Origin of the sequence: Marinimicrobium locisalis, assembly GCF_039822625.1 — a bacterium.
Lineage (GTDB): Bacteria > Pseudomonadota > Gammaproteobacteria > Pseudomonadales > Cellvibrionaceae > Marinimicrobium > Marinimicrobium locisalis.
Map to the genome: position 1 here is coordinate 1 of NZ_JBDLLG010000032.1, position 44,423 is coordinate 44,423.

Genomic DNA, 44,423 nt, shown 5'->3' on the forward strand with positions numbered 1-44,423 from the left:
TTCCCTATCTTGGCACATCGCGATGCCGGTTAAAGAGGGGAGGAGACCATCTCATCGCCCTACGTGAATCTTGCGGGCTTAATCAATCCCCGGCGCACACTTCTCATGGAAGTCGGTCGCCAACTGAAACTGGTGCGCGACGTTCAACAACCGCCCCTCGGCAAAGTAATTGCCAATCAACTGCAATCCCACCGGTTTTTCCTCAACCAACCCACACGGAATCGACAACCCCGGCAGGCCGGCCAGGTTGGTGGCGATGGTGTAGATGTCTTCCAGGTACATGGCCACCGGGTCCTGAGTCTTGGCGCCGAAGGCGAAGGCCGGGGACGGGGAGGTGGGGCCGAGGATGACGTCGACTTTGTCGAAGGCGTCGACGAAGTCTTGTTTGATCAGCCGGCGGACCTGTTGGGCTTTGTTGTAGTAGGCGTCGTAGTAGCCGGCGGACAGGGCGTAGGTGCCGACCAGGATACGGCGTTTGACTTCTTCGCCGAAGCCTTCGCTTCTTGAGCGCTCGTAGAGGTCGTGCAGGTCGGTGGGGTTGTCGCACCGGTGGCCGTAGCGCACGCCGTCGAAGCGGGACAGGTTGGCCGAGCATTCGGCCGGGGCGATGACGTAGTAGGCCGGTACCGCCAGGTGGGTGTGCGGCAGGCTGATGTCGTGGGTGGTGGCGCCCAGGCTTTCGTAGATTTTAATCGCTTCCTGTACCCGAGCGGCAGTGTCGCTGTGCAGGCCGTCGCCAAAGTATTCTTTGGGGATGCCGATTTTCAGGCCGTCCAGAGGTTGGTCCAACTGGGCGGTATAGTCTTCCAGAGGTTGGTCCACGCAGGTGGAGTCTTTCGGGTCGAAACTGGCCATGGCGTTGAGCATCAGGGCCGAGTCGGCGGCGGTGCGGGTCAGGGTGCCTGCCTGGTCGAGGCTGGAGGCGAAGGCGATCATGCCCCAGCGGCTGACGCGCCCATAGGTGGGCTTGAGGCCGGTCAGGCCACACAAGGCGGCCGGTTGGCGGATGGAGCCGCCGGTGTCGCTGGCGGTGGCCGCCGGTGCCAAGTGGGCGGCGACGGAAGCCGCCGAGCCGCCGGAGGAGCCGCCCGGCACACAGCCGGTGTCCCAGGGGTTTTTTACCGGGCCGTAGAAGCTGGTTTCGTTGGAGGAGCCCATGGCGAACTCATCCATGTTGGTTTTGCCCAGCATGACCGCGCCAGCGGCTTCGTAGTTTTCCACTATGGTGGCGTTGTAAGGGGCAATAAAGTTGTCCAGCATTTTGGAGCCACAGCTGGTGCGCACGCCCAGGGTGCAAAAAATGTCTTTATGGGCGATGGGGACGCCGCACAGGGCCGGGGCGCTGCCTTGGGCCAGACGTTCATCGGCTTTTTCCGCCTGGGCCAGGGCCCGCTCTTCGGTGACGGTAATAAAGCTGTTATAGGTGCCATCCAGGCGCTTGACCCGGTCCAGGTAGTGGCGGGTCAGCTCGACGCTGGAGTATTCGCGGTCGCGCAGCCCTTGAACCAGTTGGGCAATGGTGTGCTGATGCATTGCGGTTGCTATCCTCAAATCAAAATTCGGTGGCGGATGGTGCGACGGTGCCTGGGCGAGTTATTCAATAACACGCGGCACTAGATAGAGGCCGTCTTCGGTGGCCGGGGCAATCGCCTGGAAATGCTCGCGCTCATTGGGCTCGGTGACTTGGTCGGCGCGAAGGCGTTGGGTGGCATCCAGGGGGTGGGCCATGGGCTTGACGCCCTCGGTGTCGACGGCTTGTAATTGGTCCACGAGGGCCAGCACGTCGGAGATGCGCTCGGTCACTTGACCGACTTCATCGTCAGAAACAGCAATGCGCGCCAAATGCGCCAGTTTGGCGATGTCGGAAGAGGCGATAGCCATCAGAGTGCTCCAGGTCGGTAATGGCTCCGGTTCAAAATGTGCGCAACCGGTGCTCAAAAAGGTCCAAAAGTTCGCGTTTGTTCATTAAGCGGCTAAAGTTATCACATTTGCGCCTTGCCCTAAATCCCCGCCGTTGATAGAGTGCCAGCATCTGCGCCGACGCTTCGGGTCTGTATGGGGAGAAGCGCCTACAGCGGGGTGGACAAGTGCCCACAGCGGAGGCGGAATAAGTGCCCACAGCGGAGGCGGGACAAGTGCCCACAGCGGAAACGGAATAAGGGCCCACAGCGGAGGCGGAATAAATGCCCACAGCGAGGGTTACGCAAGGTCCGCCAAGTCGCCCTGATTAACAGTTATTAGCCGCCTTGGCTATAAAGGCAAGCAGCCGCCTCGGGCAAAGCGGTTCCGCCTCGTGTAAACTGTCTGAAAGGCTTGATTTTAGGCCAATAGTGAATTCCTCGCCGAGGTGTCGGTCCAACCGGCCGCCTCGGCGGTCGCTGTCGCTTTCCGGAATGCTATCGCTCGCCCGGGGGCGTCAGTCATACGGCAGACCGTTGGAGCTGCCAACAGCATTTCGAGGCAGGGCGTCGCCATGGCGCCGTGCAAGACAGAACAATATGTATACCTAAGGTTGCGTGAACCAATGTTAAAACACCTCCGTGGAGCCTTTTCCAACGATCTTTCCATTGACCTCGGCACAGCCAACACGCTGATTTACGTGCGCGGCCGGGGCATTGTACTGGATGAGCCATCCGTGGTGGCCATTCGCCATCACAACGGGCATAAAATTGTTGAAGCCGTGGGTACCGAAGCCAAGCGTATGCTGGGCCGTACCCCTGGCAACATCACTGCCATTCGGCCGCTTAAAGACGGCGTCATAGCCGACTTCCAGGTCACAGAGAAGATGCTTCAGCACTTTATCAAGAAAGTACACGAAACCAGCTGGTTTCAGCCCAGCCCCCGGGTATTGATCAGCGTACCTTGCCTGTCCACCGAGGTAGAGAAACGTGCAATTCGCGAGTCGGCCATGGGTGCAGGCGCGCGTGAGGTTCGGTTGATTGAAGAGCCCATGGCGGCCGCGATTGGCGCTGGCCTGAAGGTCTCCGAAGCCAGTGGTTCCATGGTGGTGGATATCGGCGGTGGTACCACCGAAATTGCCGTCATTTCCCTCAACGGCGTGGTTTACTCCGATTCGGTGCGCATTGGCGGCGACCGTTTCGATGAGGCCATCGTTAACTACGTCCGCCGTCACTATGGCAGCGTCATTGGCGATGCGACTGCCGAGCGTATTAAGCAGGAGGTCGGCTGCGCCTTCGCTGGCAGCGAAGTGCGGGAAATCGATGTCCGTGGTCGCAATCTGGCCGAAGGGGTGCCTCGCAGCTTTACCCTTAACAGCGACGAAATTTTGGAAGCCCTGCAAGAGCCGCTGGCCGGCATCGTGCAGTCGGTCAAAAGCGCGCTCGAACAGTCTCCGCCGGAGCTGGCGGCGGACATCGCCGAGAGCGGCGTGGTACTGACCGGTGGTGGTGCGCTGTTGCGGGATATCGACCGTTTGCTGTCCAACGAGACCGGTCTGCCCTTTATCGTGGCGGAGGATCCGCTGACGTGTGTGGCCCGCGGCGGTGGTCTGGCGATGGAGATGATGGATAAGCGGAATATTGACTTGCTGTCTTCCTGATGGGGCGCTCAAGGTGAGCAAGCGACACTGAGCGGGAGAGGGTGTTATCAAAACGCTGTTTACCAAAGGCCCGGCGGTTGCCTCACGCGCGTTGTTTTTTAGCATCGCCGCGGTTGGGCTCATTCTTGTCAGTTTGTACACTGATTGGTTGGACCCGGTGCGTTCCAAGCTGGGGGTCATTGCCGAGCCTTTCTACTGGGTCACCAATATTCCCGAGCGCATCGGAGAGTGGGGAGATGATACCTTCACCTCCCGCCAAGCGCTTCAGGAAGAAAACGAAGCGCTCAAATCCGAGCTGCTGATCCTCCAGCGTAAACTCCAGCAAATGGCCGCTCTGGCGGCGGAAAACGTGCGGCTTAGGCGCCTGCTCGGCTCTAGTGATATGCTCCAGGACAACGTCCTGGTCGCTGAGCTGGTGGGCGTATCGCCCAACCCCCTGAGCCACTCGGTGGTGATCAACAAAGGCCGCTCCGACGGCGTTTATGACGGCCAGCCGGTGCTTGATGCCTTCGGGCTGATGGGGCAGGTGGTTGAAGTGACTCCTGGTAGCAGCCGAGTTCTGCTTATCACCGATAGCAATCATGCGCTTCCCGTCCAGGTCAATCGCAACGGGGTGCGAGCCATTGCCGAAGGCACTGGCCACATTAACCGTTTGCGCTTGCGCCACGTATCGAACACCACAGACATTCGCGAGGGGGACACCCTCGTCAGTTCCGGGCTGGGAGAGCGCTTCCCGGTAGGGTACCCCGTGGCGGAAGTTGAAAAAGTTGTGCGCGATCCCGGCCAGGCTTTTTCCACGGTAATTGCCCGGCCCATGGCCCGCCTCGACCGCAGTCGGCACCTATTGCTGGTCTTCGGCAAGGAGCAGCAAGAACAGCAGGGAGGGAAGGAGCCGTCCGAAGAGCGGGACGAGCTTAACAACCAAAGCGAGGTAGTGCCGGAGGCTGGCCTCATCGGGGAACCGACCGATGATTGAGCTCTTCGGGGGGCACAACCGCTGGGTAATTCTGCTGGCCCTCTTGGCCGCTCTGACCCTGGCAGTTTACCCTTTACCGCTGGAGTGGCGCTGGTGGCGCCCGGAGTTCGTGCTGCTGGTCGTCCTTTACTGGGTGTTTACCTTACCCGAGCACACTAGCCTAACCCTGGTATGGTTGTTGGGGTTGGCGCAGGATATCGTGGAGGGGGCGCCGCTCGGCCAGCATGCCCTGGCATTGGTGGTCGTTACTTACATCGCCTTACAGTCCTACCGCCGAGTCGGCAACTATGCGCTTTGGCAGCAGGCCTGCTGGATCTTTTTATTGGTGGGTATCGCCCAGTTGACCGGCAACTGGGTCCACAGCCTGACCGGAGGAAACGTCTCCGGTCTGCAGTTTTTATACCCCGCGCTCACCAGCGCGCTGCTGTGGCCCTTCTGCTTCCGTGGCTTCGAGGCGCTGCGCCACCGTTATCGCATTCAATAAACGGAAAACTGGCATGACGGATCTGTACCTGGCTTCACAGTCGCCACGCCGACGCGAGTTACTCAGACAGCTCGGCGTGAGCTTTGAGTGCCTGGCGCTCTCAGTCCCCGAGCAACGCGCTGCGGATGAATCCCCCGAGGCTTACGTGAACCGCCTTGCGCTGGATAAAGCTCGGGCCGGCTGGGCTCACGTACGCGAACACCGTTTGCCGCCGGCTCCGGTGCTGGGGTCGGACACCATTGGCGTCTGTCAGGGGCAGGTGTTGGAAAAGCCCTTGGATCGGGAGCATGCCCTCACCATGTGGGGCCTGATGTCCGGCAGGGCTCACGAGGTCATGACGGCCGTTGCACTCTGTGACGGTGAGCGTGAGCGCAGCGTTTTGGTCCGCACCCACGTCTTCTTTCGGGCCCTGACTGACGCCGAGATGAAGGCGTATTGGGCCAGCGGGGAGCCTCAGGATAAAGCCGGCGGTTACGGCATTCAGGGGCTGGGCGGCGTGTTTGTCGAGCGTATCGAAGGTAGCTATAGCGCCGTGGTGGGCTTGCCGCTGGCGCAAACCGCCGAATTGCTGAACCAGTTTGACCTTCCCTGGTGGGGGGCAAACCCACGCACGGCTCAAGAACAAAGGGTTACCGGCCAGCCACCTCGCCACACTTCAACAGGGGCGGACCAATGAGCGAAGAACTGCTGGTCAATGTCTCCCCCGTGGAAACCCGCGTGGCACTGGTGGAAAACGGCGTAGTGCAGGAGTTGCACATCGAGCGCAGCCACAACAAAGGCTATGTGGGCAATATTTACAAAGGTAAAGTGGTCCGTGTCCTGCCGGGCATGCAGGCCGCCTTTGTCGAGATCGGTCTGGCTCGCACTGCTTTCATCCATGCCTCGGATATGACCGACTCGGTGGAAGAGGAGGGGCGCCGGGGAGAAACACCGGACATCCGCTCTCTGGTCCGTGAGGGCCAGACCATACTGGTGCAGGTCAGCAAGGAGCCGATTGGTACTAAGGGCGCCCGTCTGACCACCAACCTCAGCCTCTCTTCCCGTTATTTGGTATACATGCCCAACAGCGCCCATATCGGCGTTTCCACCCGCATCGACGACGATGCCGAGCGCCAGCGTCTGCGCGAGCTGGTGGAATTGCTCGCGCACGAAGCCGGTGTCGGTGGTGGCTTTATTTTGCGCACGGTGGCCGAAGGCGTCGGGGCGGAGGAGTTGCGCAACGATATCGATTTTCTGCAAAAGCTCTGGACCGACTTTGAGGATCGCTCTACTCAGGCCGCTGTCCCCAGCGCTATTCATACGGACATGCCCCTGTTTTTACGTGCTCTGCGCGACATGGCCCGGGCCCCGATCGAGAAAATCCGGGTGGATTCACGCCAGAGTTGGTCCCAGATGCGTGAATTTTCCGCGGGTTACTACCCCGAGCTGCAAAATCTGATTGAGTGCTACAGCGGTGAACGCCCCTTGCTCGACTTATATGGGGTGGAGGACGAAATTGCCCGGGCATTGGATACCCGGGTGCCGCTCAAATCCAACGGATACCTGATTATCGAGCAGACCGAGGCCATGACCACCGTCGACGTCAACACCGGCGCGTTTGTGGGACGGCGCAATCTGGAAGAGACAATTTTCAAGACCAATATGGAGGCGGCCAGCGCCATTGTGCGACAATTGCGCCTGCGCAACCTCGGCGGCATCATAATCCTCGATTTTATCGATATGAAGGACCCCGAGCACGAGCGCCAAGTGCTGCGCACGCTGGAAAAAGCGCTGGAGAAGGATCACGCCAAAACCAACATCACCGGTGTTTCGGACCTGGGCTTGGTAGAGATGACTCGCAAGCGCACTCGCGAGTCCCTCGGGCAGATGTTGTGTGAGCCCTGTCCGCTGTGTTCCGGGAGCGGGCAGATAAAATCGGCGGAAACGGTGTGCTACGAGATCTTTCGCGAGATTCTGAGGGAGGCGCGCGCTTATGATAACGACAAATTTCTGGTGCTGGCTTCGCAACTGGTGGTGGACCGCCTGTTGGATGAGGATGCCGCCTATGTGGCGGACCTTGAAGCATTCATTGGCCGCACCATCGAGTTCCAGGTAGAAAGCCTCTTTACCCAGGAACAGTACGATATTGTGCTGGTCTGATATCCGGCTCGGCGGGTGGTGGTACCCGGGGCTGCCGGGTGTTTTGCGCGGCCGGTTTGAGGAAACCCTCAGGTTATGGTTTCGGTGTTAGCGTACCTACTGAAGAAGTTTTACATTCTTTGCGCCGTCGTGCTGATCACGCTAGCGGTCGTGGTGCAGGCTGGTCGAAGCCTTTTTCCTCTGCTGGAACGCTACGATCAGGAGTTGACAGACTACCTTTCCCAACAGCTGGGGTTGTCAGTGGCCGTTGACGGCCTGGAGGCTCACTGGGAAGATCTAACCCCCACGCTGCGCTTGCACCAGTTGGTGGTGGATGACGCCGACGGCCACCGCCTGCTAGAGGCCGAAAGCCTGCTGCTGCGGCTCAACCTGCTCAGTAGCGTGGCCCAGGGCCGCTTGGCCTGGGACAAGGTCGAACTGCAGGGGCCAAGTTTGTCCCTTACGCAGGGGGCAGACGGTTACTGGGGCCTGCCGGATTTGACCGAGGAGGAGCTCACCGAGCCCCTTGCGCCGGATGACCTACTTACGTTATTCCAACTGGGCACGCGCGTGGAAATGCTCGATGCCCGTATCCAACTGACCTTTGCCAATGGCCACCAACAGCAGTTTGTGGCCCCCTACCTGTTGCTCGAACACCAGGAGGGTTTTCATCGCCTTTCCCTCCAAATTGACATTGACGGTCGTGATCGGGCGCTGTTTGCCGTCGTGGAAGGGCGGGGTGACCCCCGCGAGCCCGCCAGTTTCCAGACAGAGGGCTATTTGCAACTGCGTGAATTCCCCACACTGGAGCCCCTCACGGCTATCGGCGGTATTTTCTTTGGCGAGAGCGAACACCGGGAGTGGTACCGGGAAGGGCAAATGAACGCGCGTCTGTGGTTCACCAGCCAGGAAAGTGGAGGCTACCACTGGGTGGGAGAGCTCTCGCTGGACGATGTGGCATTGCCGGTAGAAGCGCTCACGCTGGACCGGGTGAGCGCCGGGGTCAGCGGCGAGTGGACCCGCGCTGGTCAGTGGCGTCTGGATTTTCGTGATTTGAGTGCCGAGTGGCGCGACCGGGACTTGGAGCCCCTTCAGGTCTCGCTCTCGGCCGAAGGTGCCGGGGCGCCCCTCAAGCTGCAGCTGGACCACGTCAACCTCCCGTACTGGAGCTCGCTGGCCAACCAGCTTGGGTTGCTCGGAAAGGGTAAGTTAAAAAGTGCTCTCTCCACCCTCAATCCTCAAGGGCATTTGCGCCGGGTGCAATTGAGTGCGCCCCAGAGCGAGCCGGGTGACTGGCAGTTGCGTGCCGAGCTGGAAGAGGTCGCCGTGGACCCCTGGCAAGGCGTGCCCGGGCTTACTGGCGTCAACGGCTTCGTGCAGGCGAGTGCAAAGGGAGGCCATTTAGACCTGGACAGCCGCAACGGCTTCAGCATGTACTTTGCGAAGGCATACGCCGAACCCATGCACTACCAATCCGCCCGCGGCCAGGTAGCTTGGCACCTAAGGCCCGAGCAGAACCAGATTTACGTCAACAGTGGTCCTCTGCATTTGCGCGGGGCGGGAGAGCAGGCGCGCGGCTCCATGTGGCTGTCCTTACCCTGGAAGCGAAACACCGGCGATATTGACCTCTATTTGGATATTCATGGTGAAGATTTTAATGCCAGTGCCTATCGCAAATACCTCCCCAAGGTCGTACCCGACTCGCTGCGACAGTGGCTGGAACGCAGCCTTGGGGAAAGCAACCCCGGCCGGGCGGCCAACGCGCACTTTGTATTCCGAGGTACATTAAACCGGCCGGAGAAGCCGCTCTCGCGCAGCTATCAATTGGCCCTGGATATGGTCGGGGCAGAGCTGCGCTACCACCCGGACTGGCCTTCACTCAGCGACCTCAGCGGCCAGTTGGTGCTTAATGATAACGAGGTCAAAGCCCAGGTCGACCAAGCCCGGCTCTACAATAGCCAGATTTCCGGTGCCCGCATCCACGTGGGTAAAAATCCCTCGGGTCAGGGGCTGCTGCTCAATATCGACGGTGAAGTCGAGGCCCTGGCCAGCGATGGCCTGCGCTTGCTCCGGGAAGGCTATTTGCGCCGCTACGTCGATGACAACATGGACCAGTGGAGCTCAAAGGGGACGGTAAAGGCCGACCTCGACCTGGCGGTCCCCCTTGAGGAGGGGGCCCCCGGGGGCCGTCAGGATGTGGCCCTGGAGTTGAATCTGCCGCGGTTGACCTTTGGTAACCTGGGGCTAACCTTACGGGACCTGACTGGTCCCCTTAACTACCGCCTTGGCGAAGGTCTTAGCAGTTCGGGTATTGAAGGCCAGCTATTCGGGGAGCCCCTGAACCTGAAAGTGGCCAGCCGGACCGAAGACGGTGTGCCGAGAACCGAGGTTAACTTTTCCGGTCGCGTCTCCGGGGAACGGCTGGCGGACTGGACGGGTAAACCGGCCCTGCGCCTGATGGAGGGGACGACCGGGTTTACCAGCCAGCTGTCGCTTTACCACCCCGTAGATCCCGATCCGCAACAGGATCAACGTTTGGCAACGCTGGCGCTGGAGAGCGATTTAAAAGGCATAGCGGTGGACTTGCCCGAGCCCTTTGGCAAAAGCGCCTCCGAGAATCAAACCCTGCGCTTTAACCTGGTTCTCGGGCGCCTGACCGCCTTGGCTGAAATGCACTACGGCGAACGGCTGCAAGGGTTCGCCCAGTTGGAGCGGGAACAAAACTCCCTGCAGCGGCTGAGTATCGGGTTGGGAATAGAACCCGAGTTACCTGCCGAACCCAGTATTCGGCTGGCGGGACGGCTGCGGCAATTGGACCTTCAAGCCTGGCGCGAGTTTATTGAGCAGTACCGGGCCATGGGCTCTACCTCCGAAGAGGGCGGTGCCTTAAGCACAGTGGCTGCCCTGCCAGTACGGGCGGATATCGAGTTGGCTCAGCATCAACTGGGCCCCTTAACACTGGAGCACTTGAAACTGAACCTGATTTCCATGGAGGAAGGGTGGCGGCTTGGTTTTAATAATGCACAGCTTTCTGGACAGCTCGAATGGGTGCCGGAGCAGCCGCTGGAGGTCACCCTGGAGCGGGTCACCTTGCCGAAATCAGTGCTTCCAGCCGCTGGGGGGAGTGCCTCTGTGGGGGCGACCGGGGAACTGACCGCGAACCTCGCGAGGCGCCTAGAGGAAAGCGCCTTCGACGGCTTTGACCCCTCCCAACTGCCCACGGCGAACGTTTCCATCGCTCAGTTGACCCTAGGGGGGGAGGACTACGGTAACTGGCGCTTTCAACTTCGCCCTGAATCCAACAACGTCCGTATTGCCGGGCTTGTAGGCAACATTCGCGGCCTGAGCGTGGCCGGCCGCGGTGATCGGGGAGCCCGTCTTCAGTGGTATTTCGGCGACGGCGCGGAGGAGCATACGCGCCTGCAGGCGCGGGTCTCGGCCGGTGACCTGTCACAGGTTATGCAACAGTTCGGTCAGCCCGATTTACTCGAAAGCGAGTCGGCCAGCCATCAGCTCAATTTGCGGTGGCCCGGGTCGCCCCAGGCGATCGACTGGAAGACCTTGACAGGGACGGTGGATTTCGAGGTTCTCTCCGGCCGCTTTAAGCGCAATCCGGCCTCCGGCAGCGACGGGCTGTTGAGGCTCTTTGCGGTGCTTAATTTCGATTCCCTGGCACGCCGGCTGCGCCTGGATTTCTCTGATCTTTACCAAAGTGGCCTGGCCTATGACAGTATCCAGGGGCAACTGACACTGGATCGGGGGCGGGTGGTTTTCAGTGAGCCGGTACAGGTGCGCAGCCCATCGAGCCGCCTGCAGCTGTCCGGCAGTGCTGACTTGGTGGCTGAAACCGTGGATACCCGCCTGGTCGCGACGCTGCCGGTGGCGGGGAATTTAACCTTTCTCACTGCCGTGGCGGCGGGTCTGCCCGCCGCCGCTGGCGTATTCCTGGTGAGCAAGCTGTTTGAAAAGCAGGTGGACCAGGCCACCAGCATTAGTTACACCATTGAGGGGGACTGGGATGATCCAGTTATCAAGTTTGATCGAATGTTTGAAGGTAGAGACGGTTTGCGGAGCCGGGAGCCGTCGGCTTCATCCGAAATGAGAGAGGGGCCCTGAAATGCGACAGCGTGATTTCCCGTGGTGGATTGACTTTCTGCCCCTCGCTCTGGGACTGCTGCTCCTGCTGGCCTTGCCCGTGCTCGGTCAGTCCGATGTGGCGCAGGCTAAGGCTTGGATCGAGGCGCGCGAACATCTCGATCGGATTGATGAGGCCACTTGGCGGCAGCTGCTGAGCGAAGAGGAGTATGAGATTTTATGGGAAAAGGGCACCGAGCGGGCGTTTACCGGAGAACTGTTGGAGAACCAGCGGGACGGGGTCTACGTCACCGCTGGTTGCCGCATTCCGGTCTTTGATTCGCGCCATAAGTACAAATCCGGTACCGGCTGGCCGAGCTTCTGGGAAGTACTCGATGAAGAAAACATTCGCCTGGAAGACGACTACACTTGGTACGGCTACCGCCGGGTGGAAGTAGTTTCCGCCTGTGGTGAGCACCTCGGCCATGTCTTCGAAGACGGTCCCGAGCCCACCGGTCTGCGCTATTGCATCAATTCCCTGGCCCTGGACTTTGTGCCTCGGGAGCAGTGGGAGTCCCGCTCGCGCCAGAGCGATTAAGCGCGAGCGAGCCCCGTTCCCACACGGGCGATTCCAGTTTCCCACCGGATTGTGATAATGTTCGCAGACCTGCGAACCCCTGGGGCCTAGACTGCGCGCTCTTTCATCTGGGCTCAATAACCATAATACGAAGATCATGTTGCAATCCATTGCTCAAACCCGACGTTTTTGGGTGCCTGCGTTAGTACTCCTGGTCTCACTGTTGGTGTACGGCGTAAACTATGGCTCTCCCAAAGCGATGTTCTGGGACGAAAATTACCATATCACCTCCGGGCAGAAGTACATTGACGGTACCCTGTTCATGGAGCTGCACCCCCCGTTGGGCAAGTTGCTGATTGGGGCCGGCGAGGCGCTGTTCGGCGGCAATGAGGATCTCGATAAGCGAGCCCTTAATCAGACCGACTACCTTGACGGTTCCGATGTGCCCGAGGGCATGAGCTTTACCGGGTTTCGGTTTGCCTCCACCTTCCTTATGGCTCTGTCGGTGCTGTTTTTCTATGGCATTGTCTGGCGAATTACCCGTCGCACTTGGGTGGCGGCGGGGTTCAGCGCGTTGCTGATATTTGATAATGCTCTGGTCGTTCATTCCAGAGCGGCCATGCTGGAAGGTATTCAGCTGTTTTTTATTCTCGCGGCGCTCTACTATTTTGTGCACATTCTCACTCGCGGGAAACCGTTGCGTTTGCCCCAGTACGCCTGGCTGGGGGTGCTAGTGGGCCTGGTGGTATCGGTCAAGCTCAATGGGGCAGTACTGTTACTGCTGTTCGTGATGGTGTGGGGCGTGGACCAGTGGGAAAACATCAAAGCGTGGCGCTGGAAGGCCATGCTACAGCGCCTCGCCACCACGGTGCCCTCGGCGGTGCTGCCCATTATCGCCGTCTTTGCCAGCATCCTTTATGTGCACATTGCCCTGGGGGAGAATATTGTCGGGAACAATACTTACAAGGCCTCAGAGGAGTACCTCGAAGAAGTCAGAGCCGGCCGCAGTCACAGCCCGACGGCTTTCTACCACGGCTTTTTGGACAATGTGCGATACATGCTTGAGTACTCGGACGGTGTCGCTAGCCTGGATATCTGTAAACCGGGTGAGAACGGCAGTTACGCCATTGGCTGGCCTCTGGGCAATAAGAGCATCAACTATCGCTGGGACAAAAACACCGTCAACGGTGAAGTAAAGGTCAGGTACATACAAATCATCGCTAACCCCATTGTCTGGTTTTCGGTGGCGGCAGGCATTGTACTGTCCATTGGGTTGATTATAAGCCGTTTTGTGTACGGCAACCCGGTGAAAGACAACCGCCAGTTTTACTGGGTGCTGGCCTTTACCACCCTCTATGTCAGCTATATGACGGCAATCCTGCAAATTGACCGGGTGATGTATCTTTACCACTATTTGGTGCCGCTGGTCTTTGGCATGCTCAATCTCGCCATGGTGTTCACCTATATTTTCCGGGATGATGTTATGGCCAACCGTCGGCACACCATGATTAACCTCGGGGTATTCGTCCTGCTGGTGATTGGCGTTTTCGCGTGGTTCTCGCCCTTCTCCTATGGCTTGCCCATCAACGAGGACCAGTTCGAGGCCCGTAACTGGTTTGAACTCTGGCAAATGAACGTGGTGCGATAACAATGCAAGCTTGGTGGAATAAAAATACCGTACTCACACTGCTGCTGGTCGGCGTTGCGGTGGCCATTCTCATGCGCATTACCCCACCGTTTGTGTCCGATGTGGTGGAGCTGAAAATCGTCAAAAACAAAACCCCAATCAGCCGGATTGATCAAGAGCGGGAGCCAGATTACCAGCGCCGCGTCTGGGTGGATCATCTCAACCTCTTCCATAAAAACCAGTTGCGCCACCCCAAGCTGGGCCAATTGGGGTATACCGACAACTTCTTTATCGACATTGACCACACCTTTGAAGTGCTCGAAGGCGGTCAATATCGGTTCCTGATCGGCAGCGACGATGGTTTCGTGGCGAAAATTGATGGCGAGGTGATTTGTCGCTTCAACACGGACCGGCCCTACCGCAAACAAACCTGCATGGTTGAGCTAAGTGAAGGCGAACACCGCTTTGAAATGGCCTACTTCCAGGGAGGGGGCTTTTCCGGGTTCTCTGTTGAATATATGCCGGTGGGCGCCGAGCGGCCCCGCTTCTTCGGTGAAGACTCTGATGCCGTACGCTTCTAGCCCGGCATAAAAAAAGCCCCCAAAGGTGGGGGCTCACACAAGAAAAAGCGGATGGAGCTTTCGCTCCGGTCTTGCGGTAACTCAGGTATTGCTATTCCAAGGCTGGCCTCTTAGTTAGAAGCCAGCTTAAACTGACGCACGGCCTGGTTAAAGGTGTCGGCGTAAGTTTTCAATTCTTCCAGTTCTTCCTGCTTCTTGCGGCTGCTCATATTGGAGCAACTCAGGTAGTTCTGCTGTGCCTCAACGTAGGCTTTTACCTCGTGGTTGGTTTTCACCATTTGAGCGGTAACTGCCGTGGCCGGGTCCGGGATTTCGGGTCGAGCGCTCGGCGCTTCACAGGCCATGGCCGGAACACTGAACAGGGCTGACGCACATACGGCAAACAAAAGCTTCTTCATGACAATTACACCTAAAAGTTGATGCTCGGCCCAGCTGGACAAATGCCACCGCGCCGATAGTAAAGTGACTGCTAAAACTGTGACCGAGCGCACATCTCGATCACTTGGGGCATTATCCCACGGAATGTTAACGTTAAAAAGATTCTAAGAAGAACATTTTGTTATCTTATTAAAGAATAAACAGCTAAAAAGTTATCAACCGGTATGGCAACGGGTGAGAAAGGTGGAAGCGTTGACGGGGCGGCGCTCAAGCGGGCATGAAAACAACAAACTGTCGGAAAACCGACGGCTGGCAAAGGCCCTCCCTGGCCAGTCTCCTAAGAGGTGTAGTTCAGGTGCCTACGCCCAGGGCGTCCAATACCTCTTGGTTGGGGAAGCCGTCGGGTACCATGCCCTGTTTGTCTTGGTATTGACTGAGTGCCCTTCGGGTCGCGGGGCCCCAAATGCCGTCAACGTCGCCCACGTCGAACCCCTTGGATTTGAGAGTCTCTTGCAATGTGATGACCTGTTCCCGGTTCAGCCGGGGGCTGTTGCCGGGGGGCGGATTATGCAGTTTGCCCGCGCCGGCAATGCGGTCCGCCATATGCCCAACCGCCAGGGCGTAATACTCGGACTGGTTCCAGCCCATAATGACCTTGAAGTTGTCATACACCAGGAAAGCCGGCCCCTTATGGCCGGATGGCACCAATAGCGCGGCTTGGATCGGTTCATCCGGCAGAGCGGCGCCGCTGGTCTGCCGGACCCCCATCTCCTGCCACTCCGAGAGAGGGCGTTTGTGTTTTAAGCCGGCGCTCAGGTAATCGAAGCCTTCTGGGAGTAGCACCTCCCGGCCCCACCGGTAGTCATCATCCCAACCCATGCTGCTAAGGAAGTTAGCGGCCGAGGCCATGGCGTCGGGTAGGCTGTTCCACAGGTCGCGCTTTCGGTCACCGTCATAGTCCACCGCATGGCGTAAGAATACGGACGGCATAAACTGTACGTGGCCCATGGCACCGGCCCAGGAACCTTCCATGTTCTTGGCCTCGATGGCCCCCTCGTCGATAATGCGCAGGGCGGACATGAGTTCGCGAGTGAAGTACTGGCTGCGGCGCTTGTCGCAGGCTAGGGTGGCCAGGGAGTCGAGCACGGACATCTTGCCGAAGAAGCTCCCGTAATTGGTCTCCAACCCCCAGAACGCCACTAGGTAAGGTGCAGGGACGCCGTATTGTTGTTCCACGCGGGTGAGCAGCTTGCGGTGCTCACGCAGCAGGCGCCGCCCGTCTGCTACCCGCTGTTGAGTCACGCGCCGATCCAAGTAGTCCGAAAACGGCGTGGTAAATTCGGGCTGGCGGCGGTCCAGCTCTATGACCCGCTCCGACCACTTCAAGTCGGCAATGCTGCTCTGAACCACGGCGGAGGTCAGCCCTTCGGCCTCGGCGGTTTTTTGGAACCGCTCAATGCACGCGGGAAAGCTGTCCTTGGTGCTTTCCTCTGCGGCTGCTTCAGCGCTGGTCTGCGAACTGGCCAGCGCCGGTGTGGTAAGGCTCCAGGCGAGCGCGCCTGCGAATAACCAATAATCCCAAACCATATGGACTCCAATGGGAGAAAAAATAGCGAGCGTAACAGGCGAGCCTTCCGCTCCGGGGCGGTAAACCAGCGCCTGGCGTGGCCCCTTCTGGAAGCGAAACTGCCACGCTCCCGAGCCTCAATAAATCATAATGCATCGAGAGAAATCAACCATGATGCAGCGCACAGTCTTTGGCCGGGGTTTCGCCCCTGCGGGGTACACGTTCAGTGGGACCTCTTTCTGTGCCAATAGTGCCCCGGCTTTTCCGTCATTGGAGGCGTCGATACCCCGGTGTGCCAGGCCCGCCGAGTGAAATGCCATTCCGGCATGAACCGAAAGAGGGGGGGGCCGTTCAGATTCATTCATGTTTATTTGGACGACGTGAAGTTGGTCATAGCCCCCGTGCGTGCCTTCTGGCAAAATAGGCGGGCTTCTGGGTCCTGCTGCAGTGCGGCGACGGCGCTGCAATTCGCCTAAACAGGCCCCAGAGCACAACGCTCACGCCTCTTTTAGGATGTTGAACACGTAACAACAAGGATACTCTTCACTATGAAAACCATGACCAAAATTTCGGTCGCTGTCGTGATCGTGGTTGGCGCAGTCGTGGCGGCTATTGCTGCCGGCGTCTTTTCCACGAAACCAGCGGCCAACGGCCTAGACGACTTTCTTACCTACGTACCGGCGGACAGCCCACTGGTAATGGTCGGGCAAACAGACGAAGCCAACATGGCCGCCTCCGATGCCATGCTGCGCAATATGAATCCCAATGATCTGAGACCGATCCTTAACAGGCTCGAGCAGAGCGAAGAGGGCACCGGCCCGCGCCTGGTCAAGTGGTTGCTGGATGATTATATCCAGACTGCCGTTTCCGGCGGTTACGAAGCGGTGGCCGAGCGCTATGGTCTGAGCTTCACTCAGCCCTACGGCCTCTATGTGAACGGCGCCGCGCCGGTGTTCCGTTTCTCCCTGACCAGCCCTGAGCCCATGAAGGCGGTGCTGGCCGAAGCGCAGGCGGCAACCGGCGTGAGCGCGCGCGAGGGTACCCTGGGCAGTGGTACTCTTTACGCTTGGGGGCTGGATGAAAACAAGCCTGAGCTGGAACTGGGTGTGGTTCTGGATGAAACCTCCCTGACCCTTTCCGTGCTGACGGGCTCCGACTCCACGGAAAGCCAGATGCTACGCTTTGCCCGCCAACCGGCAGCCCAGTCGCTGGCCGGTTCCGAACGCCTGAAGGAACTGCGTGCGGAGTACGCCGAGGCCAATCAGTTTATGGGCTTTGTCGATATTCATCGCTTGGCCGAGGCCTTGCTGCTACCGGAAAAGAACAGCACCGGTCGTGAACTGCGTCAGTGGTTCCCGGAGCTGGATCAAAAAATTGGCGCCGACCTGACCGACGCCTGCCGCAATGACTATGTGGCCCTGGCCGGTCACATGCCCCGTATCACCATGGGCGCGGAAGAATACGATGTGTCCTCCGAGTTGATTCAGCAGACTTTGGGCTTCCTGTGGAAGATCGAGAACAAACCGGTACTGACTTCACTGCAAAAGCTGCAGGGCTTTGTACCCGGTTATGCCACCAAAGTGGACGACAAGCTCGGCGCCTACGCCATGGGCGTGAACGTCAGCCAGTTGGTGCCGGTACTGACCGAGCTGTGGACTCAGTTCACCCAAGCCACTTTTGCGTGTGAACAACTTCAACAGATGCAGCAACAGGCAAAGTCCTACAATCCGGCCATGCTTGCCATGGGCACCGCCATGTTTGAATCCGTACGTGGTGCAGGCGTTGCCGTCTACAACCTGGAGCCGAGCGATCAGACTCCCATGGGACTGGACGGCTCCGTGTTGATCAGCGTCAGCTCTGAAAACCCCGCCGCACTGGCCTCCATGCTGACCTCCTACCTGCCTCAGTTTGGGGGTATGACCATACCCACCGACGGTACGCCGGTGGAAGTGCCGGACCCCATGGGCCTTGGCGGCAACTACCTGGCCATTAAAGGCAAGCACTTGGTGGCCTATCGCGGTGAAGCCGCCCAGGCCGCTGCGGACGAACTGGGGGGCGAAGCGCTGGAAGTCAATGGCACCGCCGCGCTGTCGCTAAACCTGCGCGAACCCATGGAGCTGTTCGAGCTGGTCCAGCCCATGGCGGCCCAGCCAGGCAACGCCGGTTGTGCGGAACTGTATGTCGGGATGCTGTCACTGACCCAGACGCCCATGTCACTGGTATACAGCGAAGAGCTGAGTGACCGTGGCTGGGCCGGGAGCCTGGCAATGGAAATGGAGGTAATTGCACCGCTTGAGGCCAGCACGCTTGCCGGTACTTACGAATTGAGCATGCTCGATAATACCGACTGCCAGTGGTACCCCTTGGGCACCGAAACACTCAACGAAGACGGCTCCGGCAGTTTCGCCAGCCAGAACGACAGCGGTGAGTGTGAAACCTACCAAAGCGAGTTCAGTTGGACATTGAACGGGCGGCAGCTGGCCGAAGCCACCAGCGTTGAACGTGAGCGGGAGGCTTGCGACGGCGACTGGTCAGAAACCGTTGAGGATGCTGAAGATTTTGAGTGCGGGATCGTGGCGCCCGAGGAAGAAGGCTTTTACTGCACAAGCCAAAGCGATGGCATGATTGAGATGTATCGTTACCGGAAGCAGTAGTAGTCGCTAGCCGGGGCACGGAGGCCCGAGCATAGTGGGATGAAATTAAAAGCCGCCCCGGGAGACCGGGGCGGCTTTTTTTAGAGTGGCCGGCCACGCCGTAAGCGCTGGCCGTGGGGCGCTATAGTGGGCTGTCCGGCGCAAGGGAATCTTGTAACGGTTTTCGAGAAAGGCGAACCGTCGCCGCGCACGTCGGCCCGGACGGCTCCGAAGTGTTGAAGTGGAACTCTAGCTGTTCCGGGGTGATCGTAAAGTAATCCCAGTCGGGAGCGGGAGGGCAGTCATCAGCCTCTGCGGCTTGCGCTATTTCCGCTGTGTAGCGTTGCCGCACTTTTTCCTCCACCTTTACATGGTACTGTTCCTCCATAAACTGAGCTTCGAGTTTCAGCTCGTTCAAGCCCGGAAGCGTTCGGTTTATGGCCCCTTCCGCGCTGTCCGGAGAGGTCATGGTTGAGCAATGCCACATGGCGACGTAGCGTAAACTGACAAGGCCCTTTTCCAGGGTTTCGACGTCCATCTCAAATGATTCATCGCCTCCGTTGGCGCAATGGTAACGATCCAGCCGTTCAGTTACGGCACTGTTCAGTGCCGCCGCCACGTCGTCCTGCCCGGAGAAAACGGGGTACGAATCCTCCTGCACCCAATAGCCCAGCGGTGAGCTCGCATCGGAGATCTTCTCGGAGGAGGAGCGTACTTCAAAAGTGACCGGTTGAGGTGGATGCTGCTCCGCGTCGCACGCCGCCCCGAAAAGGCAGGCGGCATAGCACAACAGCCATCTGTTAGAGGGAATTCGCATAATGTCTGTACGCCTGTTCCAGTTTTACATCGTATTGATTGTCAGCATAGCCTGGGCCGTTGTAGGCTTTGGCGAAGTCGGCCCACTGCTTGTTTCGCAATAATTCCGCCATGCTGTTGTTTTTGATAAACGCCACCAGCGCTTGTAAATGGTGACCTTCGGTTTTCTTCATGTCCGAGACAAAGCCCTGGACGGAGGAGTAACCGGCGTCCTCGTAGTTGAAGCCCATTATCTGAAACTTTCCCCAGGAGGTTGACTTCATAGCCGCTTCGGGGTCGAGGGAAAACGCCTGTTCGTACCGCTCGTATTCGCGCTCACCGCCAAGGTAGTGGCGTTTGGTCCATTGAGCGTATGAAAGGGTCGGGTACAAGGCGTCGTATTGGCCGCCGGTGAACCGATGGAACCAGTGGCCTTCAAACAGAATCTTGGGGTTTCCGTTTTCCAGAAACCCGCTGCCATTGCTCTCCACATGAGCCAACGCCTGGATGGTTGCCACGTCTACCGCCAGGTCTTGAGCGGCGGCGGCATAGTCTTCTTCTCTCAATAGTTTTTGAAGGGCAGGATTGATATACGGCTCGTTGAGCGTCGCGAGGGTCTTGCCGCCGGGGTCTACGCGGCCGTCAGGCCAGGAGAAGTCCAGCACAAGGCGTTGGAACTCTCTGATGGTTGCGATCGTCAGGGGCCCGCAGACACCATCTTCCGCCAGTCGGGGGACCAAAGGCAGCCGGTATAGGTTCAGGTTTAACAGTCTCTGAACCGCGAGAACATCGGAGGGCCGGTTTTCGGCATTCTCTCCCACCGGTTGAGAAAGGGTTATGGCGGCAGGCATAGTGGGTGCTCCCAAGTGGGTTCTGCTGGCTCTTGTACCCTGTTAATTCAACTTTCGGAGACTCCAAAGGGAAAGTCAACCGAGTTTTTCGAGCTGGAGCGAAAGCGGCGACAATAAAAGCCAAGCGGCGCCAAAAGTTGTCGTCATCCGATGAATGCTGCGCCGGCGAATTGTCCGTATAATCCGCCCACCGGAAACGAGTGGCCCAGGTGGGTTAATACAAATAGGGAGCAGCCAACATGTGGATCGCCATTATTGTGGGTGTTGTCGTAGGAACGATGATGCTGGAGATGAACTCGGAGGTGGCCCAATTCTGGCTCGGAGCGGCCGCGGGCGGGCTGGCCATATCGGTTTATCGGCTGCGGACTCAGTTGCAGCGGCAAATGCAGCGAATCCACTCCCTTGAGCACCGGCTCAAGTGCCTGGAGAATCCCCCGGAGACTAAGGAAAACCAAGCGCTCGCCCCGCAAGCCTCGCCCGTCACATCGCCTTCCCGGCCCGAGCCGGAAGCGCCGCCGCCCCCGAACCAATCGCCCGCTCCTCAGGCGGCCAGTGCTTCCACCCCGGCCTCCACAGCCGAGCGCCGCTCTCCTCCGGCCAAAGGTAAGCCCTCGTTCCTCGATCTGGCTCTGCGCTGGGCGCGCCGCTGGCTGACCACGGGGAATGTTCCGGTCAAGGTTGGAGTGCTGATTTCTTTTTTCGGGGTTTCCTTTCTGCTCAAGTACGCCGCCGAGCAAAACTACCTCACCTTGCCGGTTGAGCTTCGCCTGCTGGGCATCAGTCTGGTGGCGCTGGGCGCCCTGGCGTTTGGCTGGCGCCAGCGGGGCCGACGGCCCGCGTTTGCGTTGAGCCTGCAGGGTGGGGCGATCGGTGTGCTGTTCCTCACGGTGTTTGCCGCTTTTCAGCTTTACCACCTGCTGCCGGCGCTTGTGGCGTTTGGCTTGCTGGTCGTGTTTACCATTGCCGCCGGCGTGCTGGCGGTGTTTCAAAATGCCATGGCATTGGCCGTGTTGGGCGTGGTGGGTGGTTTTTTGGCGCCGGTGTTGATCTCCACCGGCTCCGGTAGCCATGTTGCCTTGTTTAGCTATTACGCCGTGCTTAACGGCGCGGTTTTCGGCGTGGCCTGGTTTCGCCCCTGGCGAATACTGAACCTCATTGGTTTCGGGTTCACGTTTGTCATCGGTACCGCTTGGGGTTACCAGTTCTACCGGCCCGAGTACTTCGCCTCGGTCGAGCCGTTTCTGATTCTGTTTTTCCTGATGTATTTGGGAATCAGCATGGCCTACGCCCTGGGCCAATCCATTCGCCTGCGGTCGTATGTCGACTCTTCCCTGGTGTTCGGGTTGCCACTCGTGGCCTTCCCACTGCAGAAACAGCTGGTGGAGCATTTTGACTACGGCACCGCCCTCAGTGCCGTTGCGTTGGCGGTCGTTTATACGGCCGCCGCCGCGGTTTTGCTGCGGTCCCGCCTTCGGGACCGGGTGCGCCTGTTGGGCGAGGCATTTCTCGCTCTAGGCGTGGGCTTCGCCACTTTGGCGGTGCCACTGGCCCTCAGCGCCCACTGGACGGCTCTGACCTGGGCACTGGAAGGGATGGCTCTGGTTTGGCTCGCCACCCGGCAGAACCGTCAATTGGCCACGGCCGCCGGGGTCGCCCTTCAGGGCCTCGCGGGCATCGCCTTTGTGTACTCACTGTTCGAGACCGGGCGCACGGGGGACTGGCTATTTGTGAATGATACCGTGCTCGGCGGCGTGGTGCTTGCGCTGGCGGGGCTGGCCTCCGCCTGGTGGTTGGAGCCACGGGGTGCTTGGTTCAAGAATACCGGTTCCTCGGTAGCCTGGCTGCTCTTTGGCTGGGGGTTGCTGTGGTGGTTCGGTACCCTGAGTCATGACATGGATAGAGTGATCAGCAAAGCCTGGCTGCCCTCAAGCGGGTTGCTGTTGCTGGCCGGCACCGCTGCCGCATTACGGCTGGCACAAACGCGCCTTGCCTGGTATAAAATCCGGTTCGCGTTAAGCGGCTACTTGCCCGCTGTGCTTTTGACCGCTGTGGCCTGGCTGAATGTCGGGTATGGCGCGCACTATTTGCCGTTTGGCGGTTGGTTCGCCTGGCCCCTGGCGCTGATGATCTTGGCCTTCATGTTTCGTGGTGAACAGGGTCTGCTGGACGCGACTCGCCCCTGGCAGCGGGCCATGACGGTCTGGCTGCTGGCCCTTTTGCTCTCCCGAGAAGCGCACTGGGCGACCGGGGCTTTGCTGCCCGGCGGCATCTGGGCCGAGGCGGCTGCGCTGGCGGCGGTCGCCGCTCTACACGCGGTCTTGTGGCAGTTGTGGCGGGGCGAACGTATCGCGGTTCATCTTAACAGTGGGGATTGGTCACAGCGAGGCATGGCGCCTGTGTTCGTGCTTGCGCTGACTGCATCCGTGGCATTGCTGCTTACCTCATCCGGTGACGCTGCGCCCCTGGTGTACCTGCCGTTACTGAACCCCTTGTCGGTGGCTACTATCGCGCTTGCCCTGGCGGCGGTTCACTGGCTTCGGATCAACAAACTGTTGAAGGTTACCTGGTTGAACATCACCGCCAACCAATGGATATGGATCGGCCTGTCCGGGTTTGCCTTTCTGTTAATCACCGGCGAAGTTACCCGTACCCTCCACCACTGGACCGGCGTGCCTTTTCGGGCCGAAGCACTGTTTGACTCCGTGCGGGTGCAAGCCAGCCTTTCCGTCGTTTGGGCGTTGTCCGCGCTGGCTGTCATGGTGTTCGGCCACCGCCGGGCCCAGCGGCTGATTTACCTGTGTGGCGCTGCTCTCATGGCCGTGGTGGTGGGCAAATTGTTCCTGGTAGACCTCGCCCAAAGCAATACGCTGGAGCGGATTGTGTCGTTTATCGGGGTAGGGCTGCTGTTGCTGGCGGTGGGCTTTCTGGCACCGGTGCCGCCGAAGCAAACCGAGCGGGACGGGGCGATTTAAAGGGGGAGAACGGGGCAGTAGAGGCGGCGAGGAGCTAGCCCCCGAACCGCCTCGGCGCTTTACTTGATCAAGCGAAGGGCGAAAGGCACCCGAAACGCGTCGCCCTTTGAGGTCGCTACGGCGCCCATAATGCAGAAAATCAAGTGAACCACCCCGATGATCGGGATCAAGAAGGCCCCAATAATGATGACCGTCAGGATAATGGCGCCAATGTAGGCGAACAGTGCGGTAATGGACCAGTTCAATGCTTCTTTCGCCTGGTCTTGAATATAGGCGCTGTCCTTTTTGACCAAATAGAAAATCAAGCCGGGGATGAAGCCAAAAAAGATCGTGGTAATCCAGGTGATCAAAGCGATATTCTTCTCGTCTTGATCCGTGGTGGTGACTTCCGTTTTAGAACTCGTGGCATCTTCGATGATATCGTCGCTCATAATCCTTTCCTTTTGCTCAGATTGGTAGTGGACTCCCAAGTCACCGATGACGCTTTCGCAGTATGATCGCGCTTTCATGGCGCTAAGGGACCGGGAGAGTATAGCCATCAATAAGGCGATCATCAACACGGGGGCGGCGGGGGAGTAAAGGGATTTTGGAATATCGGCCGGGCAGGGTTATAGCTTTAAATGATGCGGGAGGGCAACCTTCACGAAGGAGTGGGTACGGTTTTTGAACCAAGCAGAACATCTTGAGTCTGAGGTTTCTTCGCTTCCATGCCACCAATAGCCTATAAAGGAAAGGACTATGGTACGACTTATTGTAGGAACATCGCTCGCTATTGCTTTCATCAGCGACTTTCCCGTAGCCGGGAGGGAGAGGTGGAGTATTTTGGGCTAAAGTTCAGGTGCGTTTAATAGGTTCTGGTCTCCACCTCTGAACGGTAAAGATGAGATTCGTGGTTAGTCACGGCTGGCATAAATATTTCTCTAATGTGCGAGGGCGGGAAACGAGCTATGTCTGAGGCACTCTGGTTTTTGATTGTGGGCGGGTTGCTGCTTGCGCGGGGCTTAACGGAAACCGTGCTTGAGCGCTCCCCTATTACCCCGGCCATGCTCTACCTAGCGCTCGGGTTGCTGCTCGGCCCCACCTTGCTGAACCTGTTTCACTTCAACCCACTCAAGGAGGCCGGGTTACTTAAGACGCTGACCGAAATAGTGGTTCTTATTTCACTGTTCTCGGCAGGTGTCAAAATGCCAGCGCCCATTAGCTTTTTCCGTTGGCGCGCGCCCTTGCTGCTGGCCTCAGTCTCTATGACGTTGACGGTCGGGATGGTGGCCGTTTTTGCTCACTATGTTCTCGGGTTGCCGCTGGGGGCCGGGATTTTGTTGGGTGCCGTACTTGCTCCCACCGATCCGGTGCTGGCCACCGATGTTCAGGTGCGTCACCCCGGTGACCGTGAGCCACTGCGGTTTACGCTGACCTGCGAAGCCGGGATGAATGACGGCAGTGCCTTTCCCTTTGTGATGCTGGGTTTGGGTATGCTGGGGTTGCACGAGCTGGGGGAATTCAGTTTGCGCTGGGTTTTGGTCGATGTATTGTGGGCAACGGTAGCCGGTACCGCAATTGGGCTCGCCTCGGGGGCGGCATTGGCCTATGGGGCACAAGGCCTGCGTAGCTCTCAAACCAACTATCGGCTTTTGGACAATTTTCTCGGCCTGGGCCTGATTGGCGTGGCTTATGGGTTGAGCCTGCTCGTCGATGCCTGGGGGTTCCTGGCGGTATTCTTCGCGGCGGTCAGTTTGCGGCAAACCGAGCTCAAACTGGTCGAGGGGGAGTCGGAAAAACCGTCTCGGGTACGGCCTAGCTCGCAGCTGGATGCGGAAAACGTCCGTTTGGCGGATCATGCCTCACAATCGGTCAGCGGGGGTTCACTAGTCTTCAAGGAGCATTTGGAGCGCCTGTCGGAAATGATGCTTGTGCTGCTCATTGGGGGTACGCTGTTTCTGAACTCCTGGAGCCTGCGGGCAGTGGGCTTAGCGTTGTTTGTATTCTTGGTCGCGCGTCCGGTCAGCGTGTTTATAGGGTTGGTCGGAACACGAACATCCTGGCAGTTACGCGGTTTGGTGGGGTGGTTCGGTGTCCGAGGTATCGGCTCCCTGTTCTATCTGATGTTTGCCATCCAGCATGGCCTACCCGAGGAGCTTGCTTTGGAAATGGTGGGTTTGACGCTGATTGTGGTGACGCTATCCATTCTCATTCACGGTATCAGTGTCAAGCCGTTGATGACTCGTTTCATGAAGGACTAAGCCCCGGAATATCGTGCTTCTTTAATCTGGAAGAACACAGTTTATGGTTTCTTTTTGGATATTGAACGCGAAAAGAAAGGCACCACATAGAGCACCAACCACGCCAAAACCGTACACAGAACCGCCGTCTGCTCGCGCCCCAGGCCAACCGCGATCCCTATGGCTGTCGTAAACCAAATGCCGGCCGCCGTCGTAAGCCCGGAGGCATCTTTTTCACTTCTTCCCGTAATGATGGTGCCGGCGCACAAAAAGCCAATACCGGCAACAACGCCTTGGATAACGCGACTCATCTCCGAATCGGAAATGCCTGCTTGCTGAGGAATAAAGATGAACAGCGCCGCACCCATACAAACCAACATATGCGTCCGTATGCCCGCGGCCTTGCCGCGCAGTTCTCGCTCGAAGCCGAGCAGCCCCCCTAACAGGGCGGCGAGTAGCAGTCGAACGATAACGATGACGAGCTCTCTAAGGTCATTAAAGTCCGAAAACTCGAAGCTAATGATTTCTCCGACCATCTCCATTGCGTTGCTCCTATAGGTCTTCCCGTTGGAAGGTAGTTTCCGTACATTACTTGACTACCCAACATTAGGCAATCGGGCCTTAGTGCAAACGGGTGGAGCTGGGAATGGATCAGAGGGCCCCTATATTCGAAATACCGCAACCGCCTTGTGCAGGCTAATGGTATTCTGAGAAATATCGCAACCAGCTTCTTTGGCCGCTCGAACTTCCCCGGATAAGTTCTCAATCAACTGGTGAATGCTTTGAGCACCTTCGGCTATGCTGATGCTGGCCGCATTTTGCTGCTCCGCAGCGCTAAGCAGCGTGGCGTTGGACTGGGTGAGTTTATCGATACGGCTACTCGAGGTGTCAAGCTCTTGCACGGCCATCTGAATTTTGTCGGCACTGTCTTGGGCATGGCTCATGGATTGCTTCATTACGGCTACCGCCTCTTTACTGCTGGCTTGAAGTTGCGTCATGGTGTCGGCGATGAGTTTGGTGGAGTCTCGGGTTCGAGTGGCAAGGGAGCGCACCTCATCGGCCACGACCGCAAACCCCCGGCCCTGCTCACCGGCCCGAGCGGCTTCAATAGCGGCATTCAGGGCAAGTAGGTTGGTTTGTTCGGCAATATCATTAATGACCTTCAATATGCCGGACACTTCACTGGTGTTCTTGGAAAGGGAGCTCGCCGTTTCCTCCGACTGAGCGAGCATACCGCTGAGTTCATATATGGCTTGGCGGCTGGAGGAAAGGTTTTCGGTGGCGTTTTTATTGGCGGCCAGTGAAGCGTTGGCTTCTTCGTAAGCGTTGGTCATTTCAGTGACCATGTGAGCGATAGTCCCGGACATTTCTTCCGTGGCACTGGCAATCGCGCAAGTTTTCTTATGTTCCTCCTGAGTTAGATTGTCAATAAGGGAAAGCTTAGCCATTAGGTGACTGAGTTTGGTTTTCACATCATCGGCGGTATTGATAGCGCCGCCCAATGTGGTTTGCAGGGAGTCCATTAGTCGGTTGAAGCACTGCCCCAGAGGGTTTTTTTGATCCAGTCGAACGGTCAGGTTGTGCTGACCGTCGTTACTGCTGTCGACGGTTCCCAGGGCCTGGGCCAGTTCATAATCGGACTTGGCATTGCCCGCCAGCCACGCCAATACACCGCACTCGACGGCCAGATAGGTGGCGTGCAATGCAACAATTCCCAATGAGCAGTTCTCTGGAGAATAAAATTGAATGCCGGCCCACTGGTGGTGCTGGGCTATAAACAGGGCCACGTGGGCAATCGCCCCGAACACCAAATGAGTTAGGAACACCCAGGGGTCTCGGTACACAAAAAACACCGCGGGTATGACAAAGTAGCCAAAATGGGCTTCAATCATGCCACCGCTTTGCAGCACCTGGACGCTGGTCATGATGCTTAGGGCCGCGGCCAGAACGTGCCGCGACATGCCATGCCCGGCGAACAGCGTGCCCGCCAGGGCGGCAATAGGAAGGAGTATCACCCCCGAGACCAGCGCCAGAGACCAATTGCCATTTGCGGCAATCCAGCCCAGGCAACCGAGCCAGTACAAGCAGGTTAACTTAAAGATTAGACGATCGACGTCGGGGCGGCTGGCATGGGTTTTATCGGTTATCATTTTCACCTCCGAATTGTGTTGGAAACAGCATGCCCTGCAGGCTTCTAAGACAGAATAGACGACAAAATACGGCTATGCATAAAACTCCCAAAAATAAACCCGCGCTCCGAACGCGCGCCTACATCAAGTTACCGTTAACATCGCGCTCAAACCCCGTTCTCTTCGGTGAGTCTGCTATTGCCTTAATAAGTTGTCGTCCAGAGGGCTCGGTTCTTTAGCCACTTGAGCTGCTTGCCCTCACACCACTACTTCCTGCTATACGTGACCCAGGCATTGCCGGGTTTCGTCCCGGTCTTCCGAGAGTTAGCCGTTGCCGGTGGTGCTGCCAAGGCACACGCGCTCTCCCGAGGCGTTTAGGGAGAGCTTTCAAAGGGAAGGGACCGATGAGAGAGGGTGGTTCACTAACCCATGTCCAATCCAGGGGCGCTTTGCAGATCAGAGGCTTGCGATTGGCTTTGCCATATCAGTGCCTGGTCCGACGTAGTTGCGCCAGTCGCGCCAGCCAGTTCCCATCCTGGGATTTTCGACAGGCCTCCTCGCTGTCGAACTGAAGGCACGCCGGCATGAGCTGGGAGGGAAGACCCGCCTGCTCAAGCGCGGACTGGGTCAATTCCTGCATACGCCGGCCGTCACCCTTGGCCAGTGCCCGGTCAAGATCCGCCTGGGTGTCGAAAATCCAGGTAACTCGAAGCCCGGCCGGGAATGACTGGTTGCCGTTGTCGTGCGTTAGCCAGCTGAAGCCCGGTATTTCCGCCTTGGCGACTTCACAGGCCTCAGTCAATGTCTTAATGAGTTGGCGCTCCATCTGATTTTGTCTGCGTTTGCTTGTTGCCATAATATATGCCTCCTTCCGGTAAGTGATCGTACAGCACTTTTACTCCTGGACGAGCACTACCCGTGGAGGGTATGGGGGCGAGGCGATCCACCAGCAGTTTACCCGGTCAGTGGAATGCTGCAGGTTTGGGTGATGCAGTGTCGCCGATCCTCGTAGGAGCGGAGAATCAAATCCGACATAGTTTACTCTGGGGGCCTGGAGCCGGACAGATAACGGTTCACTTCAATAAGAGTATGTTATAACATAACGTTAACTGTTCCAGCAAAACGGTGTTGTCATGACTCACTATCCTAACGGTTTACCCCGCCCCCTGGTCATTGAGGGTGATCAGGCCGAATGCCTGACAAACATCTTTCGTGACGACATCAATTTGGCTATTTGGCGGCGCTCGCTAAGGCCCAAAATCGTGCAGTTTGTTGAAGCATTGGTCCAGCGGGCAGGAAAGCTGGAGCGCTTTACTAGCCTGGAACCTACCCAAAGTGTGGCGGGGATACTGCCAGCCTGGGCCCAGGCACTGGAGGGAGTAGAGGACTGGCTGGCGGATGTGGAGCAGTTGGTGAACATGTACCGTTGTTTATTTGAGCCTGCGGCCGTGGGCGTGCGTCTGCACGTCATTGAATCCCCCATGTGCCCGCGTTTTCATGTGGATCGGGTACCCGTCCGGCTGTTGTGCACCTACCAGGGCGCCGGTACCGAATGGTTGCCCGAGCCCCTGGCCAAACGCCCAATAAAGCCTGGACCACTCCCGGAACAACCAGTGAAAAACCACCAGCTCCTACGGCTGCCGATGGGTGCCGTTGCTCTGCTAAAAGGCGAGGCCTGGGAGGGTAATGAAGGGCGCGGAGTGGTCCACCGCTCGCCACCCCCTGAAGAGGGGGCGCGAGTGGTGCTGGGAGTGGACTGGCTCGCTTGACGGACAAGCGACACAAAAGCGCTGGGCCTCTGGGTGGTGATCGGAACAGCGCTGTCGGAGAGTCTCAACCGACTTTGTCTCCCGCCTAGCAGTGGCCCAGCTTCAGCCACGCATCATAGGGACCCGAATAGCTCTCGGGGTTCACTCCCCGCACCTGCCATTTCGTTTGGTACTTTACGTGCTGGTATTGCACCTTCTGGCCTTCGGGGTAGCTTTCTTCGGCATTCCAGGTCGGTAGGCCGAGGCAGGTGTTGGTACCGGGCCTCTCACTGGATAAGCTGCTGCTCGATGAGCTCGATGAGCTCGACGCGCGGTATTCGTCCACTCGCTTCCATACGGCATAGGGGCCCGAGTGTTCTTCCGGGCTCTTTTCGGTGATCCACCATCGAGCTTCGTAAATCACTCCCTGATACATTACTTGTTGTCCTTCGGTGTAAATCTCCTCTGTCTGCCACTGGGGAATGCCTTCACTGCTGCTAGCGGAGCTGTTGCTTGAGGACGAACTGCCAGGAGTGATGCCACCACCGGTCACCACCAGAGCGTACACGGCGTCCACTTCATTAGTCGCTAAATGTGCATCTTGCACGATTTCATCGCCGCGAATCTCCAAAATCCAAGTTCCAGTCAAGGGGGCTTCGATAAATACATTCTCTACCGTATCGACAATATTTGGCTGCCCTTGTGAAGTCGACCAGTTTCCATTTAAAAGCCCGCTGTTGCCCCAATACTCGGTGCCATCTGGCGAGATCACTTTTAACGTAAGGTCATTGACTCTGTGGATTGTGGCGCTGGGGCTGCCGGCTGGATCTTTATAAACCATCGTCACGCGTAGGGGGTCACCGCCAGAGGCCGACAACGTATACCGGTGGTTCTCGAAAGGAGACAAAGGCTTGGTTTCGTCAACCAACAGGGGCAACTGCCAATTGTTGTTTTCGGCCCTTTCGTATAAGTGACGCACATTGGCCGCGCCCCATCCTTGATGCGTGCGCGCCATGTCGTGCTCGGGGCCGGAAAAGGCGTATTGGAAAGCCGTATTAATCAACAGCGCCTTGGCCGTGGTGGCATGGGGGCGGCTGGCAAATACATCGCGGCCCAAGCCGGGTCCACCCTCAAAAACGCCGTCGGCCCAGAGCTGGAAAAGAAGCCCGAAGTGTCCGGCGGTAATGGGTGTGGAGCCACTGGTGCCCCCAAAGGTTCTGTAGTTACCAGAGCTGCTGGTGGTCCAAATTGAGTCGTAAAAGTGCGACAGGTCTGGCTTGATGCGGCCGTCGGCGGCCGGGCCGGTGCTGGCGCCATTAGCCCACCGGTGTCGGTCTTTGTCGAGGCTATTGTAGTGATGAAAACCGCCGACCGAGACAATGTTCTTTGCCCAAGCCTCGGGTCGGGAGTCCGGGGTGCCCGCGTTGGATTGTGACTGAGTAATCAGTAGGTCATGTTTAAAAATAATCTCGTCCATTTGCGCGGAAATACTGGTATAAGCGCGGGTGCGACCGTGGCCCCAACTGTTGGTTTGGAACACCGCCCGGTAATTCCCATCGGGGTTCACCAGGCGTGCGGTGTGGGCCTCCCGGTCCTCCAACTCAACGTAGCTGGCAATAATGGGTTGCTGCGCATCCGGGAGTATGCCTCGCGCTCGAGGGTCGTTTGTGCCATCGCCAAAAACAATTCCGTATACCGAGGTGCCGTGCGTGTACTGGGCGGACTCGGGCCCGTGCAGAAGAGGCGGTCGGGACTGAAAATCGGAGTGGCTGGCAAGCAGGCCGTCGTCGAGCACCTCGGCACGCACTCCCTCACCGGTGTAACCCGGTAGTTGAACCGTTTCCAAAAAGTTCGCGCCGCCGTACTCACGCACCAGGTTCATGTCGCTTTCCCTTGGCGTCCAGAGCTCCACGTGCTCCACCTCCGGCCGACTGGCCAATTGCAGCAGCATATTGGGTGAGACTTCAATATCCCATAGTTTTGATGACAGTTTTTGCGATACACGGCCCCCCATTGAGAGAATATGATTACGCATAGCGCTACCGTATTCCTCGTTCAATAAGAGCAGGCGATACGTATTCAAGCCCTCGTAATCGGCGGCCGTCAAAAGCTGAGCCTGCAACGCCGGGGCTATTTTGTGATCGAGCCGGTACTCACCTACCCAGCGCACCAGAGGTAGAGCCTGGATATGGCTTAAAGTGTTTGCATCCATCGTTACCAGCAAGGCTTGATGCGGCAGGGAACGGTGAATGTGCCCCCCCAGGGCTTGAATGTGTTCTTGTAGGTGGGGGAGGGCCTGCGTTTTGAACTGGACGATGAAGGTATTGATCTCCCTGTCCGTCGGGTCACCCTCGCTTGCCGCTAAATTCAACAGATCGACATTGCGAGGCTCCTCATCCTGCAGGGGGTCGAAGCTCCCTATGCGTAGATGTAGCCTCATGCGTTGAGGCATTGCGTCGCTTAATGATTCACCATCCGTGGTCACTCTGTAAGAGCTGTCATCCAGAATAACCACTGCGTCGGCTGAATCCTGTTCCGGCCGTTGAATGGAGATGATTTCCTGATTGCCATCAACTTCCTGTCGAATCTGTTCCATTTCATCGCTGTCTACAGTCGCTGAAGCTGACAAACTGACGCCAACCATCAAGGCCAACCCCAGAGTTATCGGCGTCCATTCCTTCACTAACATACAAGCCTCCCAGGAAGTGTAATGAGACATATTGTCTAATGAGAGTCTGTCTCAACAATGCATAAGCATACGCTACTTGAGCTCTGCGGCTCAATAGCCAATACGTTTTCCTCGATCTTAAAGCAGTTGTATTAACGCAGCGTTTCAAATTCCGATGCCGATCCCACTGCACACGCATCGGGTTACTGATCTCAGGTGCTAAAGGGAATAGGTCTTGCGAGCTCGAAGGTCAGTGAGAAGGTTTCACCCAGCGAAAGGCTCGTCTCAACTCGGCAGTTCCGTTGGATTCATACCAGCGCCCGTGCGCAATGATGACCTTTTCCGGATTCCACGCCAGGATACTATCGAGGGCTTTTCTCAAACAGTGGTGCCGGCCAACGTAGCTGAGTCGCAGGTCAATCGGCAGCTTGCCGTCAGGATGCAAAACACCTCCCAGTTTCATCAGCGCTCGCAGGACGCCTGAATGCACATAGCGCGGCTCAAAATTCTCTATCAAATCGGCCAAAATCAATGTACGGGACTTCTTGTGAAAAAACACGACCTCCTCCAGCACCCGGCTTCCTTTAACCACCAATTGGTCTATATCGTCTCGCCACGCCTTTTCGGGGCAGTCCGAAAGGTCTTTGTCGAAACTCCACTCCAGCGCTTTCACGGCCCGGTGGGCGCCAGGAGAAGCCCACTTGAGTGCGTTTGGGTAGGCCTTCCCCCAATCGCCGATCCACCAGTAGTGAATCCGGTTGGGTGAAACCAAATGCTCGACCGGCCCCAAACCGTCGACCTGCTGTTTGAGTGTATCCGTAAGCGCCACGGGCGAATGCACAAACAAGCCGCCGGATGAAAGCCGGATGATCGTCATTCGTGTTGGAAATTCGACCCCTTTAAAATCGATCAAGGGGCCATCAGCGATCCAGATATTGTTCGATACCGGTTTAAGGATCTGAAGCGGTTCGTAAACGTCCATATTGTGGCTCTTAAGTTCTTTAACATTGTTATGGTGGGGTTTGGAGGTCTCTTAGTTATCTCGAATTGTTTGGGTGCTGAGGAGAAAGAGGGGCCAAAGCCCCTTTGTATTCTCACCAGTCTTCGTTGTACAACAACAAAAGGCTGCCGCCGCTGAGGGCGCTGCCGTAATTCATCATCACACTAACCCCCAGGTTGTCCAGCCACTCCGGGTCGCCTTCCATATCAAACAACCAGCCAACGCCGATCTGGTAGTAACGGTCCGCTCCCAGCGTGCGGGTCACATCGCCGCCCACATCGATGCGACGGGCCAGCACCCGCAGCTTGTTCGAGGTATTCAGCACGTCTGGTAAATCCCAGTAGGCCGTAATACCGTTGGCCCAGCTCCAGGTGGTGGGCTCAACATTGTCCAGCCCCTGGGCGGTGCTGAGGGTGTCGCCGGCGTAGTAGCTGTAGGTGCTTTGATACTTCCAAGGCACGCCGCGGAACTTGCCGTTGTAGGTGAACCGCGCTCGCACCTCTCCCATCAGTGCGGTGGCGGCGGTGTCGGACACCAGGCCTGCAATATCCTCACGCCCGGCGGGTAATAAGGACGTGCTGGCTTGGTAGCTATTCTGGTAACGCAGGAGGTGAAGGCCGGCGCCAGCATCGAGTTGCCATTTCTCGGTGAGCGTATGGGAAAGCCCCCCTCCCAGGTAGCCGCCGTAAACGCGATCTCTGTTTTCGTCCGAGGTGTCTTGTTCGGATGGCGTCGCATCCTGCTCCTCCGGTTCGGGAGCCCCGCGGATGATGTTCTGCTTGGTTCGAAGAAAGCTCAGCCGGGCTTCAATATAGGGGACCAGTCGGCTTTCTTCGGGCGCCAGCTTCCACTGCCACGGCAAGGCAAAGGTGGTAACGCTATCCCGCCGACTGATCGACTCTTCCGTGCCGAACTGATCCTCGTCCACCGGTATGAAAGAACCGGGATCAAACGAGAGCAAGCCGAGGGTCAACACCTCGGTATCGGTCAATACCACCGAGGTGGCAAAGGCCGATTCCGCCTGGCGTTCGGCGAGCTTCGCCGCGCTTTCCCCATCCGCCGTTTGGGCACTGCCTGTCGCACACCAGAAGCATGACGCCAGCGCCATTAACCACCGAGGCCGGTGCCCGCCCACTTTCAGGCTCATGAACCAGTCTCCTTTGTTGAGAGTGTGTAACTGAAGGTGCGCTCAAGCGCAGGGTTGGTTTCAGTCTAGGGGGTGGCCGTGTAAAGTACAAACCGGGCACAAAGGCCGGCTCCGGGGGTCGAGCGCATAGCCAGAAATGACGGAATTGCATATGTCACTACAGAGCAGGCCTGCGTTCAACAACCTTTCGTTGACGGGCATGGTTGGTCTCCGTCATATTGCTGTCACTTGGCTCCTCGATACTCAGGCCATTTGATGTATCGAGGAGCTTTCAATGCCAAATGTATCCAGACGTGGTTTCGTCCGTGCCGGACTATTCGGGCTCGGCGGTATTTATGTCTCATCCGCCCTGACCGGTTGCGGTGGGAGTGACGATAACGGCCCTGAATTGGGCATGGGTCGCTTTGCTCACGGCGTCGCATCTGGCGATCCCCTGGCGGACAGTGTCATCCTCTGGACTCGGGTGACCCCCGCCAACAGCGGCGACGACTCCGTGCGGGTGAGTTGGAAAATCGCCCGGGACCGGGCGTTCCGTGAGATCGTCACCGAAGGCTCGGGCGAGGCGCACATTTCACGGGACTTTACCGTCAAGGTGGACGTTCGGGACTTGAATCCGGATACGCACTATTACTACCGCTTCAATACCGCGACAGAGTCCTCTCCCATCGGTCGAACTCGTACGCTCCCGCAGAACTCGAGCGAGCGCCTGCAACTGGCGGTGGTCTCATGCTCCAACTACCCCGCCGGGTTTTTCCATGTGTACGATGCCATCGCCGACACGGAACTTGATCTGGTGCTGCACCTGGGTGACTACATTTACGAGTATGGTATCGATGGCTATGCCTCCGAGGAGGCGGGGCAGTTGGGCCGGCAGTCACTTCCTGAGGGAGAGCTGTTCACACTGGATGACTACCGCACCCGCTATGCCCAATACCGCTCGGACCCCGACCTTCAAAAAGCCCATGCGGCACACCCGTTCCTCGTCGTATGGGACGACCACGAAATCGCCAACGACACCTATAACAACGGTGCGGAAAACCACAACGAAGGGGAGGGCGATTTCGATCAACGCAAAATGGCCGCCATGCGCGCTTACTTCGAATGGCTGCCCATTCGCCCCGAGTCCGCAGCCACCGATGATGACCTGGTCATGCCCTCCAGCATCTTCCGTCAATTCCAGTGGGGGGATCTGGTCAATATTCTGATGCTGGATACCCGGAACGAATCGCGGGCCAAGCCTCTGGCCATTTCAGAATACTTCGATTCCAGCACCAGCGCCTTTGACTTTGAAGGGCTGTTTGGTGATATCAACGATCCGTCCCGAGCGTTGCTCGGTCCCCGACAACTCGAGTGGTTGGGCACGGCGATGGCCACCTCGACCGCCACCTGGCAATTGCTGGGGCAGCAGGTGCTGATGGGGCGTATGTACTTGCCCTTTGCCATCGCCACCCAGCAAATGAGCATTCCCGACTACGCCGAACTCGCACCCCTGGCGTTGCTAGCCGCACGCGCCCGGCAAAACGACCCGACGCTGACCGAAGACGAGCTGGCCTACCTTCAGGCCAACCAGGAAAAGCTGACCCCCGACGTGTTGGCCCTGCTTCAAGCCCCCGGCATCCCCTACAACCTGGATGCGTGGGACGGCTACGGCGCCGCCCGCGAGAAAGTGCTGCAATTGGCACGGCAAGCCAACGCCAAGCTGGTGGTGGTCGCCGGCGATACCCACAACGCCTGGGCCAGCGAAATTGCCGACGCCGAGGGCACACCAGTCGGCATTGAGCTTGCGACTTCTTCGGTCAGCTCGCCGGGCCTTGAACAATACCTGGGCGTACCTCCAGAGGCCTACGCCCAAACCGAAGCGGGCATCGTCAGCCTGGTGGAAGGTTTGAAATACATGAACGCGGGTGACCGCGGTTTTCTGACCCTCGATATTACCCATGAGCGAATCGATGCCCACTGGGCGTTTGTGACCTCCATCAAGGAAAGTGAATACGCTCTGCTGACGGAGCGCTCCATGCGCATGGTGGTGGAGGCGAACAACAGCGCGAGCCTGGCAATAGAAGCAAGCTAACCATTCGTCACCCGTCAAAGTCACCGGCGTTCGGCCGCTCTGATGGCCGCAACAGCTTAGTAAGCGGTACTCGCTGATCCTTTGCAGCTACAGTGCCTCTTTCGTGCCCCTAGGCTCTCCCACCCTTAAGAGGCTGGTGGAAACTGACCGGACCTGAATGATAAAAACCGTGCTGTCACCCTGCACGCGATCGAAGCTCGGGGTCGAGGTGAGGTAGGTATGTTTCGGGGGAAAGCAGCCTCCCCTAATGGGAGGCTGCTGCTGAGGCGTAAACGTCAGATTAAGGGCTGGTGCAGTAAGGCCCGATAACGGTACCGACGAATCCACCGGCCACGTTGGTGCTGAGGTTGGTCGCATCCACGGTTTCGGCGAGCGTGTGTTGCTTCCCATTCACTTCGTAGTGTGCGTCCATTTCCCCGGCCGTGAATGCCAGAGTCAGGGTGACCTCTTCGGACTCGGGCAGTTTTGCCGACTTAATCAGCTCCCCCTCGGCGGAACCTTCTCTACGGTAAAGCGCCACCTGATCCTCGCCATCCAAGTGGGTGATGCCCAGAAAGATCAAATGCTGGTCGTTTTGAACCGCCGCGATGCCGGCTTTCTCGCCTTCGGCGCTCGGGTCAAACGAGACGGTCGTGGACACGGTGGCAATATGGTGCTGCTGGCGCCGGCCAATAAAGGAAGGCGCTTGCTCAAGATTGCCAAAGCTGTTTTCGCAGCTCAGGTGAAGGGCGCCGTTCTTGACCTCGTAAAAGGGGGCTTCGGGGTCGCGAACACCCATCCAACCCAGTGCGAGCTGCTCACCTTCGAAGTTGCTGGTGTAACCAAAATCGCCAGCGTTCGGGGGCGTGGGTTCGGACTGTTCGGGTAATTCGGGCTTTTCCATTGCAAACGGAATACGCTCCCCACGGGGCAAGATGTAGGGCCAGTCGTCTTCCCAGCGAACCGGCAGCAGGAAGGTCTCTCGTCCAATGTTGAATATATCGTTATCGTAGGGGCGAATAGCCAGGAAGGTGGCCCACCAGTCCCCGTTGGGAATCTGTACAAACTTGGCGTGGCCCGCGGCGATGATCGGGTCCTCGCGCTCAAACTCCAGGTCCCGCTGCGTCAGGATGGGGTTGTGCTCCGCCGGCTTGTAGGGGCCCCAGACATCGTCGGAGCGGAAGATGGTCTGGGAGTGGTGCACGCTGGTGCCACCCTCGGCGGCGGTAATGTAGTAGTAGCCGTTGCGCTGGATAATGTGGGGGCCTTCAATCCACACCGGCTCCTCGGAGATATCCACGCCACCGTTGATCAACTGCTTGCGCTCGCCGGTCATGGTCAGGTTTTTCCAATCAAACTCCTGAATCCAGATAGCGCGGTGACCCTCGTACCGGGGCTCTTCATTGGGCGCGCCGTTGTTGAGAATGTAGGCCTTACCGCTGTCATCCCAGTGGATGGAGGGGTCAATCCCTTCAAAGCCCAACCAGTGGGGATCCGACCAGGGGCCGGTGGGGCTGTCGGCGGTCATCACGAAGTTGCCGCCGCAATCCACGCAGGTGGAGGCCATATAGTAGGTCCCCTCGTGAAAGGAAATATCCGGGGCGAAAATCCCCCGGGAGACCTCCAGCCCGGAGAAGTCGAACTGGTCTGGCCGGTCGATGGCATTGCCAACCTGCGTCCAGTTGACCAGATCTTTCGAGTGATAAATGGGCAGCCCCGGGAAGTGGGTAAAGGAGGAGGTAACCACGTAGTAATCATCCCCCACTCGGGTCACCGTGGGGTCGGGCGCATAGCCGGAAATGACGGGGTTGCGGAATTCGCCTTCCTCAACGGTTACCTGCTCCTGGGACTCCCCCTCATAGCTAAAGCTCGTGAAGCGGGCCGATACCGTGGACGTGGCCGCCTGGGCGGAAGAGTCGCCAAGGCTCGATGAGGCCTGCTGTTCTTGACTGCTATCGCGGGTCGAATCACAGCCCGCCAGCAGGGCGACTAGCCCCATAACCGGCAATGAAATCACTTTTCTCATTCTGCGGATCCTCTAGGTACTTATAAAAACTCTGACGTTAAGTGGGACGAACGGCGCTGTTTTTGTAGCTGTTCTCGCCCTTTTGTTCTAGGTGAAATCTGTTTTTTATTTAAAAAGTAGTCGCTAAGCGTTGAATTTTACTTTGAGGGTTTTCTCAATATATTATGATAATCACATATTGTTAAACTAACTATAACGGTTCTTTCCATCGCACTCAAACCATCGCACTCAAACCATTGCACACACTAACCAATAAACATAGGAGCACGAGTGATGAAACACAAACCGTCCCAATTTCTTTGCCAAGGCCTGATGGCCGGGCTGCTCGCCTTCAGCGCCACGGTATTCGCGCAGGATGGCAAAATGTACCCCATGGAAGCACCGGAGGAGGCCACGGCCATACCGCTGGAAACCGGTGGGGTAGAGGGCCAGAGCGAGCCCGAGAGCTGGTTCCGCCAGTGGGGGGACCCCATGGCCCGCAACATCTCCAAGGCAACATTGACGCCGGTGCTGGCGGACCCCGACAAGGCGAACGGCACCTCGGTTATCGTCGCTCCGGGGGGCGGTTTTATGTGGTTGTCCATGGGCAATGAGGGCTGGGAAGTGGCCGAGGCCCTGGCCGAGCAGGGCATCAACGCGTTCGTGCTCAAATACCGCCTGCAGCCCACGGAGCCTTCACTGGAAGCGTTTGAAAAGCAGATGAACCGGCGCTTTGAGGAGGCTGGCGACGCCTCTTCTGATGAGGAGAAAGAGGCTCCAGAGCGTCCCCGTTGGGACCTTTCCAATCAGATCGAGGACGTGGAGGCCGCCTATGCCATGATGCTCAAGCGGGCGGATGAATGGGGTGTAGAGTCCGACAGAATCGGCATGCTGGGTTTCTCGGCCGGCGCGGGCCTAACCATGGGGACCACACTGGAGTCAGAGAAGGTGGACTTGGCCTTTATTGCCCCGATTTACGGCGCCATGGAGGCCGTGGACGTACCCAAAGACGCACCGCCGATGTTTGCCGCCATCGCCGCGGACGATTTTTTGTTTACCGGCGAGTTCGACTTGATTGAATCCTGGTTTGAAGCCGGCATTCCGGTGGAATTTCACCTCTACCAGAACGGTGGCCATGGCTTCGGCTTGGGTAACCCGAATCGCACCAGCAACAAGTGGTTCGACGCTTTTATGCACTGGCTGGATGTGAACGGTTTTCTGAAGGCGGAGGAAACTGAGAAAGCTAAGCAGTAAGCCACGGCAAAGGCGGGGAAGGCCACCTGGCGACCAGTCTCACTGGCTCCACGGGTGGCCTTCTTTTTTGATAAGCAGGCTTATCCCTAAGCCAGGGGCGAGGTCCATCCCTTCGTTGACTGCTCTTTAGTTGGCAGTGGCCGTGCAGTCGGGGGTCGTGAGATCGCCGTTGGAGTTGCCCTGCAGACCGAAGTTGGCAGAGTCACCGGAACCCAAGTTTGCGTTCCAGCTCAGGTTGCTTGCCACCACGTTTCCGCCTTGGGTGTCGACATTGGCGCTCCAGCTGCTGGTCACTTGCGGGTCACCTGCAAAAGCCAGCTCAACTTCCCAGCCGTTAATGGCGCTTGATCCGTTATTAACCACGGTCACATCCATCTGATAGCCGGAATTCCACTGGTTGATTCGGCTCACTTCACAGGTGACATCGCCAGTTTCCGGCGTTGGCTCGGGTTCGGGCTCCGGCTCGGGCTCCGGTTCCGGCTCGGGTTCGGGCTCCGGGTCATTGCCGACCACGCCATACGGGGCGGGCTGAGAGCGGCAGGTGCTTTCCGCTACGCAGCCTTGGTTGTTTTCCCAGCCCCAGCCGCTGCTGGTGGTGGTGCAAAGCGGATAATTGGTGCCATACCAGTTACATTCGGCGCCCGGGGTGGGCTCCGGCTCCGGTTCAGGCTCGGGCTCGGGTTCAGGCTCCGGTTCCGGCTCTGGTGTACTACCGGTGTCTTCCGGGGGGGTGCCGTTATAGCCTTCTTGCCCTTCTGGCGTCATACTCAACACAAGGTAACCATTCTGCGTGTTCACATTGGCGGGCGTGAAGTCCGCCATGTTTTCCGCGAAGGTCCAGTCGGCCGTGCCCCAGCGAGAGGCGTCCAGCGAGTTAAAGTCATCGCGCCAGCTGAGCTCGAAATTCTGGCCATCCCAAGTGTGGTACTCAAACCAGTTGATATACATGTGAACCGGTAGAATGGAGTCATCGAAGGGACCTACCCACTCTTCGATATTCGCCGCCCAGAAGTTAAAGCGTGCTTGGGCGGGGCTGGTCAGGGCGCTTGCCTGGTTGCCGTTGATTTCTCGAACCAGTTCTCCGTCAATTAACCAACGAACCTGGTCGGGTTTCCACTCCAACGTAAAGGTGTGATAGCTCTGTGCCAGAGATTCGCCGACAGGGTGTACCTGCTCGGTGGTAATTTTCTCGCCGAGGCCGGTGATGATGTTGCTTTGCCAGGCGTTGGCCCCGTCCTTACCGAGAACCTCGATATCGACCTCTTCCCAGAACACGTCCTCCATCTCAGAATCTTCCTTCCAAAGGAAAAACGCTGAAATGAGGCCACTGCCTTCGCCGGCCCGAACGCGCATCACATACTTGCCGTAGAGCTCGGAGTCTTGCGTGAATATTTCGGCCGATTTGTAAGGTTTGGCGTCAGCCACTAGTGGCGCCAACATCAGCATCGCGCACGACGGAAGGGCGCGTGCGAGTCGCCTTATAGATGAGTACATAACGAACTCCTGTAAATTCGCAGACATAGGATAGCTCGCCCCACCCCCGACAGGCTGTGTGACGCAAATCACATAAACCAAACAGCCGGGGAAGGCGCCAGCCGACGCCGTCATCCTGGGGGGAGGGGGCCTATCAATAAAGTCTCAATACCCGTTTTGCTTGAATTGAGACGCTGCGCCCTCAGGCGGTCTTGGAAGAGGTGGGGAGCGTATGGCCTGCGGATTGGTGGTCCTTCCGGTACTGGCTGGGGGTGGTGCCTACGGCCTTCTTAAAAAACCGGTGAAACGTGGCCTTACTATTAAAGCCGGCGGCCTGGGCGATATCCGAAATGGTCCATTCCTTGTACTGAGGCGCGCGAAGGTTGCGCTTTACTTCCTCAATGCGGTGACTGCTGACAAACTCATGGAAGTTCTGGTGGAAGTGCCGGTTAATGATCAACGACACCTCCCGCGGGGAGCATTGCACCTTATTGGCAAACCGTTCCAGCGTGAGCTGAGGATTTAGAAACGCCTCACCCTCTGTCATTGCCTTCGTTATTCGCTCGATTTGACGTTCGTCGATGGTGGCCTCGGAATTGGGCTTGGCGGGGGCTCTTGAACGTGTGGTTTGAGATGACTTGGGTGATTCCCGGTAAATGAGGAGCACAATAAGCGCCAGCTTGAAGTAGTTCCCGGCAATGCCCATCACGTCGCTCACATCGCCCGGGCGCAGAGTTCCGAAGAAATGGGTAATGGCTGCCCACAGCCACACGGCGGTAAATCCGCCCACCACATAAAGCTGGTCTTTGCGGACCTCCCCGTCCATTGAACGCCTGCCGCTACCTTCGGAATGGCGCTGAATAACTCGTAAACACAGAATGCCATAAACAACCGGAAGCAACTTCCTTAACGTTATAAAATCGCCGTAAAAGGCGTTCGATTGTTGATAAAGCTGTAAGTTGAGTAGCAAATCCCTCTGAACGGCGTGAGGAAAACGAAAGCACTCAATATAAAGGTACACCAGGGCCAGAACGGCTGGGAGGAAATGCAACCACTGCTTGGGCCCAAAGCGCAATTGCGGGTTTAAATGTGACTTTAGCTGCCAGTAGAGCAACGGGCCCAGCAAAAACCCCACGCCGCCGAGAAAGAGGTACAAATAGGGCACGACCGCGAATACCGGATAGCGAACAGGCTCGGCCCAAAGAATTAAGGTGTTAATGGCCACCAGGGCGTTGGTGGCGAGAAATAGGCCAAAGAAATACCCCGACTGCCTCGGGCGGCGCCAACCGCCAATATGCCTCGAGCCCAGTAGCGCACAAGCGGCGACCGTTACGATCAGCGCGATGTCATGAATATTGAACAGAACCGCTTTCATACCCGTCCACGTATTATTCTCATTGGTCAAAGCGAGCCATAAAGAGGTGAGTACCTTACTCCACTCCGCGCTCAATCGCCATGAAGCCTTTCGCAATTCCCGCGAATACCGGTCGGCTTTTCTGTGAGAGGTGAATACGGTTACAGCGCTCGAGCGCGCCTACTGGCGCATGGTTTGAATAAAGCTGTTCGCCTCCGCTATGGATTGCTTGAGATGATCCCCGGCCCTCTCATTTTGTGTACTCATCGTGAGTACATTCTCCAGCACGGATCAGGAATGGCCAAATAGCTTTTGTCGTTTGATTTTCTCTGCCACCACATCCGGAACCTGATGTTCCCAACCGGACTGGCCCGAGCCGATTTGCTCAAGCACATTCGGCGAGAAAATGTCCAGGTAGTCCTCGTTGAACCGCTCCAATTGAACGATATAGCCATTGTCCAGCAGGTGCTGGTACAAGTGGCGCAGCTGGTCGGGCACCTCCAGATTGTCGGCTCTCACCAATTGGCCTGTGGCCGGGTCGCGGAAGGGGTAGATGTAGAGCCTGACCTTGTTCTTAAACAACCGCCCGAAGCCTTCCAGTATCCCGCCGGCCAAGTCCTGGTAATAGCTCTCATCGAACAGCTCAGCCAGACTGTGAGCGCCCATGGTCACGCCAATGCGGCCACTAGTGTTGCGGCTCAAGTACGTGGCCAAGCGATGGTATTCCGGGTAATCGGAAATCAGCACCGTATGGCCCGCCGCCTCCAGCACTTCGGCGCGGCTGATGAAATCGTCCAGGTCCACATCGCCCCCGGTGTTTAGATTCTTCAGGGCCATCTCCATAATGGCCACCGTCTGGCCGGGCTCGGAGTCCGTCTCGGCCTCCATCGCGGTTAAGGCGGAGTCGAGCATATCAATATTCACATGAGTCACCGGCCGGAAGCGCCCACGCTCCACCAGCACCGCCTTCTTGCGCAGGTGCTCAGAGGGCTGAAGCACGCGCCCGTCGGCGGCAAACATGGCGGCACCGCTCAGGCCCAGCTGCACCAGGCGCAGGCTCAGAATGCGGTTGTCCACCTGCTCGAAGGCCGCGCCGGAGAAGTCCACCATATCCACTTCCAGGCGGTCCACGCTCAGGCCGTCGAGCAGCGACTGCACCAGAAGGTCCGGGTTATCGCTCAAAAAGCAGGCGCCGTAGACCAGGTTCACGCCCACCACGCCCAGCGCCTCCTGCTGCAGGGCGTTTTCGCTGTCGAGCATGCGCACGTGAATGATGATCTCACTGGCCTGGGCGCCCGGCTCTGCCTGAAAGCGTATCCCCAGCCAGCCGTGGCACTCATTGGTGCCGTGGTAGTTGCGGGCCGAGACCGTATTGGCAAAGGAGAAAAACGCCGTGCGCTCGCCCCGGCTCAGGGCCAGCCTCTCCAGGGTGAGGTCATACTCGTAGTTGAGCATGGACTCCAGCCGGTCCCGGCAGACGTAGCGCTCGCACTTGCCGTAGATGGCGTCGCTGACGGTCATATCGTACGCAGAGATGCTCTTGGCAATCGTGCCCGCCGCGCCCCCGGCCTGAAAGAACCAGCGCACCACCTCCTGGCCCGCGCCGATTTCGGCAAAGGAGCCGTACCGGCTGTCCTCAAGGTTCACTTTCAAGGCTTTTTCGCGGGGGTGCTGGGAATGCTCTGTCATGGAGTTGAATTGCTCCTCGGGCTTGGTGTCTGTGGCAAGATGCAAGCCTCATGCTAACCCAGAAGCGACGGTGTTACTATGTTGGCCACCTGGCACGTTTCCCCAGAGAGGATTAACTATGGGTTTTCTTTTTAAGTCGGCTCAAGCAGGAGCTGCCGCCCCCGGCCTGGCAGATAAGGTCTCATCGAAGAGTTATCAGCTGTATCGAGTTCCCGGCCAGCCCGAGTACGTACACTATGATAAAGCCAGAAAGCTTTACTGCATCGACGTTAACACTATTTTGACGCGGGACTTGGAGTCTCTGCCACCACCGGTACGTCGTTACCTACTCAGTCTCAAAGATCTGCCCGACGAGGCCCTTTTATTTGAAAGCGCGATAAAAAAAGAATATGCCTACAGTACAAAGTGGACCGACCGAGATCATATTCTAACTAGTGCCCGTCCATAAACGAGTAAGCCACTGAAAATACAGGGAAAATATCGATTGGAGGGTTA

33 protein-coding genes are annotated in these 44,423 nt (G+C 57.9%); 16 read left to right on the forward strand and 17 right to left on the reverse strand.

Annotated features, from left to right (window positions below; all coding sequences use genetic code 11):
- Positions 1–78: 78 nt before the first annotated feature.
- Both gatA and gatC read right to left on the reverse strand, forming a co-directional pair.
- Positions 79–1,533, reverse strand: coding sequence for an Asp-tRNA(Asn)/Glu-tRNA(Gln) amidotransferase subunit GatA (gene gatA, locus AAE514_RS16965; RefSeq protein ID WP_347332751.1), 1,455 nt, complete (start codon positions 1,531–1,533; stop codon positions 79–81).
- A gap of 60 nt (positions 1,534–1,593) precedes the next feature.
- Positions 1,594–1,881: an Asp-tRNA(Asn)/Glu-tRNA(Gln) amidotransferase subunit GatC gene (gene gatC / locus AAE514_RS16970; RefSeq protein ID WP_347332752.1), complete on the reverse strand. Its 288-nt coding sequence runs from the start codon at positions 1,879–1,881 to the stop codon at positions 1,594–1,596.
- Between the two features lie 643 nt (positions 1,882–2,524).
- On the opposite strand from gatC, the gene AAE514_RS16975 reads away from it, so the two are divergent.
- The 9 genes from AAE514_RS16975 to AAE514_RS17015 all read left to right on the forward strand — a co-directional run bounded on the left by AAE514_RS16975 (position 2,525) and on the right by AAE514_RS17015 (position 13,996).
- Positions 2,525–3,559: a rod shape-determining protein gene (locus AAE514_RS16975; RefSeq protein ID WP_347332753.1), complete on the forward strand. Its 1,035-nt coding sequence runs from the start codon at positions 2,525–2,527 to the stop codon at positions 3,557–3,559.
- Between the two features lie 55 nt (positions 3,560–3,614).
- Complete coding sequence (mreC, locus tag AAE514_RS16980) at positions 3,615–4,535, forward strand: rod shape-determining protein MreC (RefSeq protein ID WP_347332783.1); 921 nt, start codon at positions 3,615–3,617, stop codon at positions 4,533–4,535.
- On the forward strand, positions 4,528–5,019 hold the full coding sequence (gene mreD, locus AAE514_RS16985; protein ID WP_347332754.1) for a rod shape-determining protein MreD: 492 nt from the start codon (positions 4,528–4,530) through the stop codon (positions 5,017–5,019). Before mreC ends, mreD begins: the two co-directional genes overlap by 8 nt.
- A 13-nt stretch (positions 5,020–5,032) precedes the next feature.
- Positions 5,033–5,695 carry a Maf family protein gene (locus AAE514_RS16990; RefSeq protein ID WP_347332755.1) on the forward strand — a complete coding sequence of 221 codons (663 nt, stop codon included), beginning with the start codon at positions 5,033–5,035 and terminating at the stop codon, positions 5,693–5,695.
- Complete coding sequence (gene rng / locus AAE514_RS16995) at positions 5,692–7,158, forward strand: ribonuclease G (RefSeq protein ID WP_347332756.1); 1,467 nt, start codon at positions 5,692–5,694, stop codon at positions 7,156–7,158. The genes AAE514_RS16990 and rng overlap by 4 nt, the downstream gene beginning before the upstream one ends.
- Before the next feature lie 75 nt (positions 7,159–7,233).
- Entirely contained in the window at positions 7,234–11,253 is a 4,020-nt protein-coding gene (locus AAE514_RS17000) for a YhdP family protein (RefSeq protein ID WP_347332757.1), read from the forward strand.
- Position 11,254: 1 nt separating this feature from the next.
- The gene (gene msrB, locus AAE514_RS17005) at positions 11,255–11,809 is read left to right on the forward strand and encodes a peptide-methionine (R)-S-oxide reductase MsrB (protein WP_347332758.1); all 555 of its coding nucleotides are present in this window, start codon (positions 11,255–11,257) and stop codon (positions 11,807–11,809) included.
- 136 nt (positions 11,810–11,945) lie between these two features.
- On the forward strand, positions 11,946–13,436 hold the full coding sequence (locus AAE514_RS17010; RefSeq protein WP_347332759.1) for a phospholipid carrier-dependent glycosyltransferase: 1,491 nt from the start codon (positions 11,946–11,948) through the stop codon (positions 13,434–13,436).
- Positions 13,437–13,438: 2 nt separating this feature from the next.
- A complete protein-coding gene (locus AAE514_RS17015; protein WP_347332760.1) occupies positions 13,439–13,996 on the forward strand; it encodes a PA14 domain-containing protein in 558 nt (185 codons plus the stop codon).
- Between the two features lie 110 nt (positions 13,997–14,106).
- On the opposite strand, the gene AAE514_RS17020 is transcribed toward AAE514_RS17015, so the two are convergent.
- On the reverse strand, positions 14,107–14,394 hold the full coding sequence (locus AAE514_RS17020; protein ID WP_347332761.1) for a hypothetical protein: 288 nt from the start codon (positions 14,392–14,394) through the stop codon (positions 14,107–14,109).
- Positions 14,395–14,725: 331 nt separating this feature from the next.
- Positions 14,726–15,961, reverse strand: coding sequence for a lytic murein transglycosylase (locus tag AAE514_RS17025; RefSeq protein WP_347332762.1), 1,236 nt, complete (start codon positions 15,959–15,961; stop codon positions 14,726–14,728).
- A 528-nt stretch (positions 15,962–16,489) separates the two neighbouring features.
- Here AAE514_RS17025 and AAE514_RS17030 point away from each other — a divergent pair.
- Complete coding sequence (locus tag AAE514_RS17030) at positions 16,490–18,595, forward strand: hypothetical protein (RefSeq protein WP_347332763.1); 2,106 nt, start codon at positions 16,490–16,492, stop codon at positions 18,593–18,595.
- A gap of 121 nt (positions 18,596–18,716) precedes the next feature.
- Here AAE514_RS17030 and AAE514_RS17035 read toward each other — a convergent pair whose 3' ends face one another.
- Complete coding sequence (locus tag AAE514_RS17035; RefSeq protein WP_347332764.1) at positions 18,717–19,391, reverse strand: hypothetical protein; 675 nt, start codon at positions 19,389–19,391, stop codon at positions 18,717–18,719.
- A complete protein-coding gene (locus tag AAE514_RS17040; RefSeq protein WP_347332765.1) occupies positions 19,375–20,220 on the reverse strand; it encodes an N-acetylmuramidase domain-containing protein in 846 nt (281 codons plus the stop codon). Before AAE514_RS17040 ends, AAE514_RS17035 begins: the two co-directional genes overlap by 17 nt.
- A 239-nt stretch (positions 20,221–20,459) precedes the next feature.
- Here AAE514_RS17040 and AAE514_RS17045 point away from each other — a divergent pair, with 239 nt between their 5' ends.
- On the forward strand, positions 20,460–23,192 hold the full coding sequence (locus AAE514_RS17045) for a DUF2339 domain-containing protein (RefSeq protein WP_347332766.1): 2,733 nt from the start codon (positions 20,460–20,462) through the stop codon (positions 23,190–23,192).
- A 59-nt stretch (positions 23,193–23,251) separates the two neighbouring features.
- Here the strand turns inward: AAE514_RS17045 and AAE514_RS17050 are convergent, their stop codons facing one another.
- Positions 23,252–23,623 (reverse strand): DUF4870 domain-containing protein, encoded by a 372-nt coding sequence (locus tag AAE514_RS17050; RefSeq protein ID WP_347332767.1) that lies wholly within the window; start codon positions 23,621–23,623, stop codon positions 23,252–23,254.
- Positions 23,624–24,139: 516 nt separating this feature from the next.
- On the opposite strand from AAE514_RS17050, the gene AAE514_RS17055 reads away from it, so the two are divergent.
- On the forward strand, positions 24,140–25,432 hold the full coding sequence (locus AAE514_RS17055) for a cation:proton antiporter (RefSeq protein WP_347332768.1): 1,293 nt from the start codon (positions 24,140–24,142) through the stop codon (positions 25,430–25,432).
- Positions 25,433–25,473: 41 nt separating this feature from the next.
- On the opposite strand, the gene AAE514_RS17060 is transcribed toward AAE514_RS17055, so the two are convergent.
- From AAE514_RS17060 to AAE514_RS17070, 3 genes are all read right to left on the reverse strand, one after another.
- The gene (locus AAE514_RS17060) at positions 25,474–25,953 is read right to left on the reverse strand and encodes an MgtC/SapB family protein (protein WP_347332769.1); all 480 of its coding nucleotides are present in this window, start codon (positions 25,951–25,953) and stop codon (positions 25,474–25,476) included.
- A gap of 120 nt (positions 25,954–26,073) precedes the next feature.
- Entirely contained in the window at positions 26,074–27,561 is a 1,488-nt protein-coding gene (locus AAE514_RS17065) for a methyl-accepting chemotaxis protein (protein WP_347332770.1), read from the reverse strand.
- 463 nt (positions 27,562–28,024) lie between these two features.
- Positions 28,025–28,396, reverse strand: a complete 372-nt coding sequence (locus AAE514_RS17070) for a hypothetical protein (RefSeq protein WP_347332771.1) — start codon at positions 28,394–28,396, stop codon at positions 28,025–28,027.
- Positions 28,397–28,673: 277 nt separating this feature from the next.
- Here AAE514_RS17070 and AAE514_RS17075 point away from each other — a divergent pair, with 277 nt between their 5' ends.
- The gene (locus tag AAE514_RS17075) at positions 28,674–29,309 is read left to right on the forward strand and encodes a DUF1826 domain-containing protein (protein ID WP_347332772.1); all 636 of its coding nucleotides are present in this window, start codon (positions 28,674–28,676) and stop codon (positions 29,307–29,309) included.
- 85 nt (positions 29,310–29,394) lie between these two features.
- On the opposite strand, the gene AAE514_RS17080 is transcribed toward AAE514_RS17075, so the two are convergent.
- The 3 genes from AAE514_RS17080 to AAE514_RS17090 form a co-directional block, all read right to left on the reverse strand.
- A complete protein-coding gene (locus AAE514_RS17080) occupies positions 29,395–31,977 on the reverse strand; it encodes a S8 family peptidase (protein ID WP_347332773.1) in 2,583 nt (860 codons plus the stop codon).
- Between the two features lie 229 nt (positions 31,978–32,206).
- Entirely contained in the window at positions 32,207–32,938 is a 732-nt protein-coding gene (locus tag AAE514_RS17085) for a DUF4336 domain-containing protein (protein ID WP_347332774.1), read from the reverse strand.
- Between the two features lie 112 nt (positions 32,939–33,050).
- Positions 33,051–34,103, reverse strand: coding sequence for a Solitary outer membrane autotransporter beta-barrel domain (locus tag AAE514_RS17090; RefSeq protein ID WP_347332775.1), 1,053 nt, complete (start codon positions 34,101–34,103; stop codon positions 33,051–33,053).
- A 274-nt stretch (positions 34,104–34,377) separates the two neighbouring features.
- On the opposite strand from AAE514_RS17090, the gene AAE514_RS17095 reads away from it, so the two are divergent.
- The gene (locus tag AAE514_RS17095; RefSeq protein WP_347332776.1) at positions 34,378–36,174 is read left to right on the forward strand and encodes an alkaline phosphatase D family protein; all 1,797 of its coding nucleotides are present in this window, start codon (positions 34,378–34,380) and stop codon (positions 36,172–36,174) included.
- Positions 36,175–36,454: 280 nt separating this feature from the next.
- On the opposite strand, the gene AAE514_RS17100 is transcribed toward AAE514_RS17095, so the two are convergent.
- The gene (locus AAE514_RS17100) at positions 36,455–38,179 is read right to left on the reverse strand and encodes a glycoside hydrolase family 43 protein (RefSeq protein ID WP_347332777.1); all 1,725 of its coding nucleotides are present in this window, start codon (positions 38,177–38,179) and stop codon (positions 36,455–36,457) included.
- Positions 38,180–38,452: 273 nt separating this feature from the next.
- Here AAE514_RS17100 and AAE514_RS17105 point away from each other — a divergent pair, with 273 nt between their 5' ends.
- Positions 38,453–39,412: an alpha/beta hydrolase gene (locus AAE514_RS17105; protein ID WP_347332778.1), complete on the forward strand. Its 960-nt coding sequence runs from the start codon at positions 38,453–38,455 to the stop codon at positions 39,410–39,412.
- Between the two features lie 126 nt (positions 39,413–39,538).
- Here AAE514_RS17105 and AAE514_RS17110 read toward each other — a convergent pair whose 3' ends face one another.
- The 3 genes from AAE514_RS17110 to AAE514_RS17120 form a co-directional block, all read right to left on the reverse strand.
- Positions 39,539–40,837, reverse strand: a complete 1,299-nt coding sequence (locus AAE514_RS17110; RefSeq protein ID WP_347332779.1) for a family 16 glycosylhydrolase — start codon at positions 40,835–40,837, stop codon at positions 39,539–39,541.
- Between the two features lie 250 nt (positions 40,838–41,087).
- The gene (locus AAE514_RS17115) at positions 41,088–42,260 is read right to left on the reverse strand and encodes a helix-turn-helix domain-containing protein (RefSeq protein ID WP_347332780.1); all 1,173 of its coding nucleotides are present in this window, start codon (positions 42,258–42,260) and stop codon (positions 41,088–41,090) included.
- A gap of 270 nt (positions 42,261–42,530) precedes the next feature.
- Complete coding sequence (locus tag AAE514_RS17120; protein ID WP_347332781.1) at positions 42,531–43,928, reverse strand: hypothetical protein; 1,398 nt, start codon at positions 43,926–43,928, stop codon at positions 42,531–42,533.
- A 118-nt stretch (positions 43,929–44,046) separates the two neighbouring features.
- Here AAE514_RS17120 and AAE514_RS17125 point away from each other — a divergent pair, with 118 nt between their 5' ends.
- Entirely contained in the window at positions 44,047–44,376 is a 330-nt protein-coding gene (locus tag AAE514_RS17125; RefSeq protein ID WP_347332782.1) for a hypothetical protein, read from the forward strand.
- The last annotated feature ends 47 nt before the right edge of the window (positions 44,377–44,423 follow it).

Coding starts and splice junctions, on each gene's coding strand:
- gatA (WP_347332751.1), bottom strand. CDS start 1,533: ATGCATCAGCACACCATTGCCCAACTGGTTCAAGGGCTGCGCGACCGC.
- gatC (WP_347332752.1), bottom strand. CDS start 1,881: ATGGCTATCGCCTCTTCCGACATCGCCAAACTGGCGCATTTGGCGCGC.
- AAE514_RS16975 (WP_347332753.1), top strand. CDS start 2,525: ATGTTAAAACACCTCCGTGGAGCCTTTTCCAACGATCTTTCCATTGAC.
- mreD (WP_347332754.1), top strand. CDS start 4,528: ATGATTGAGCTCTTCGGGGGGCACAACCGCTGGGTAATTCTGCTGGCC.
- AAE514_RS16990 (WP_347332755.1), top strand. CDS start 5,033: ATGACGGATCTGTACCTGGCTTCACAGTCGCCACGCCGACGCGAGTTA.
- rng (WP_347332756.1), top strand. CDS start 5,692: ATGAGCGAAGAACTGCTGGTCAATGTCTCCCCCGTGGAAACCCGCGTG.
- AAE514_RS17000 (WP_347332757.1), top strand. CDS start 7,234: ATGGTTTCGGTGTTAGCGTACCTACTGAAGAAGTTTTACATTCTTTGC.
- msrB (WP_347332758.1), top strand. CDS start 11,255: ATGCGACAGCGTGATTTCCCGTGGTGGATTGACTTTCTGCCCCTCGCT.
- AAE514_RS17010 (WP_347332759.1), top strand. CDS start 11,946: ATGTTGCAATCCATTGCTCAAACCCGACGTTTTTGGGTGCCTGCGTTA.
- AAE514_RS17015 (WP_347332760.1), top strand. CDS start 13,439: ATGCAAGCTTGGTGGAATAAAAATACCGTACTCACACTGCTGCTGGTC.
- AAE514_RS17020 (WP_347332761.1), bottom strand. CDS start 14,394: ATGAAGAAGCTTTTGTTTGCCGTATGTGCGTCAGCCCTGTTCAGTGTT.
- AAE514_RS17025 (WP_347332762.1), bottom strand. CDS start 15,961: ATGGTTTGGGATTATTGGTTATTCGCAGGCGCGCTCGCCTGGAGCCTT.
- AAE514_RS17030 (WP_347332763.1), top strand. CDS start 16,490: ATGAAAACCATGACCAAAATTTCGGTCGCTGTCGTGATCGTGGTTGGC.
- AAE514_RS17035 (WP_347332764.1), bottom strand. CDS start 19,391: ATGCGAATTCCCTCTAACAGATGGCTGTTGTGCTATGCCGCCTGCCTT.
- AAE514_RS17040 (WP_347332765.1), bottom strand. CDS start 20,220: ATGCCTGCCGCCATAACCCTTTCTCAACCGGTGGGAGAGAATGCCGAA.
- AAE514_RS17045 (WP_347332766.1), top strand. CDS start 20,460: ATGTGGATCGCCATTATTGTGGGTGTTGTCGTAGGAACGATGATGCTG.
- AAE514_RS17050 (WP_347332767.1), bottom strand. CDS start 23,623: ATGAGCGACGATATCATCGAAGATGCCACGAGTTCTAAAACGGAAGTC.
- AAE514_RS17055 (WP_347332768.1), top strand. CDS start 24,140: ATGTCTGAGGCACTCTGGTTTTTGATTGTGGGCGGGTTGCTGCTTGCG.
- AAE514_RS17060 (WP_347332769.1), bottom strand. CDS start 25,953: ATGGAGATGGTCGGAGAAATCATTAGCTTCGAGTTTTCGGACTTTAAT.
- AAE514_RS17065 (WP_347332770.1), bottom strand. CDS start 27,561: ATGATAACCGATAAAACCCATGCCAGCCGCCCCGACGTCGATCGTCTA.
- AAE514_RS17070 (WP_347332771.1), bottom strand. CDS start 28,396: ATGGCAACAAGCAAACGCAGACAAAATCAGATGGAGCGCCAACTCATT.
- AAE514_RS17075 (WP_347332772.1), top strand. CDS start 28,674: ATGACTCACTATCCTAACGGTTTACCCCGCCCCCTGGTCATTGAGGGT.
- AAE514_RS17080 (WP_347332773.1), bottom strand. CDS start 31,977: ATGTTAGTGAAGGAATGGACGCCGATAACTCTGGGGTTGGCCTTGATG.
- AAE514_RS17085 (WP_347332774.1), bottom strand. CDS start 32,938: ATGGACGTTTACGAACCGCTTCAGATCCTTAAACCGGTATCGAACAAT.
- AAE514_RS17090 (WP_347332775.1), bottom strand. CDS start 34,103: ATGAGCCTGAAAGTGGGCGGGCACCGGCCTCGGTGGTTAATGGCGCTG.
- AAE514_RS17095 (WP_347332776.1), top strand. CDS start 34,378: ATGCCAAATGTATCCAGACGTGGTTTCGTCCGTGCCGGACTATTCGGG.
- AAE514_RS17100 (WP_347332777.1), bottom strand. CDS start 38,179: ATGAGAAAAGTGATTTCATTGCCGGTTATGGGGCTAGTCGCCCTGCTG.
- AAE514_RS17105 (WP_347332778.1), top strand. CDS start 38,453: ATGAAACACAAACCGTCCCAATTTCTTTGCCAAGGCCTGATGGCCGGG.
- AAE514_RS17115 (WP_347332780.1), bottom strand. CDS start 42,260: ATGAAAGCGGTTCTGTTCAATATTCATGACATCGCGCTGATCGTAACG.
- AAE514_RS17120 (WP_347332781.1), bottom strand. CDS start 43,928: ATGACAGAGCATTCCCAGCACCCCCGCGAAAAAGCCTTGAAAGTGAAC.
- AAE514_RS17125 (WP_347332782.1), top strand. CDS start 44,047: ATGGGTTTTCTTTTTAAGTCGGCTCAAGCAGGAGCTGCCGCCCCCGGC.